General features: G+C 60.5%; 50 protein-coding genes, 1 tRNA gene and 6 pseudogenes (2 of these 57 only partly in view). 31 read left to right on the top strand and 26 right to left on the bottom strand.

Translation table 11 applies throughout. The features are described 5' to 3' along the window. Positions 1-53: the end of a DUF2442 domain-containing protein gene (locus B0G74_RS35105; protein ID WP_243658456.1), read on the top strand. It extends 307 nt beyond the left edge of the window; the window shows 53 of its 360 coding nt (coding positions 308-360); its start codon lies beyond the left edge, outside the window; it ends in the stop codon at positions 51-53. 192 nt (positions 54-245) lie between these two features. On the opposite strand, the gene B0G74_RS35100 is transcribed toward B0G74_RS35105, so the two are convergent. After that, complete coding sequence (locus B0G74_RS35100; RefSeq protein WP_132380834.1) at positions 246-455, bottom strand: hypothetical protein; 210 nt, start codon at positions 453-455, stop codon at positions 246-248. Between the two features lie 544 nt (positions 456-999). Between B0G74_RS35100 and B0G74_RS35095 the strand changes: the two genes are divergently transcribed. Next, positions 1000-1557 carry a Uma2 family endonuclease gene (locus B0G74_RS35095; protein ID WP_132380832.1) on the top strand — a complete coding sequence of 186 codons (558 nt, stop codon included), beginning with the start codon at positions 1000-1002 and terminating at the stop codon, positions 1555-1557. A 72-nt stretch (positions 1558-1629) separates the two neighbouring features. On the opposite strand, the pseudogene B0G74_RS35090 reads toward B0G74_RS35095, so the two are convergent. Beyond that, positions 1630-2315, bottom strand: a pseudogene (locus B0G74_RS35090) (IS6 family transposase). A gap of 35 nt (positions 2316-2350) precedes the next feature. Here B0G74_RS35090 and B0G74_RS35085 point away from each other — a divergent pair. From B0G74_RS35085 to B0G74_RS35030, 12 genes and pseudogenes are all read left to right on the top strand, one after another. After that, a pseudogene (locus B0G74_RS35085) lies at positions 2351-2999 on the top strand (NAD(P)-dependent oxidoreductase); the annotation flags it as partial. A 208-nt stretch (positions 3000-3207) separates the two neighbouring features. Next, a complete protein-coding gene (locus tag B0G74_RS35080) occupies positions 3208-3603 on the top strand; it encodes a hypothetical protein (RefSeq protein ID WP_132380830.1) in 396 nt (131 codons plus the stop codon). 612 nt (positions 3604-4215) lie between these two features. Further along, the gene (locus tag B0G74_RS35075; protein WP_132380828.1) at positions 4216-5319 is read left to right on the top strand and encodes an AI-2E family transporter; all 1104 of its coding nucleotides are present in this window, start codon (positions 4216-4218) and stop codon (positions 5317-5319) included. Positions 5320-5321: 2 nt separating this feature from the next. Then, positions 5322-6890, top strand: coding sequence for a TolC family protein (locus tag B0G74_RS35070; protein ID WP_132380826.1), 1569 nt, complete (start codon positions 5322-5324; stop codon positions 6888-6890). After that, entirely contained in the window at positions 6887-8014 is a 1128-nt protein-coding gene (locus B0G74_RS35065; RefSeq protein ID WP_132380824.1) for an HlyD family secretion protein, read from the top strand. Before B0G74_RS35070 ends, B0G74_RS35065 begins: the two co-directional genes overlap by 4 nt. A 19-nt stretch (positions 8015-8033) precedes the next feature. Continuing rightward, a complete protein-coding gene (locus tag B0G74_RS35060) occupies positions 8034-9047 on the top strand; it encodes a DUF2955 domain-containing protein (protein WP_132380822.1) in 1014 nt (337 codons plus the stop codon). Positions 9048-9177: 130 nt separating this feature from the next. Beyond that, positions 9178-9576 (top strand): potassium channel family protein, encoded by a 399-nt coding sequence (locus tag B0G74_RS35055; protein WP_132380820.1) that lies wholly within the window; start codon positions 9178-9180, stop codon positions 9574-9576. Between the two features lie 103 nt (positions 9577-9679). Then, the gene (locus B0G74_RS35050) at positions 9680-10018 is read left to right on the top strand and encodes a hypothetical protein (protein WP_132380818.1); all 339 of its coding nucleotides are present in this window, start codon (positions 9680-9682) and stop codon (positions 10016-10018) included. A 618-nt stretch (positions 10019-10636) separates the two neighbouring features. Then, positions 10637-11557 (top strand): hypothetical protein, encoded by a 921-nt coding sequence (locus tag B0G74_RS35045; protein WP_132381342.1) that lies wholly within the window; start codon positions 10637-10639, stop codon positions 11555-11557. A gap of 368 nt (positions 11558-11925) precedes the next feature. Next, positions 11926-12624, top strand: a complete 699-nt coding sequence (locus B0G74_RS35040) for an ion channel (RefSeq protein ID WP_132380816.1) — start codon at positions 11926-11928, stop codon at positions 12622-12624. A 256-nt stretch (positions 12625-12880) separates the two neighbouring features. Then, complete coding sequence (locus B0G74_RS35035) at positions 12881-13828, top strand: lactate dehydrogenase (RefSeq protein ID WP_132380814.1); 948 nt, start codon at positions 12881-12883, stop codon at positions 13826-13828. Positions 13829-13881: 53 nt separating this feature from the next. After that, complete coding sequence (locus B0G74_RS35030; RefSeq protein ID WP_132380812.1) at positions 13882-15297, top strand: DASS family sodium-coupled anion symporter; 1416 nt, start codon at positions 13882-13884, stop codon at positions 15295-15297. Here the strand turns inward: B0G74_RS35030 and B0G74_RS35025 are convergent. Next, a pseudogene (locus tag B0G74_RS35025) lies at positions 15260-15475 on the bottom strand (IS3 family transposase); the annotation flags it as partial. The gene B0G74_RS35030 and the pseudogene B0G74_RS35025 sit on opposite strands and share 38 nt — an antisense overlap. 60 nt (positions 15476-15535) lie before the next feature. Between B0G74_RS35025 and B0G74_RS35020 the strand changes: the two are divergent. Next, a protein-coding gene (locus tag B0G74_RS35020; protein WP_132373085.1) for an IS3 family transposase occupies positions 15536-16710 on the top strand; the annotation gives its coding sequence in 2 pieces (ribosomal slippage) (positions 15536-15806 and positions 15806-16710; 1176 coding nt in all). A 33-nt stretch (positions 16711-16743) separates the two neighbouring features. Here B0G74_RS35020 and B0G74_RS35015 read toward each other — a convergent pair. The 5 genes and pseudogenes from B0G74_RS35015 to sulP form a co-directional block, all read right to left on the bottom strand. Next, positions 16744-17705, bottom strand: a pseudogene (locus B0G74_RS35015) (IS3 family transposase); the annotation flags it as partial. A gap of 605 nt (positions 17706-18310) precedes the next feature. Further along, entirely contained in the window at positions 18311-18616 is a 306-nt protein-coding gene (locus tag B0G74_RS35005; RefSeq protein ID WP_132381340.1) for a DUF4148 domain-containing protein, read from the bottom strand. Positions 18617-18766: 150 nt separating this feature from the next. Then, the gene (locus B0G74_RS35000) at positions 18767-19696 is read right to left on the bottom strand and encodes a DUF2950 domain-containing protein (RefSeq protein WP_132381338.1); all 930 of its coding nucleotides are present in this window, start codon (positions 19694-19696) and stop codon (positions 18767-18769) included. 10 nt (positions 19697-19706) lie between these two features. Then, positions 19707-21041: a DUF3300 domain-containing protein gene (locus B0G74_RS34995; protein ID WP_132380808.1), complete on the bottom strand. Its 1335-nt coding sequence runs from the start codon at positions 21039-21041 to the stop codon at positions 19707-19709. Positions 21042-21478: 437 nt separating this feature from the next. Further along, positions 21479-23206 carry a sulfate permease gene (gene sulP, locus B0G74_RS34985; RefSeq protein WP_132380806.1) on the bottom strand — a complete coding sequence of 576 codons (1728 nt, stop codon included), beginning with the start codon at positions 23204-23206 and terminating at the stop codon, positions 21479-21481. Positions 23207-24158: 952 nt separating this feature from the next. Between sulP and B0G74_RS34975 the strand changes: the two genes are divergently transcribed. Further along, positions 24159-25331 (top strand): monovalent cation:proton antiporter-2 (CPA2) family protein, encoded by a 1173-nt coding sequence (locus B0G74_RS34975; RefSeq protein WP_132380804.1) that lies wholly within the window; start codon positions 24159-24161, stop codon positions 25329-25331. A gap of 272 nt (positions 25332-25603) precedes the next feature. Here the strand turns inward: B0G74_RS34975 and B0G74_RS34970 are convergent, their stop codons facing one another. After that, on the bottom strand, positions 25604-27754 hold the full coding sequence (locus tag B0G74_RS34970; protein ID WP_132380802.1) for an ATP-binding protein: 2151 nt from the start codon (positions 27752-27754) through the stop codon (positions 25604-25606). A gap of 149 nt (positions 27755-27903) precedes the next feature. Here B0G74_RS34970 and B0G74_RS34965 point away from each other — a divergent pair. Then, positions 27904-28191: pseudogene (locus B0G74_RS34965) on the top strand (formate dehydrogenase); the annotation flags it as partial. Between the two features lie 588 nt (positions 28192-28779). Here the strand turns inward: B0G74_RS34965 and B0G74_RS34960 are convergent. The 5 genes from B0G74_RS34960 to B0G74_RS34940 all read right to left on the bottom strand — a co-directional run bounded on the left by B0G74_RS34960 (position 28780) and on the right by B0G74_RS34940 (position 31883). Beyond that, positions 28780-29088, bottom strand: a complete 309-nt coding sequence (locus tag B0G74_RS34960) for a hypothetical protein (protein WP_243658455.1) — start codon at positions 29086-29088, stop codon at positions 28780-28782. Next, the gene (locus B0G74_RS34955; protein WP_132380319.1) at positions 29085-29459 is read right to left on the bottom strand and encodes a phage holin family protein; all 375 of its coding nucleotides are present in this window, start codon (positions 29457-29459) and stop codon (positions 29085-29087) included. The genes B0G74_RS34960 and B0G74_RS34955 overlap by 4 nt, the downstream gene beginning before the upstream one ends. A gap of 106 nt (positions 29460-29565) precedes the next feature. Then, the gene (locus tag B0G74_RS34950) at positions 29566-29862 is read right to left on the bottom strand and encodes a CsbD family protein (RefSeq protein WP_132380798.1); all 297 of its coding nucleotides are present in this window, start codon (positions 29860-29862) and stop codon (positions 29566-29568) included. A 423-nt stretch (positions 29863-30285) separates the two neighbouring features. Continuing rightward, positions 30286-30594: a hypothetical protein gene (locus tag B0G74_RS34945; protein ID WP_132380796.1), complete on the bottom strand. Its 309-nt coding sequence runs from the start codon at positions 30592-30594 to the stop codon at positions 30286-30288. Positions 30595-31499: 905 nt separating this feature from the next. Then, entirely contained in the window at positions 31500-31883 is a 384-nt protein-coding gene (locus tag B0G74_RS34940) for a hypothetical protein (RefSeq protein ID WP_132380794.1), read from the bottom strand. A gap of 241 nt (positions 31884-32124) precedes the next feature. Between B0G74_RS34940 and B0G74_RS34935 the strand changes: the two genes are divergently transcribed. The 5 genes from B0G74_RS34935 (at position 32125) to B0G74_RS46290 (ending at position 34363) form a co-directional block, all read left to right on the top strand. Next, on the top strand, positions 32125-32577 hold the full coding sequence (locus B0G74_RS34935) for an Hsp20/alpha crystallin family protein (RefSeq protein WP_132380509.1): 453 nt from the start codon (positions 32125-32127) through the stop codon (positions 32575-32577). A 24-nt stretch (positions 32578-32601) separates the two neighbouring features. Then, positions 32602-33009 carry an Hsp20/alpha crystallin family protein gene (locus tag B0G74_RS34930; RefSeq protein WP_132380792.1) on the top strand — a complete coding sequence of 136 codons (408 nt, stop codon included), beginning with the start codon at positions 32602-32604 and terminating at the stop codon, positions 33007-33009. A gap of 134 nt (positions 33010-33143) precedes the next feature. Further along, the gene (locus tag B0G74_RS34925) at positions 33144-33707 is read left to right on the top strand and encodes an Hsp20/alpha crystallin family protein (protein WP_132381334.1); all 564 of its coding nucleotides are present in this window, start codon (positions 33144-33146) and stop codon (positions 33705-33707) included. A 49-nt stretch (positions 33708-33756) separates the two neighbouring features. Continuing rightward, a tRNA-Lys gene (locus B0G74_RS34920) sits at positions 33757-33829 on the top strand. Between the two features lie 186 nt (positions 33830-34015). Further along, positions 34016-34363 carry a hypothetical protein gene (locus B0G74_RS46290; RefSeq protein ID WP_207915755.1) on the top strand — a complete coding sequence of 116 codons (348 nt, stop codon included), beginning with the start codon at positions 34016-34018 and terminating at the stop codon, positions 34361-34363. 85 nt (positions 34364-34448) lie between these two features. Here B0G74_RS46290 and B0G74_RS34910 read toward each other — a convergent pair whose 3' ends face one another. Next, the gene (locus B0G74_RS34910; protein WP_243658489.1) at positions 34449-35414 is read right to left on the bottom strand and encodes a lyase; all 966 of its coding nucleotides are present in this window, start codon (positions 35412-35414) and stop codon (positions 34449-34451) included. A gap of 508 nt (positions 35415-35922) precedes the next feature. Here B0G74_RS34910 and phaZ point away from each other — a divergent pair. Continuing rightward, positions 35923-37158, top strand: a complete 1236-nt coding sequence (phaZ, locus tag B0G74_RS34905) for a polyhydroxyalkanoate depolymerase (protein ID WP_132380790.1) — start codon at positions 35923-35925, stop codon at positions 37156-37158. A 93-nt stretch (positions 37159-37251) separates the two neighbouring features. Here phaZ and B0G74_RS45985 read toward each other — a convergent pair whose 3' ends face one another. The 3 genes from B0G74_RS45985 to B0G74_RS34890 form a co-directional block, all read right to left on the bottom strand. Further along, positions 37252-37656, bottom strand: a complete 405-nt coding sequence (locus B0G74_RS45985) for a hypothetical protein (protein WP_165923989.1) — start codon at positions 37654-37656, stop codon at positions 37252-37254. Between the two features lie 419 nt (positions 37657-38075). Then, a complete protein-coding gene (locus B0G74_RS34895; RefSeq protein ID WP_132380788.1) occupies positions 38076-39206 on the bottom strand; it encodes a sensor histidine kinase in 1131 nt (376 codons plus the stop codon). Positions 39207-39260: 54 nt separating this feature from the next. Continuing rightward, positions 39261-40025, bottom strand: a complete 765-nt coding sequence (locus B0G74_RS34890; protein ID WP_132380786.1) for a Crp/Fnr family transcriptional regulator — start codon at positions 40023-40025, stop codon at positions 39261-39263. Positions 40026-41164: 1139 nt separating this feature from the next. Here B0G74_RS34890 and B0G74_RS34885 point away from each other — a divergent pair. Beyond that, positions 41165-42496, top strand: a complete 1332-nt coding sequence (locus tag B0G74_RS34885) for a sugar ABC transporter substrate-binding protein (protein WP_132381330.1) — start codon at positions 41165-41167, stop codon at positions 42494-42496. 737 nt (positions 42497-43233) lie between these two features. Here the strand turns inward: B0G74_RS34885 and B0G74_RS46285 are convergent. After that, the gene (locus B0G74_RS46285; RefSeq protein ID WP_207915754.1) at positions 43234-43533 is read right to left on the bottom strand and encodes a hypothetical protein; all 300 of its coding nucleotides are present in this window, start codon (positions 43531-43533) and stop codon (positions 43234-43236) included. A 361-nt stretch (positions 43534-43894) separates the two neighbouring features. Between B0G74_RS46285 and coxB the strand changes: the two genes are divergently transcribed. From coxB to B0G74_RS34850, 5 genes are all read left to right on the top strand, one after another. Next, complete coding sequence (gene coxB / locus B0G74_RS34870) at positions 43895-44935, top strand: cytochrome c oxidase subunit II (RefSeq protein WP_132380784.1); 1041 nt, start codon at positions 43895-43897, stop codon at positions 44933-44935. Positions 44936-44966: 31 nt separating this feature from the next. Next, positions 44967-47000 (top strand): cytochrome c oxidase subunit I, encoded by a 2034-nt coding sequence (gene ctaD, locus B0G74_RS34865; RefSeq protein ID WP_207915753.1) that lies wholly within the window; start codon positions 44967-44969, stop codon positions 46998-47000. Between the two features lies 1 nt (position 47001). Further along, positions 47002-47646: a cytochrome c oxidase subunit 3 gene (locus B0G74_RS34860; RefSeq protein WP_132380782.1), complete on the top strand. Its 645-nt coding sequence runs from the start codon at positions 47002-47004 to the stop codon at positions 47644-47646. After that, the gene (locus tag B0G74_RS34855; protein WP_132380780.1) at positions 47631-48071 is read left to right on the top strand and encodes a hypothetical protein; all 441 of its coding nucleotides are present in this window, start codon (positions 47631-47633) and stop codon (positions 48069-48071) included. Before B0G74_RS34860 ends, B0G74_RS34855 begins: the two co-directional genes overlap by 16 nt. Before the next feature lie 89 nt (positions 48072-48160). Further along, a complete protein-coding gene (locus B0G74_RS34850; RefSeq protein ID WP_132380778.1) occupies positions 48161-49468 on the top strand; it encodes a cytochrome c in 1308 nt (435 codons plus the stop codon). A gap of 27 nt (positions 49469-49495) precedes the next feature. On the opposite strand, the gene B0G74_RS34845 is transcribed toward B0G74_RS34850, so the two are convergent. The 6 genes and pseudogenes from B0G74_RS34845 to B0G74_RS34815 all read right to left on the bottom strand — a co-directional run bounded on the left by B0G74_RS34845 (position 49496) and on the right by B0G74_RS34815 (position 55451). Then, positions 49496-49714 carry a hypothetical protein gene (locus B0G74_RS34845; protein WP_132380776.1) on the bottom strand — a complete coding sequence of 73 codons (219 nt, stop codon included), beginning with the start codon at positions 49712-49714 and terminating at the stop codon, positions 49496-49498. Positions 49715-49768: 54 nt separating this feature from the next. Next, on the bottom strand, positions 49769-51616 hold the full coding sequence (locus tag B0G74_RS34840; RefSeq protein WP_132380774.1) for a thiamine pyrophosphate-requiring protein: 1848 nt from the start codon (positions 51614-51616) through the stop codon (positions 49769-49771). Positions 51617-52421: 805 nt separating this feature from the next. Next, positions 52422-53873, bottom strand: coding sequence for an ATP-binding protein (locus B0G74_RS34830; RefSeq protein WP_132380772.1), 1452 nt, complete (start codon positions 53871-53873; stop codon positions 52422-52424). Between the two features lie 585 nt (positions 53874-54458). Then, positions 54459-54722, bottom strand: a complete 264-nt coding sequence (locus tag B0G74_RS34825) for a hypothetical protein (RefSeq protein WP_132380770.1) — start codon at positions 54720-54722, stop codon at positions 54459-54461. Positions 54723-54736: 14 nt separating this feature from the next. After that, positions 54737-54961, bottom strand: a pseudogene (locus B0G74_RS34820) (MgtC/SapB family protein); the annotation flags it as partial. A gap of 22 nt (positions 54962-54983) precedes the next feature. Beyond that, positions 54984-55451, bottom strand: a complete 468-nt coding sequence (locus B0G74_RS34815; protein WP_132380768.1) for an NUDIX hydrolase — start codon at positions 55449-55451, stop codon at positions 54984-54986. Positions 55452-55685: 234 nt separating this feature from the next. Here B0G74_RS34815 and B0G74_RS34810 point away from each other — a divergent pair, with 234 nt between their 5' ends. Next, positions 55686-56165, top strand: coding sequence for an MBL fold metallo-hydrolase (locus B0G74_RS34810; RefSeq protein WP_243658454.1), 480 nt, complete (start codon positions 55686-55688; stop codon positions 56163-56165). A 57-nt stretch (positions 56166-56222) separates the two neighbouring features. On the opposite strand, the gene B0G74_RS34805 is transcribed toward B0G74_RS34810, so the two are convergent. Continuing rightward, positions 56223-57140, bottom strand: a complete 918-nt coding sequence (locus B0G74_RS34805; RefSeq protein ID WP_132380766.1) for a LysR family transcriptional regulator — start codon at positions 57138-57140, stop codon at positions 56223-56225. A gap of 134 nt (positions 57141-57274) precedes the next feature. Here B0G74_RS34805 and B0G74_RS34800 point away from each other — a divergent pair, with 134 nt between their 5' ends. Beyond that, positions 57275-57671 carry the start of an amidase gene (locus tag B0G74_RS34800; protein ID WP_132380764.1) on the top strand. Its footprint extends 1070 nt past the window's final position, so the window shows 397 of its 1467 coding nt (coding positions 1-397); it begins with the start codon at positions 57275-57277; its stop codon lies off the right edge, out of view.

Here is a 57671-nt window from a genome sequence, read left to right as displayed (position 1 = left end):
AGATGGACGTCACCGCTTTGCTGCAGTCCTTGCCAGACCGTACGCGGCACTAGGCCCTGCCTGGTTCCTCTCGGGCGTTCGACGTTTTTTGTCGACCATGGCGTTACGATTTTTGCGCTTTCGACTTGCCGGTTTGTTTTTTCGGCGGGGCGATGTCGGCGTTCCAGTTCAACTCTACAACACTCAACGCCTGCTGGTTCCAGTGTCGACCTAGGAACGAGTCCTACGACCAGGACGGCGCGTGGCTATTGCGACTCGATTGCGTCGAGACGCGCCTGGGCCGTCTCATCAGGATGCTGACGCTGATACGCCTCGAACACATGTGAGCAAAGTTGCGCCAATGCAGCAAGATGTAGCGCCTGGTCGGCATGCTCTACCTCACCCGCGTTCAGCAAGTCGTCGAGTACAGGAGCGAGACGGCGCAGTTGCCGGAAAGTGGCGTCGTCAAGTTTCATGTTGGGTTTCCTATCTTCGGCCGATACGGCACATGCGGTACGAAGCTGGCTCGCAGCTTTCCTTAAGCCCCTGTCATTGGAGGAAGACGGTGGCCCACCGACTTTTTGAAGTCTATGCCTGGAAGACATGCACCACATCCCGCGCAGGGCAGATAGTGGCGGCGCGTGCATCCAGGCACGTGCGCCAGTTCCGGTACGCCCCACCGCAACCATTTGCGAGCGGGCGCCGAGTGTTCGAGCTGCACCGTGGCGCTCGATGCTTTGTTTGCAATCGTAAAGCATCAAAACGAGACGCGCGAATTACAGTCTACGCTCCCGTCGCTGCGCTGCACAATAAATCTCAGAATCTAAGTGAATATCGGGCCTCGATTGCCCGGGATATACGGCATGAAGCGTACCGAACAACACTGCCAGCGCGGATAATCGTATGCCGAGAGCCTCGGAATACCGTTGTATTTGTGCGTCGCACAATAACAAACTAATTGTCAAATTGTCCGGGGAGGGTTTACGCTTAAGCCACTTCCCCGCGAGATGACTCTGGACTATGGCCACGCCTGCTTTTCTGGACCGTGACGATCTGCTCGCCGCCTGGTGTCGCGTCACTCCGAATACAGAATTTGTCGAGCGTTACCGGTATGAACTGGACGAACTCGGCGAGCCTGTTCTGAATCCTTCCCCGTCTGCCAGGCGCCAGATAGTGCTCACAGATGTCTACTGTCACCTCGCCGAACACATGGGTCATGGCGCAGCAATGTCGGTGGCCATTTCGACCCGGTCATTCGGCATCAGGGTCCCAGACGTCGTGTGGATGCCGTGTGACAAGTGGGAAAGCTTCGACCGCGACGACCCAGTGCCGTTTGTGCCCGACCTCTGCGTTGAAGTGCTTCTCGATACCGACAGGGTGGAGGACATCGACCGCCGGATAGCAAGCTATCTGCAGGGCGGCGCGAGTGAGGTAATCGTTGTGAACCACTTTGGACGGGTTGAATTCTGGGGCGCAAGAGGGCGGCGACCAGCTTCAATTTTCGGGATAACACTCCCGCTTGACCGCATGTATTTCGACGAAAGTGACGTGTCGACTGTTCTGAGCGTTCGTTGTTGAGAGCCTGGCATTCAAAGGGCTTTCTCACGTTAAATTGTTCGCGCCGCGGTAGTGTGGCGAACGGAGGTTTCCTTAAAAGCCGGACGGATTTTGGGTAAGCTCGGTGAAACGATGCCATGCGTGAAAACGCCGATCCAGCCGTTTGCGGTAGAGAGACGCGCGCAGCAAATGTCGCTTGATTGCGAAGTGTTGCCGGATCGGTCCGAAGTTCGAGAGAAACGCCCGGGTGCGCTTTGGGTCGCGAAACCCGCGCAAGCGCCGCTCACGCTCACGCGTAGGTTGATGGCTATTTTCGGCCCGATTGTTCACGCGGGCTGCAGCCTTGACGAACACGTGCCTGACGTTTGCCAGCTCGGGGATTCTGGACTTCGCGGCCGGATAACTGCGCAGCTGGTCAGCGACGATCTTGCGCGGCACCGGGCACGAACGAAGCACACGCTTGGAGAATCGTTCGCCCCGGACGTGTCGTGCTTCTTCTGCAACAGGATATCGAGTTCGACGCCCTGCTCGTCGACGGCTCGCCACAGCACATAAGGTTCACCGCGCAGCGCCACGAACAACTCATCGAGATGCCATGTATTGCCTGGTTTTCGCCGGACAGCCTTGACCCGATGCGAGAACCCGGCGTCGAATTTATCGCACCAGCAGCGCACGGTTTCATAACTCACCACGATGCCGCGCTCGAACAGCAACTCTTCAATGTCACGCAAGCCCAAATGAAACCGGAAATACCAGCGAACGGCACGACTGATGACCACCGCTGGAAAGCGATGTCCGTGATAGAGCGATCTAGAACCGCAAGGTGCACCGCGCCTACAATCGCACCCGCGATTCGAACTTTTCGCTCGACGGTCTGACTGGTTTCGACCTTTTCGGCAAGACGGTTGCGGTGGTCGGAACGGGCAAGTTTGGCCGCGTGTTCGCGAAGATCATGCTCGGCTTCGACTGCAAAGTGATTGGGTTCGATCTGCAACCGTCGGCGGAATTCGAGGCGCTCGGTCTGAGCTATGCAAAGCGGGGCGAGATTGGAGGGAAAGCCGACATCATTTCGCTCCATTGTCCGCTCACTCCCGCGACATACCACCTCATAAATTCGGAAACGCTCAAACGCGCGAGGCCGGGCGCGTTACTGATCAACACGAGCCGCGGCGGGCTGCTCGATACGGAGGCCGCGATCGACGCGTTGAAGACCGGGCAGCTCGGCGGGCTTGGAATCGACGTGTACGAACAGGAGGCCAATCTTTTTTTTTCGCGATCTCTCCGGCGAGATCGTCACCGATGACGTGTTTCAACGCCTCGTGTCATTTCTGAACGTCATTGTTACTGGACATCGGGGCTATCTGACGCATGAGGCATTGACAACCATCTGCGAGACCACGCTCGAAAGCGTCTCGGCGTTCGCAAAGAATCAGCCGTTGCAGAACGAGATGAAGGTCGGATAGAGGCGCGTGCCCACGCGAACTGAAATCTGGCATGCGAGCGCGCGTGGTACATCCGGTATCCAGGTGTGAGAATGCGGAGTAAATTGTGTTTGCAGCGGGTATCGCCGTTGCCGTGGTTGTCGCAGTGATGGGTGCAGTAGCGTTCGCTTCGTTCAACGACGCGGACGCCAAAGTTCGCTAACCAGTCATCCCGACGCTGGAGAGTCTCATGACAGATATCGCACTTGCACGCAAAAATGCTTGCCTCAAAGTGGTTCGCGCGGTATTGACGGACTTAATTGACGACAGCAATCTTATCGACGCGGCTCTACGTGTTGCTGATTACGAAGCAGATGATCTTGAAGGCAAGATCACCGAGACGGATGCTGTACTACTTGCTGTCGCGGCACTAACCAAGGTCAATCGCACGATGCGTGAGTGGTCCGACGTGGACGGTAACTCGATGGACGAGATGAGAGTCGCAGAATTTGTTATCGATGAACAAATGAACGGGTACGACCGCGCAGCCAATCCACATAAAACGACTTCCTCCGCGGTAAGAATCCGGGCGCGAGCGGCCGCAGTGATTCCGCGAATGGGGTCCCCGTTGCGACCCGTTCACTGAGGCGCGAGCATTGCCGATGCGGGCAGTGTTTCCGCGGCGGGAAAGCGGGAGCGGATGCGTCCATTTCCAGACGACAAAACGCCGGATAAACGGCGAGGTTGTCACTAGCGCCGCCGCGACGTGACAAGGCACGTGACGCGAACACGCAACCCCTGAGAAATTCGCACAGTCCTTAGTTCATTGATTGTCGCTTCCCGTGACATTGAACCAAGGTCCAATACCTACCGGCGTGCGCCAGGCCTATTCTTAACCCGAGGTACTTTTGTTCGGAGATTGCCGTGAGAACGTCAACGGGCCTGTTGACGGCCATGGTCCCTTCGGCCGGTGTGCCGTTACCTTCGATCTTGAGCCCGCTTCGTCACATTTCCCTGAGCCGACACGTTTCCCGCCACGACGTACAGATTGACGCGCCTCGCTTCGAAGCCAGCTCGACACCGGCACGACGGGTGCGCCGGCCGTCGGGTGCGTGCTGACGAACTCCGGCCTGATGGCCAATCTTAGCTTCGAAGGCACGAAGGTCAGCAAGCTCGACATCTGACGCCGGCACCGCAACACAAGACTATCGAGGCCTGATTCCAGCACGTGCGCAGCCGTCCTGCCGGGAGAGAAGTTATGCTGCTGACACCGATTACCCAACGGGCGTTGTCCAGAGAATTGCTCGATGTACTGATCCGTGCTGGACTCGTTGCTGTTCTGGCCATTTTCTGTTTCCGGATATTCTTCCCGTTCCTGAACCTCATGGTGTGGGCGTTGATCCTCGCGATCACGCTGTATCCGCTTCACGTCAGACTCCGGCGTAGGCTCGGCAACAAGGATGGCCTGACCGCCACGCTCATCATCCTCATCGCGTTTGGCGTCATCCTCGTGCCGACCTATCTGCTGGGGGTCGCGGTGGCCGAGTCGATCGACCATGCGATGACCATTTTCAAAAGCGGCAGCTTCAGCATTCCGCCACCCGCCGACTCGGTGGCCAGCTGGCCGTTGATTGGCCAGCGCGTGTATGACTTCTGGCAGCAGGCCTCTATCGACCTCACGGGTCTTGTAATGAAGTTTGCGCCACAACTCAAGGATACCGGTCTCGCCCTGCTAGGCACGGTTACCGGCCTCGGTGCAGGGCTGCTGCTATTCTTCGTCGCCCTGATTATTGCGGGCATCCTGATGACGTACGGCGAGAAAGGCCACGCCAGCGCGGTGCAGATTGCCTCACGCATCTCCGGCCCTGAGAATGGCCCGCAGATCACCGATCTTTGCACGGCCACCATTCGCGCGGTTGCCCAGGGCGTGGTCGGGATCGCCTTCATCCAGATGCTGTTGATCGGTATCGGCTTCGTGGTCATGGGGGTTCCCGGTGCGGGGCTGCTTGCGCTCGCGGTGCTGCTTATCGGCATCATGCAGTTGCCGGCCACGCTGATCACGGTGCCCGTGATCGTATTCGTCATTGCCACTCAGGGTGTGAGCGCAATGACGATCATTTTCTCGGTGTATGTGTTCGTTGCGGGACTTGCGGATAACGTGCTCAAGCCATTGCTGCTCGGCCGTGGCGTCGCTGTTCCCATGCCTGTGGTGCTGATCGGCGCACTCGGGGGTATGGTCACAGGTGGTGTCATTGGTCTGTTCATCGGTCCCGTGATGCTTGCAGTCGGCTACGAACTGTTCTGGCGTTGGGTAAAAGATCAGGCAAAGCCCGAGCGGTTAAAAGAAGAACAACGGAGGTGAGAATGCCGGGCCAATCCGTGTCCGTCGCGGCCCAAAACGCGCGCGCACACTGGCTGCTGATCGCGGCCGTCTGTCTGAGCGGATGCATGCGTGTTGGCCCGGACTTTCAACCGCAGCATGAGTCCTGGAGCGAGCACTGGAGCAGCACGTCAATCGAGCAGGTCACACAGCAAGCAACACAGCCTGACATCCGGCAATGGTGGCAGGTATTCGCGGACCAAAACCTCGAGAGTCTGATCGCACAGGCCGATGCCAACAACGGCGATGTGAAGATTGCCGGCCTGCGTGTGCTTGAGGCGCGCGCCCAACTGGGCATCGCGATCGCGGGCCGCTATCCGCAGGTGCAACAGGCCAATGCCGACGTCCTGTACTCGGTGCGCAAACGCTCGGATGGATTCAACCCGCGCTCAGGCGGCTTCTGGCAGTACGGGGCGGGCTTCAGTGTCGGCTGGGAGCTGGATTTCTGGGGGCGCTTCAGCCGCGCAATCGAATCTGCCAATGCCGCGTTTTTCGCGGCGCAAGCCAACCGGGATGACGCGTTGGTCCTGCTGCACGCACAGGTCGCCGATACCTATTTCACGCTACGCACGGCCGAGGCGCGCCTGCGCATTGCGCGCGAGAACGCCCAGTTGCAAAAGCGCAGCTATGAGATCGCGCTAAAGCTCTTCAAAAGCGGTGAGACCGATGAACTCGACCTCCAGCAGGCAAAGACGCAGTATCTCGGCACGCTGAGCAGCATTCCCGATTTCGAGAGCCAGATCGTGCTCGCGCATCATGCGTTATCCGTGCTGATCGGACGGCCACCCGGACCATTGCCGGAACTGAATGTGCAAGCGGGCAAAGAGGAAGTGGTGCCGCTCGTGGATCGGGCCGTGCTGCAGGATGTCCCGGCAGATCTTTTGCTGCGCCGCCCGGATGTACGCGCGGCCGAATTGCAGATGGCCGTGCAGTCCGCGCTCATCGGCGTGGCGGAGGCCGATTTTTACCCGTCCGTGTCGTTGCTGGGCTCCCTTGTCTGGAGCGCCAGTTCGCTCACCGGCGCACCGAGCACGCTGGCCCTGGTCGGCGGCCCGAGCGTCACGTGGAACCTGTTCGACCACGGCAAGATAACCAACAACGTGCGCGTGCAGGACGCCCGGCTGCAGGAGCTGACTGTCGCCTACCAGAACACCGTGCGCGAAGCGGCCCGCGAGGCCGACGACGCCGCCACAACAATCATCGCTGCGTTGCAGCGCGACACGATCCTGAACGACGCGCAAGGGGCCGCGCAGCGCTCGCTCAAGCTCGCCAATACGATCTACCGGGAAGGGTACTCGGACTTCCAGCGGGTCCTCGACGCGCAGCGTGCCCTGTTCGCGCAACAGGACGCGTACATCGTCAACCGCGGCAACGCGGTGGGCAGTCTGATTGCGCTCTACAAGGCTCTCGGAGGAGGCTGGTACTCGGAACAGCCGCTCGTCGATCCCGCGACGCGCCAGCAGATGCAGCAGCGCACCGACTGGGGCGGCCTGCTGAACGATTCGAATCCTCCATCCGCCACCGCCAGCTCGCCTGAAGGTTCGTCCCGATGAGCGACAAGCCCGAGCCCGCCGCCGTCACGCCGCCGAAGCCGCCGGCGCCTGCCGCCGACCCGTCGGGCAAAGCGGTGAAGTGGGTCGTCTGCGTGATCGTCGTCAGCCTGATCTGGTATCTGTTCGCCGATCGCTTCACCCCTTATACGCAACAGGCACGCGTTCAGGCTTACGTCGTATCCGTCGCCGCGGAAGTATCGGGGCGTGTGACCCGCGTCCTCGTGCATAACAACCAGGAAGTCAAACCGGGCGACGTGCTCTTCGAGGTCGATAGCGGGCAATACCGGATCGCTGTCGATCGCGCGCGGGCCGATCTCGATACGACGCGCCGACAGGTCGGCGCGAGCACGGCCGGGGTCGATTCGGCGCTCGCATCGCTGCGCGCGGCCGTCGCGAATGAAGTCAAGGCGCGTCAGGACAGCGAGCGTCTCGAAAGGCTGTATCGCGAAGATGAGGGGACCATCTCCCTGCGGCGCCTCGAAGTGGCGCGAGCGACGCACGAGCAGGCCCAGAGCCAGGTTGCCGCGGCGCGTGCCGAAGTGGAACGCGCTCGCGAGCAGCAGGGCGGCAATGGGGAGGAGAACGCGCAACTGCGCGCCGCGGCCGCAGCGCTCGAAAAGGCTGTACTCGATCTTGCCAATACGCAAATCAGGGCGCGCTCAGGTGGCGTCATCACGGATCTGCGCACGGAGGTCGGCCAGTTCGCAGCAGCGGGCAATCCGGTCATGACGCTGATCGCAATCCGCGACGTGTGGGTCAGTGCGGATATGACCGAAAACAACCTGGGGCATCTACGGCCCGGCACGCCTGTGGCGATTGCGCTGGACGCGCTCCCGGGTGAAGTTTTCGAGGGACGGCTTCGCAGTATCGGATATGGCGTGAGCGCGGGGCAGAGCGCACCGCCCGGCGGTCTGCCCACCGTACAGAACAGCCGCGACTGGCTGCGCCCCGCACAACGCTTTCCGGTAATCGTCGAGTTCGAAGCGGGTGAGAGGGCGCGCCTTCACAACGTTCGTGTCGGCGGGCAGGCAGAGGTGATGGCCTTTCCGGATCCGGATAGTCCGCTCAATCCGCCGGGTCGCCTGTTTCTGTGCGTGATGAGCTGGGTCTCATACCTTTACTGAATGGCTAACTACTGCATCTATGGAACACAGGCTTCAGCTTCTCGGTCCACGTACGCTACGCGTTGCCACAGGGACGGCACTTTGCCTGACGATCAGCTTCGCGCTGGACCTGTCGGTCCCCGTCATCGCGCCAGTGTTCGCCGTCTTTCTTCTCGCGACGCAAAACCGCCCGCTGTCGTTCAAGGCCGGCGTAGCGTTCGCGCTGATCGTGGCTTTGACCACGGGCAGCGGCCTGCTCCTTGTCCCGTTGCTTCGCCACTATGCATTCGCTGGCGTGATGCTGGTCGGCCTCATGCTCTTCCTCGCGTTTCGCTATGGGCTACGCGGCGGGAATAATCTGGTCTCGACCTTTCTGGTGGCCGGCCTGACGATGATCTCCGCTGCCGGGACCGCTGACTTTCAGTTGGCCGTGACGGTTGTTGGCGCGCTGGTGAAGGGCCTTGTGCTAGCCGTGCTGGTGGCAGGATTGACTCACATGCTGTTTCCCGAGCGCGTGAGCACGGGACCACATCCTGCCGCTCAGGCCATGCCCGACGGGCAGGCTGCGCGCATCGCGCTGCGCGCCGCACTCGTGGTCATGCCAGCATATCTGCTCGCCATCACAGATCCCGCGAGCTACATGCCGATCATCATGAAGTCCGTCAGCCTCGGTCGACAAAGCTGCACCACGACGGCTCGTAGCGCAGCGCGCGACCTGATTGGCTCCACGTTGCTCGGTGGCTTGCTGGCGATCGTGTTCTGGTTTGCCCTCAGGCTCTTTGTGGACCTGTGGATGTTCTTCCTTTGGATGCTGCTGTTTGGCCTGTTGGTGGGTCGCAAGCTCTATCGCATCAGCACAACGCGTTACTCACCGGGTTTCTGGCTGAACAGCCTGGTCACCATGATCATTCTGCTGGGCCAATCGGTGCAGGACAGCGCGGCGGGAAAGGATGTCTACACGGCGTTCGCGGTCCGTATGGGACTCTTTGTGGCCGTCACGGTCTACGCCTGTCTGATGCTGCTGATTTTCGAGCGAAGCCACCGCGCGCGATGACGCTGTGCGCAGCCGAGCCTCAGCCCAACGCAATCATTGGAGTCCCTCTGCTGATGTGATGCCGAAAGCGCGGTGGGACTCACGTTCACACACGTGTAACGGGGTGAGCACAATGTAGGAGGTACCTGCAATGGGAAATGCGACAAGCGACGCGGTCGTCCGCCTGGGGACACGTGAGATTTTGCGGGAATCAGGCCGGACCCTTTGGTACCTGCGTGCAATCCTGGCTGGCCTTCTGGTGCTGTTTGTGCTGCTGACGGTCGCAATGTATTACATGGGGAACCCCGTGGAGACGGTGAAGCGAACGCCTTCGACGATGGAGGAAACCTTGTACTTCTGCGCGATCACGGCGCTGACCATCGGGTACGGCGACGTCGTCCCTACCTCAACGTTTGGCCGGATCGATGCGATATTGCTGGGCCTGATCGGCATGGTGTTCACGGGGCTGATCGTTGCTGCAGCCGTGCGGGGCGTGCAGGAAGCTGCGCGCCGGGCGGCGGGCGTTGTCGCACATCCCAGCAAGCACTAACCACTGTGCTGTCTGAGCCGCTGGTCGACCCGCCCAAAAGGGTTTAGACCGCTATCTCTGGAGGCACGCGCGCTTCGCTTATGCGGATCAGCTTGCGGATGTATTGGACGACGTACGTTCGGGGCTAACCGGCCACTTTCTTTACCATAAAAAGAGCGGCCTCATTTTTGCGCATACGGAGGACGGCTTTCATCAGATACTACTCGCTCATTTGGCTGCTCTGCACAAAACGGATTTTTGCCGCGAATACGTGATATGGAACGTGCATCAGTTTCCGTATGCAGATCCGATGGGGCACCTTGCCGATGACTGTGTACGCGAGGGGTACGGTCTGTTTCTGTCGTCCGTTTCAAACGAAAAGTGCATCACGGTCGGACAGGCCTTCACGTGGGAACCGCTCGAACTAGCCGCCTTTGGCAAATTTGAACGAGATGTTATTTGAACTTGCCCTGCGCTTCAATTCGGCGCTTGCAAACGTCCGCAAATTGCGGCGATTCGACCGATCTCAGATAGGAAGCCGAAGGACCGTTGTGCATCGCACAGGAAGTTCGGCATCCGGCGGAGGCCCGCGATGTTCGGGCTGACCGTGTCCTCCGGTGTGTGGGCAGTGTGTGGCCATAGAGCGTCACCTCAGAGCTCACACGCACACTCAAAGACCTGGTCCACTGCCATATGCTCGTTGCGTCATCAACCGACTTGGGACGGTCACGCTGGATGCTCATCCTCATCAACGGCTGCGGTCGAGCTGCGCCGAAATATGTCGTCGCGTTCAGCGATACAATTGTGGGGGCCTGGGTGTAACCCACTCCGAGTGCTGCGAACGATGGAACGGTCGGTACGCGCCGGATCGATTGTTCGAAAGTGTTGGGCAGCCACGGAATGCCGGCCTCATGGAAGGTGAACAAAAGGCCTAACTGACAGGGGTGGGTCATGTGCGCTCGGTACTCTATGTCGCAGCTTCCAGGCGCGCGGACAAATGGCAAGGTCGCTTGACAATGCCCGCGATCCAGATGCATTGGTGCTGCCGCGCATCGTGGCGTGCGCCGCTCTGGCTTTCGCCATGCTGCCTTGCCCGGCGGATGCGCAGGCTGCGCCGGGCCAATTGACGAGCAAGGCCGTGATCGGCGGCAATGTGAAGCAGCATGCCGACGCCGTGCTCGCGATCATGACCTATACGACAGTCCCCGACGTTACTACCAGTAATCTGTCAGTCAATAACGGCGCCACCGGTAATCCCGGTTTTGGTCAGACACAGTTTGGCGGTGGCTTCACGATCAGCAAATCCTTTCCGTTGTACGTGGAGGGCACACTTGCCTACAGCCGCTACGATCCGATATTCATCGCGACGGATGGCACCGAGCAGCGTGCGGTACCGACCAAATGGAACACCTTCAGTGGTACGGTCGGCATCGGCTGGGATTTCCGGATCACCGATGAACTGGTGTTCCGTCCGATCCTGAACGGTACGGTTGGACGTGTCTCCAGCGATCTGAAGGTGGGGCAGTCGATCTTCAATCACGTTACCGACAGCAACCTACAGTTCCTCGAGAATGGCTCTCTGGACGCGTACGGCTACGGTGGCTCGCTGATGCTTGATTACGAGCACTACCGCGAAAACTACGAAATCGATGCCGAATTGCGCGCGACTGACATTTACCTGCGCAGCTTCGGCGGTTCGTCGGAGGCCGTCCAGGGTTCAGCCATGGCGCAACAGGTGAGCCTGTGGACACGCTGGCGTGCGCCTACAGGCTGGCACGCGCTGGACCGGCCGATCCGCTATGTGCTCGAAGCGGCTTATTCGCACTATTTTGGCGACAGCGCCGGCGTGCTGGGTTTCAACGACCTCACGTCGTTGGGAGTCGGGCTTGAACTCGATAGCAGCAAGTATCCCATCATCATCACACGCACGCGCGCGATGGTGCGATACGTGTTCGGACACAACGTGCACGGCGCGTCCTTCGGGTTTGCAATGAGTTTCTAGCTCTCCGGACCGCCGATCCTCAGATTCTGGTTCTGTGGCGGAGCTTTGCTAGCGCTTCGCGTTTCGCGGCAAAGCAGGCAATGTCGCGAAACGCTGTTGTGTGCCGCCCAACGCCGAACACGCGTCGGCCAACGCGAATGACCGCGTACGCGACGGCAACCGACTCATCTTGCCGCGAGGTAAACAACAATCGTCGCTCTACGCCAGCCTGGGAACATTCAGCCGTTGGCTGACGCCCACTATGGCAGAATCCTCTCAACGCATTCGCGACTAGAATTTCCGGTTGCCCATTCTTCTAAAGCCAGATCAAATTCCAACCGTACAACGTCAGGTCGCGAGCGATAGTTTCGTTCTCTGGGAAAACTGGTATGACAAACCCACACGATAAAGCCGAATCCGACGAGGATTTAGCTCGCTTGATAATAGGCCATGGGCCCTGCACCTATCTATTGCTACTCTTACTTGGCTTGATCATCCTGTCTCCCTATCTTGAGGAGGGCATAGTCGCTCGCACGCTGCTCGGCATTCTGTTTTCGACCGTACTGCTAGTGGGCGCTTTCGCCACCAGGCAGACTCGGCGGGGGTTCATCTTCAAACTATGTTTGGCGCTGCTTGGCGTTGTCCTTCAATGGGCGGCGTTGTGGACTGAGAGCATCGCGATTCTGGACCTTGCCGGGATATCTTATGCCGCGTCTCTTGCAGTCGCCATTAGCGGAGTGCTCCGCTATATTCTCAAGCGCGGGCAAATTACGGCCGACAAGCTGCACGGTGCGCTTGCCGGCTACATCATGCTGGCCATCGTCTGGGCCTTCATCTACACGGTGATTGAGAGATCCAGCGCTGGCTCATTCGGTCCTGGCCGCCTCGATTTCACACAGCCCGGCACTTTTTTCAGACTATTATATTTTAGCCTCACGACGCTTACGACCACTGGTTACGGGGATGTCATCCCATTGACCAACCACGCCCGCTCATTTGTGATGATCGAAGAGTTTGCAGGCGTGTTTTACGTTGGTGTCCTGATCGCGCGGCTTGCCGGTCTCTATCCGTCGACTCAGACCAAGTGACTCTCGATCTGCCTTAGCCAGCCGTACACCCCGGAGCGACCAGAATGCAATCGTGATGATGGCGCTGCGCGCGGTCCTTTCGAGTACCCACAGCTGGCTGGGCATCGCGTACCGGGGTGAAGCCGGCTCGGGCGCATCCGTCGCCCATTCTTATAGGACCATCGTCCGATTCACCCGCGCGCCGCGCATATTACTCTACGCGAGAGACAGGTGGCCAGTTTTTCCCTTCGGCGCCAGGCGCATCTGAGGATCACCCATGCGACAACCCAAAATTGTCATCGTCGGTGCGGGCCTGGTCGGTGGGTCGGCGGCGCTCTTTGTTGCTTCGACCATCCCTAGCGCCGAGATCGTCATCATCGATATGGCCCGGGTGCGCGCAGAAGGCCAGGTTCTGGATCTGGCGCACGCCGCGACATTCTGGGGACATAACCGCTTTCACGCCGGGGAATACGATGATGCGCGTAATGCCGACATCATCGTGATCACGGCTGGTGTCGGCGTCAAGCCGGGGCAGACGCGCCTCGACATCGCCAAAACGAACGCTGAAATCGCCTGCGAAATTCTCGATCGTACGGCTCCCCTTGCGCCTGATGCGATTTATGTCGTTGCGACCAACCCCTGCGATGTGTTGGCGGGGGTCGTCTTTGACCGCCTGGGTTGCGACCGTCAACGTGTGATCAGCACGGGCACCTCTCTCGACACTGGCCGACTACGCGCCCTGCTCTCCGAGCGGCTCGGAGTCGTTGCGTCTGCGATTCACGCGTATGTGCTAGGCGAGCACGGCGAGTCGGCCCTGATCGCGTGGTCCGGTGCCACTGTGTGCGGCATGACGCTCGACATGTTTCTCTCCCGAAGCGGAAAGGAGCTGGGCCCTGCCAGTCGCGATCTGATACTGCGTTCCGTGCATGAGGCTGCCAAACTCATCAAGGAAGGCAAGGGCTCAACCCACTACGGCATCGCCAGCGCGATCGCCCGGATCTGCGAGGCCATTGTCCACAACACGGACCTCATTCTGACGGTGGGCGTCGTGCACGCCGAAGTTGAAGGCGTAGCCGACGTTTGCCTGTCGCTGCCGATGGTCATCAACGGCAACGGCGCCCAATTGCTGGCCTATCCCGCGCTTGACGAGACCGAGCGCGAGGCCCTGCTGCGCAGTGCGCACATCATGAAGGAAGCAACCGACCGCGTGCTTACTGACCAGTAAGGCCTCGAGACGACGCGGATAGACGCGCAAGATCCCTCGCGACGAGGTTACTCATGGCTCAACAACCTGAAAAGGCATCTGCCGAAACCAAAGCCCGCTCAACGAAGCCAACGGCCGGGTTTCTCGGACAGGTCTGGAAATTTCTTGTCCCGGTGGGCATTGGCGTGGTCCTCTGGTTCCTGCCGACGCCGGACGGTCTACAGGTCAAGGCGTGGCACATGTTCGCGGTCTTCGTTGCGACCATCGCCGGGATCATGACGTCTCCCTTGCCAATGGCCGCGGTCGCCATCATCGGTGCAACGATCGGGGTGCTCGTCGGCGTGGTTTCGTTCACCGACGTCACCAAATCCACGGGTACAGACCTGGTCTGGCTCGTGATGCTTGCCTTTTTCATCTCCCGCGGCGTCATCAAGACCGGCCTCGGGAGGCGCATCGCGCTCGTCTTCATGCGTCTGCTGGGCAAACGAACCGTGGGGCTGGGGTACGGGCTCATCCTGACCGAACTCGTAATTTCTCCCGCCATGCCCAGCATCACGGCTCGCGCCGGTGGCGTGATGCTGCCGATCACGAAAGCCATTTCGGAAGTCCTCGGCAGTGACGCGGACGACCCGCAATCCCGTGGCAAGGTGGGCACGTACCTGATCCTCTGCGCATTCCACGCCAACATCGTGGCCGCCGGCATGTTCATCACGTCCATGGCGGGCAACCCCCTCGCGGTCAAGTTCGCCGCGGACCAGGGGATCTCGATCAGCTGGCTTGACTGGGCGGTAGCCGCCTCCGTCCCGGGCCTGCTATGTCTTGCAATCATTCCGGTTGCCATGCTCTGGATCGCGCCACCGCAGCTTCGCGCGACACCCGACGCCACGGACCTGGCTCAACGGGAGCTCAACACCATGGGGCCCATCTCAGCGCATGAGATCATCATGGCGCTGATCTTCATCGGGCTGCTGGTGCTCTGGATCTTTGGCGACCAGCTGGGTATCGGCGCAACGCTTGCGGCAGCGCTGGGCGTCTCACTGCTTTTCATTACCGGCGTACTCACCTGGCAGGACGCCCTGAATGAAAAATCCGCGTGGGACACCATGATCTGGATCGGGCTGCTGATCATGCTGGCATCCAAGCTCAATGAATATGGCATGGTCACCTGGTTCGGCAAGGAGTTCGGTGCCCATCTGGCAGGTTTCCACCGGCTGGCCGTCTATATGCTGGTTGCCGCCATCTATGTCTACATCCACTACTTCTTCGCGAGTGCCACCGCGCACATCAGCGCACTGTTTCCCCTATCCATGGCGCTGATGGTCGCCGCTGGTGTGCCGCCATTCGTCGCGGCGATTGCACTCGGCGTCTTGAGCAACATTAACGGCTGCCTGACCCAGTACGGTATCGGCTCGGGTCCGGTGAGGTCGGTCGAGACGCGTGGACGCCAACGGGTTAAGCAGCGACCTGATTCAGATAGTATCGCTGCGTGAATGCTACAGGTGACAGGTAATTGAGACGAGCCTGCGTGCGCTGCCGGTTATAAAACATCTCGATGTATTCGCTGATGGATCGCTTGGCTTCATCGCGCGTGGCGAAGCGTCGATGATAGACCAGCTCGCTTTTTAGCGTGCCCCAAAACGATTCGATCGGCGCGTTGTCAAAGCAGTTTGAGGTCCGCCGGAAAAAGTGGACGCCAACATTCCGTAAAATTGAGGAATGGAGGCATACATGAGTCGAATCCCCAAAGCCGTCTACACGAAGGAATTCCGTGAAGAGGCGGTGAAGCTTGCAATGACCGAGGGCGTTGGCGTATCGGAGGCTGCGCGTCGGCTGTCGATATCAATGAAGACGGTGGCAAACTGGGTGCGTGCTGCGAAGGCAGGCAAGCTGGAACGTGTAGGTCAGCATCAAAAGCCGCTGACGGAGATCGAAGCGGAACTCGGGCGAGTCAAGCGGGAGCTGGCGGAAGTTAAAATGGAGCGCGATTTATTAAAAAAATTCGCGACGTACTTTGCGAGGGAGTCGCGGTGAAGTACGGCGTGATTGAACAGATGCGACAGGACTATCCGGTGCCGCCGATGTGCCGGCTGCTGGGCGTTTCCGTGAGCGGCTATTACGCGTGGCGCAAGCGCTCGCCGTCGTTGCGGGCACAGCAGGAGCCGAGACTGGAGGCCGAAGTGCTGGCGGCGCATCAGCGCACGCGTGAGAGCTTCGGGCCCGAACGCTTGCAGAAGCACCTCGACGAGCACGGCGTGCGGCTCGGTGTTCACCGCATAAAAAGGCTACGCAAAAAGCTGGGACTACGCTGCAGGCAGAAACGCAAGTTCAAGGCGACGACCAATTCGAAGCACGACCTACCGGTGGCGCCGAACCTGCTGAACCAGGATTTCACTGCAACCTCGCCGAATCAGGCCTGGTGCGGCGACATCACGTATATCGCGACTGACGAGGGCTGGCTGTACCTCGCCGGCCTGAAGGATCTGTTTAGTGGGGAGCTCGTCGGCTACGCCATGAGCGAGCGCATGACGAAGCATCTGGTAATGCAGGCGCTGTTCCGTGCGGTTGCATCGCAGCGCCCGGCGCCCGGCCTGATCCATCACACGGACCGTGGGTCCCAATACTGCGCTCACGCCTATCAGGATCTCGTCGGCCAGTTCCGCATGCAGGCGTCGATGAGTCGACGAGGAAACTGCTTTGACAACGCGCCGATCGAATCGTTTTGGGGCACGCTAAAAAGCGAGCTGGTCTATCATCGACGCTTCGCCACGCGCGATGAAGCCAAGCGATCCATCAGCGAATACATCGAGATGTTTTATAACCGGCAGCGCACGCAGGCTCGTCTCAATTACCTGTCACCTGTAGCATTCACGCAGCGATACTATCTGAATCAGGTCGCTGCTTAACCCGTTGGCGTCCACGCGTCTCGACCGACCTCAGTTTCCTCGTCGACTCATCGACGCCTGCATGCGGAACTGGCCGACGAGATCCTGATAGGCGTGAGCGCAGTATTGGGACCCACGGTCCGTGTGATGGATCAGGCCGGGCGCCGGGCGCTGCGATGCAACCGCACGGAACAGCGCCTGCATTACCAGATGCTTCGTCATGCGCTCGCTCATGGCGTAGCCGACGAGCTCCCCACTAAACAGATCCTTCAGGCCGGCGAGGTACAGCCAGCCCTCGTCAGTCGCGATATACGTGATGTCGCCGCACCAGGCCTGATTCGGCGAGGTTGCAGTGAAATCCTGGTTCAGCAGGTTCGGCGCCACCGGTAGGTCGTGCTTCGAATTGGTCGTCGCCTTGAACTTGCGTTTCTGCCTGCAGCGTAGTCCCAGCTTTTTGCGTAGCCTTTTTATGCGGTGAACACCGAGCCGCACGCCGTGCTCGTCGAGGTGCTTCTGCAAGCGTTCGGGCCCGAAGCTCTCACGCGTGCGCTGATGCGCCGCCAGCACTTCGGCCTCCAGTCTCGGCTCCTGCTGTGCCCGCAACGACGGCGAGCGCTTGCGCCACGCGTAATAGCCGCTCACGGAAACGCCCAGCAGCCGGCACATCGGCGGCACCGGATAGTCCTGTCGCATCTGTTCAATCACGCCGTACTTCACCGCGACTCCCTCGCAAAGTACGTCGCGAATTTTTTTAATAAATCGCGCTCCATTTTAACTTCCGCCAGCTCCCGCTTGACTCGCCCGAGTTCCGCTTCGATCTCCGTCAGCGGCTTTTGATGCTGACCTACACGTTCCAGCTTGCCTGCCTTCGCAGCACGCACCCAGTTTGCCACCGTCTTCATTGATATCGACAGCCGACGCGCAGCCTCCGATACGCCAACGCCCTCGGTCATTGCAAGCTTCACCGCCTCTTCACGGAATTCCTTCGTGTAGACGGCTTTGGGGATTCGACTCATGTATGCCTCCATTCCTCAATTTTACGGAATGTTGGCGTCCACTTTTTCCGGCGGACCTCACGGTCATGTTCGGCGCTGGCTATGTTTCACAGGGCCAGTGGTGGAAGGCAGGTTTTCTGATGAGCCTCGTCTACATGGCAGTTTGGCTCGTGGTGGGACCGCTCTGGTGGAAGGCGCTGGGCCATATTTGAAACGATCTACTCCACTGCCTCAAACACGGTCACGTTGTTGCCGCAGAGCGGACGACATACATCCTGGGTTCGCTTGCGTTGTGGATGCCGATACCGATGGAGTCATGCGACGTGCCAGCACGCCTCACGCAAGCCTTGCACAACGCCATCTCGTCACGGATTTTGCCCACGCGCTTTAGTTCAACGAACGTACCCGCTTCAATTTCGGATTACGCGCCATGGCCGCCGGCAACTTTAGCCTGCGAGTGAGTGTTTATTTCGAAGCGCGACGCAAGGACCACGATCGAACAAGCAACAAGCGGCTGCAACGGGTCGACCAGAGACGTCCTCAGACCTCCAGTCGGCGTCTCGCACGTCGGTGATCGGCCGCAGGCCAACCGCAAATAGTGCGGCGAGTCGACTCGGCTGTCCGCCTCAATTGTGCTGCGCCTGAGGGCATTCCGCCTGATACCAGCGATCGACCTGATGCTGCGCCGCATGTAGATTTTTCGGATACTGCGGATCGAACCTTCTTGGGTCGTACCCAGCCTTTCTCAGCGCGGCCAGTTCACTCTGGTTTTGCTCCTGTGTGACGGGCGCGTGGTTCTTGATAGCTGCGAGATCGCGGCATTGCTTTGCGCTCAGATGTGTCGCGCCTTCCGCCATGCCTCCCGCGGCCATGCCAGCGAGCGAGATAGTCAACGCGGATATCATCGGCCCGATCTTCGGCGAGTTCTTCATGTCACGTCCTCCTTCAGTGTCACTGCGCGCCAGCATGAGAAACCAACCACTGTCAGATTTAGTGTAGTTCACTGCACAGAACGAGACCGTGCAGGAGTTTCGGATCGCGGCGCCGCCCCGATTCCATGACGTACTTTGCAGACGGCCGCCTCATTCGCTATCGCGAGCGGGAACCTTGCTCCAGCCCGGCCCCGGGTCGAACCATTTCGTGGCTTGCGCTTTCGCTTTGCTGTCTGGCCCGAGATCGCGTTCATAGACCTGACCGGCATGGCTCACCATGAACGTCTTGATGCCCGTGTCGCCGTACTTCACAGGCCAGGCGATGACAGCGAAGCCCCCAAACAGTTTGGCCTTCACGACATAGTCATAGGCGCCACCGGGCGCGTTTGGCCCCTGGGACTCCAGCAACTTGAAGTGATACCCGTAGTAGCCGGCGCTCTGTGCATTGCGCGAACTCGCATCGACAAAGGCCGCGCCAAGCGGACTTGGCGTGTCTTCGGGCCCGGTTGGCCAGTACAGGCCGTCGTGTTTGCCTGGTGTGCTCACCATCTTTGAGGCGTAGGCGAGCACGCCGACGCCGTCGTGATTGGTCTGCGCGTATTCGCGCTGCGCGTCGAAGATTGCCAGCATCGCCTGGATCACGGCCAACTCGTCGCGGCCGATGCGCCGCAAGCGTATCTCTTCTGCGCCGGCCCGCGTATCGAAATGCCACCCCGCATCGTTCTTCACGAGCGGTACCGGGAACGTCCAGCCCTGGTCGCCCACGACGATACGTGCGCGTCCCGGTTCCCCGGACTCGATGGTGTGGGACTTTGCCCACTCGGCAATGAAGGTGTCCCTGACCGGCGCGCCGAACCGGGGAATCAATTCACGAAAGTTGCTGCCGAAGATCGAGCGAAGGACGTCCTCCCGATCCTTGATGACCGCGTCGCCAAAGGCATTCATCGCGGCCTCCGGTGAACTGAAGCTCTTTTGTGCGTGCGCCGGAGGCATCGTCACGAACAACAGCGCGATGACTAGAGAGAGGTTCGCGAGCGTCAGCGTCAACAACTTTTGCACACCACATGGATGACTGTTCATGGTTCGCTCCTCAGCGCCGGCCACCGCGTCCACCGCCGCCGCGCATGCCACCTCCGCCAGCGGGCCGGTTAAAGCCAGACCCCTGCATGCTTCGGTTTCCCCTGTCGAAGTCGCGTTGCGAAACGCTGCCACTGCCCCCGACCCCCGAGAACGCGCCGTCGCGCCCGCCGCCATAGCTCCCCCGACTATCATTACCTACGCGGTTCATATTGCCGGGGGAACTGCGATCGGCTACCCCGCCCCGATCTCCCACCGACGCACGATTGCCAGCTCCCGGCCGGCCGGAGTTGGCCATGCGGTTACCTGCATCGGCGCCGCGCCCGCGATACTGCGACCGGCTGTCGGCCCCGGGCGCACCGGCGAACTTGTCGCGCGTTGCGTTATCCCGGTAGGCGACACCCTGGCGATGACCTGCATCGTGTTGCCAGCGGCCACCGGCCCGTTCTCCGTTCTTGAGCTTCGAACTGTCGAAGTTGCGGTCGACGTTCCTTGCCCTGTCGGAGTTGATGTTGATGTCGTCTCCTCCCCAACACGAGTTGCAGTCCGCGAAGATCGCACCGGCAGCAACAAGGCCGATGCCGAAGGCGAGGCCCGCGCCGGGATAGTAGCCGGGATAGTAGGCCGGGTACGGTGGCCAGTAGTAAGGTGGATAGGCCGGGTAACCCCACCCTCCGTACACGACTGTCGGGTCGTAGGCGGGCACATAGATCACCTGCGCATTGGCGGGTTCGATCTTCACGATGGTCTGCCCGCCGCCAGCCGGTGCCTGTTCGACGATCACGTTTTGCTGTTCGTTCGATTTGAGGTTGCCCGACTCCTGCGCCCGTGCCCGCAACCGCTGCACGGCATCGAAGACGTCTTTTTGCTGCGCAAGAAAGGCGTCGCCGAGCTTCTGGGTCCAGTCGATCTTGTCGTTCATCGGCTTAAGTATCTGCGGGAACGCCACCAGCGATTTCACACTCGTATCCCACGGCTCGTTCTGTACCGCCTTCACGGCGGCGTCGCCCTTCACATTCGGATTCGCTTTCACCCAACGCGCGGCGTGCACGATCTCCAGCGGATAGGTCGACGCCATCAATACCTGAGCCAGCAAGGAGTCCGGGTAGAGCGCAATCGGCGCGACGAGGGCATCGATCTCCTCTGGTTTGAATGGCGCGGGTCCCAAAGACTCACGGGCCGACGGCGGGGGGGCCGATGGCGCGGCGCCTGATGGTGCGGTGCCCAGTGACTCGGGGCCCGCCGGCGCAGGCCCCGCCGGCTCGTGAACGGCACACGCCGAAATTGCCGCCAGCAGGACCAGCCATAAGAATAAGGCTCTCCCGCCTCGGGCTTTCCAGTTGTCCATAGCCACTCCTTCCGGCGGTTCGTTGACGCGGACCAGGAGACTTCCCTGACGGTCACAGAGCCTTCCGTTGCTTGCGTGGTTCGCTGCCCGGATGGGTTCGGCCGGGTCTGGCAAACGATTCGTTTGGAGTTCCCGCTGGCGCGGACCACGTTCCGGACGGGCGAACCCTCCCCATTCGATAAGAAAGCCGAACGTCGGGCTGGTCAATAAGACCTTGGTCCGACAGGCCAGGGATCATGGGACAGCCCGAGGAAGCCGGTTTTCGGATCGAGTATCCCTTCTCTGATCATCCATCTGGCCATCACTTCAGTCAGCGGTTTCACCACGGCATAGGCCGCAACTGCAATGAGTGGCACCGTCCACAGCGACGATCTCAGGTAGCTCGTTAAGCTATACCAGCGATGCAGTCCATGTTCGCTGTCTCCCTACGATCGCGCTCAGTGCTGGCCGACGTAGTCGTCGACTGCACTGCCCACGGTAGGATGAAATCGCTCATCGCCGATGATGTCCAACATTTCGAAACGTCTGAGCTTGTCGCGCACCGGGTCTTTCAATTCGGCGAAGTGCAATGCGATATCGCGCTCGCCCAGTATTCGAATCAGTTCCCGTAACATGTCCGCTGAGGTCACGTCGATACTGGTTACGGGTTCAGCGGCCACTACGATCCTGCGCACGGGCGTCGATGACTCATCGACGGCTTTCAGCAGGCATTCCTGGAAAAGCTCGGCATTTGCAAAGAACAACGGCGCATCCCAGCGAAACAGCAGCAGCCCCGGAATCCGCGTGGCATGTGGATAGCGCTTGATGTCATGGTAGCCGCGCAGATCTTCCACACGCCCGAGAATGGCGTAATGGGGACGCCAACCGTCCCAGAGAAACTCGATGACCGCGATCACGATTGCAATGCAGATACCGGGAATCGCACCGAAAACGGCGACGCCTGTGAAGCAGACAATGGAGAGCCAGAACTCCCATTGCTGGATTCGATAGATGCGCCTGAGATCTGTAAATTCGAACAGGCCGAGGGCGGCGGCAATGACGACGGCGGCCAGTGCGCTATTGGGCAGATACCGCATCAGATTCGGTGCAGCGATCAGGAGCACCGCTACCGCCACCGCGCCGACCACGCCCGTCACCTGCGTTCTGGCGCCCGCTGCTTCGGCCACGGGTGTGCGCGAAGAACTGCTGCTGATCGGAAAACCCTGAAAAAAACCGGCGGCCAGATTGGCCGCCCCCAAGCCGACCATCTCCTGGTTTGGGTCCACGCGCATATGAAAACGCGCAGCGAAGGTTCGTGACAACACGCTGGTATCCGCAAACGAGATCAGCGCGACCGCGCAGCCGCCAAGCAGAATCTTGACGAGATCGGCGTCACCGACCCATGGTAATGCGAACGATGGCAGGCCTTGCGGGATCTTGCCGAGTACCTTGACGCCGACGCTGTCCAACCCGAATACGATGACGCTTAGCGTCGCGAGAACGACGGCGATCAGGATGCCCGGCACTTTTTCGAAGCGCTTGAGCAACAAAATCAGCACAAGGCTTCCCGCGCCGACGGCGAAGCTGTACCAGTTGGCTTTGCCCGCACCGATGGCCGTTCCAAGCGCCAGCAGATCGCGCAGCGGTCCCCGATCATCAAACGAGATGGCAAAAAGTTTCGGCAACTGGCTGATCAGGACGGTCAGCGCAATGCCGTTCATGTAGCCGTACCGGATGGGCTTGGAGAGCAGTTCCGTGATGAAGCCGAGCCGCAGAAGTCCCATCACGATGCAGAACAGCCCGGAGACGATCGCCATCATGCTGGCCGTCGCTATCGCGCGCGAGGGGTCGCTGCCCGCGGTAGCGATGACGACGGCAAGAATTGGCGCGGCGAGGGCGGAGTCCGGCCCGAGCACCAGAATCCGGCTGGGACCAAAGACGGCATACGCCAGCAACGGAACGATCGTCGCGTAGAGGCCATAGACGCCAGGAACGCCTGACGCCTCGGCATATGCGATACCGACGGGTACCAGCATCGTGGTGAGCACCAGTCCGGCAGCCAGATCGTTGGGTAGCCAGCTACCCCGATACGTCTTGAGCATTGCCAGGCCTGGCAGCCAACGCAACCATCGCGTCGCCCCGACGGCAGCCTGTCCACCTTCATGAGTAGGACGATCGGATTGCATTTGTCGGATGGTTGTAATCGAAAGAGTCGCGATCCGGAGTGTGCGGCACTGCCGTTCCAGATGAAGGATAGCCCAACCAGGCGGGCGCGACGTATGGGACCAAGGTCCAATACCTTCCTTGACAGGCAGTGGGTAGACTGGTTTTGATCCACTTCCCGAGGCGTTGAGCGGGTGTGTGAGATGCCCTGTGCTGAGTTCACCGGACCGGCGCCATTGCCGTGTTCCCCAGTACTTTCGGGTAGAACTGACTCAGTACGGTGGTCTACTGTCCGATCGCCAGCAGGGCGGAAAGGAAAGCGAATCACGTCATGGTTGCGATGGTTGCGCAGATGGCAAGCTGCCCCGGACTTGCCCAGCCTCAAACCTTGCTGGATGTCACCAGCGCGCCAGGTAGCGCCACGGCGTGGGAACCGCGAAGGTCACGGCCACCATCGTCGCGATGGAACCAGACACCGGTACCGTGACGCTTTAAGACGGCAAAGGCAGGGCGGCGCAAGTGGAGGTGGGAGAAGAGGCGCGTAATTTCGACCAGTTACGGTTGGAGATATCGCCTCTGACGGGATGTGCATACTATGAAGTACCTCCCGGCACCGTCATTGCCGCACCTGCCGGTTTTGACCGGTCTTTCGCGGCCGCGTGGGACGCGATGCGAGACAAGGGTCTGTCGGTTCGATTCGAAGAACGCGCGCGATCCCGCACTGTTCGATCGCATTTCGCGCAGCCATGACAGGCGGGTGGGGCCCTAAGCGGCTGTGTGTTGCCGGCTTCCACCGTGGTGAAGGCAAAGGCGCTGATTATCGGGCACGTCATCTGTCGAAGTCACCTCATGGCCGAGCGCTCGCAACGGTAATCTTGATCAAGGGCAGACTGTCTTTTCTCGTGAGCCCAGAGCTCGTGATCGGCTACTACGCATGGCTTGCAGATATGTCGTAGGTCATTTCAGGGAGGCAGGATGACGAAGTTGCTGATAGACGTGGTGATCTTTCTTGCTTCGGCACTGATTGCCGTGCCGCTATCAGTACGCCTTGGCTTCGGCGCTGTTCTCGGCTATCTGGTGGCAGGCATTTTCATTGGGCCATGGGTAATGAAGCTGGTGACCGACGTCGACGCGATCCTCCATTTTTCCGAGTTGGGCATCGTGCTGATGATGTTCGTCATCGGATTGGAAATGCGGATCGACGAACTGTGGGCTATGCGTCGCACCATCTTCGGCTACGGTGCTATGCAGATGACGGTCTGCGCCGCGGTCTTATCGGTGATTTTCCTTATGCTAGGGTTGTCTTGGCGCATTGCGTTGACGGGCGGGCTCGCGCTTTCACTGTCGTCAACAGCAATGGTTATGTCCGAGCTTCAGGAGCGCAAGTTGATGGACATGCCGACCGGCCGTGCCGGGTTCGGCATCCTCCTGTTCCAGGACATGGCAGCTATCCCCCTGATTGCGTTGCTGCCGTTGCTCGGACCGTCGGTGATCACACCCGCCGCGGAACCGGGGTGGCCCGTAGCCTTGAAAGCCCTTGCCATGCTTGTTGCGGTTGGACTTGTTGGCCGCTATCTGTTGCACGTTGTGCTGCGTGTGATCACAAGCATCGGAGTACGGGAGATTTTCACCGCTTTCGCATTGCTCTGGATCGTCGGTATCTCGTTGCTCATGCAGAGCGTCCATCTGTCAATGTCGTTGGGCGCCTTTGTCGCCGGGCTGCTTCTCGCAGATTCGGACTATCGCCACGAGGTCGAAACCGACATGGCTCCCTTCAAAGGCTTGTTGCTCGGTTTATTTTTTATCGCAGTGGGCATGTCAATCGATTTTGGCGTATTAATGCGGGAGCCTCTTCGTGTCGCGGTACTTGTCGTGGCGCTAGTCGGCATCAAGACGATCGCGCTGTGGTTGCTGGCAGACAAGTTCGACGTACCCGCTTCGCAACGTGGCTATTTCGCCATTTTGCTGTCACAAGGGGGCGAATTCGCCTTTGTGGTGATGGCGGCTTCAATGGCGGCACATGTCATCGATGAGCGCCAATCGTCCCTTGTTACGCTCGTCGTCGCGCTTTCGATGGTCTCAACGCCGTTACTGCTGCTTGTGCACCGCAGACTGACCCGATCGTTTGCCAGCCGTGAAGTGGGGTAGGACGGGCCTAAACCTTTGATCAACCCAGCGCAACGTCCACGCGCCGCACGCAGTACATCGAGCTGTTTGGCAATTGCGCGATCTATCACGATGGCTGGATTGCCGCGTGGGCAAGGACTTCAGCGAAGCCGACGATCTCGCGGCCCGCGATCCGGAAAAGCTCAAGCAGATGCAAAGGCTCTTCGACAGCGGGGGTCCGGCCCCTGGCGAATTTGCGATCTGTACGCGTGTAATTTGCACCGTCCGATTTGTACCGATTCGCACATAGCTCGTCAGTCTTCGAACTTGGCGCGCACGTGCTCCGCGAGCACTTCCGGAGGAAAGGGCTTGCGAATGACCTCCATATCGGACAACGCATCGCCAGGCGCGTAGCCCGTCACCAGGATAACGGGAATATCAGCGTAGCGGGCCTTGATGGCATCGGCCACCTCTCGGCCATTCATGCCGCCGGGCAACGCGACGTCGCTGATCAGAAGGTCGAAACGAGCGCCTGCATTAAGGAGCCGCAGCGCGGCTGGGCCGCTGTCCGCTTCAAGCACGCGATAGCCCTGTTCGCGCAGCTGCTCGGCGGTCACCTCCCTCACGATCTCCTCGTCCTCGACCAGCATGATAGTTTTGCCGGTGTCTCGGCCGCTTACTTCATTGTCGTCCCGTTCAGCGGGGGCCGGCATGCATAGACGCACTGTGGTGCCCTTGCCTGGCACGGTGTCCACCTGCACGATGCCGCCCGACTGTCTCACGTAACCGTAGATCTGACTCAGACCGAGACCGACACCTTGCCCCGCCGGCTTAGTCGTAAAGAACGGTTCGAAGGCCTTGCTAAGTACCTCCGGCGACATGCCCACGCCGGTATCGGACACCGCGATGCAGCAGTAACGCCCGGGCTGCGCATCCTCGAACAAGGAGAGTTCGGCTTCAGCCAGCACCATTTCGGTAGTACTGATGGTGAGCCAGCCGCCATTTGGCATGGCGTCGCGCGCGTTAACACACAGATTCAGCAACGCGCTTTCCATCTGGCTCGGATCGCACATCGCCAGCCATTTGCCGTCCGACAAATTCAATTCGACATTGATGCTTGCACCCACGGCGCGGCGGATCATGTCCTCCATATCGCGTGCAATGGTGTCGAGGCTCACGAGCCGCGGCTCGAGGGTTTGCTGGCGCCCGAACGCCAGCAGCCTGTGCGTCAACGCGGCCGCTCGCACGGCGCCTCGCTCGGCGCGCTCCACGAGACCCATAACCTCGGTCGGCCGTCCTTGCTGCAGGCGTACGCGGATCATGCTGAGACAACCAATAATCGCCTGCAGCATGTTGTTGAAGTCGTGAGCAATGCCACCCGTGAGCTGCCCGATCGCTTTCAGTTTTTCGCTATGACGCAGGCGTTCCTCCGCGCGTGAGCGCTCGCGGCTTTCGCGATGCAACGTGTCGAGCGCCGCCTGCAACTCCGCTGTTCGCTCTAGTACGCGCGCTTCGAGTTCTTCGCCGCTGCGTTCCAGTGCCTTGCGAACGCGTGCCTGATCTTCTACGTCGGTAGACGTGCCAAGCCAGCCGACAATCCGGCCCTCGGCGCGCACCGGTGTGGCGCGGCTCTGGAACCAGCGGTAAGTCTGGTCGACGGCCCGGCGAATCCGATGCTCCACGGAAAACTCGCCCGTGGTCTCGCATGCCGCCCACGCTGCCATGGTCGCCGGACGGTCGTCCGGATGAATGGCTGCCAGCCACCCGAGCCCCAAGCTGTCTTTTTCGGGAATGCCGCTGTATTCGACCCATTGGGGACTGCCCCAAGTGCGCTCTCCCGAACTGCTTGAAGTGAATACCAGTTGCGGTATTTGCGTAGCCAGCGTGCGGTAGCGTTCTTCGCTTTCGCGCAGCGAGATCGCGTGCCGTCGCGTTTCCGCGGCGATGCGCAACCGTTCGACGGCGGCGGCGAGCAGGTTGGCATAGGAGCGCAGAAACTCGGTGTCGGGGCGGGAAAAATCTCGAGGCTCAAGGCTGTCCACCTGGAGGATGCCGTAGGGGCACCGGCCTTTTCCGCCGAGAATGACAACATTGACCAGCGCCTTCACGCCCGCATCGACGATGAACTGTGGATAGCGAAAGCGCTTTTCCGTGGCGATGTCGCGGGAGACGGCCGGTTCGCCCGTTTGCAGCGCATAGCCTTCCGACGAGCCGGACTCCGCTTTGGCCGTTGCATGTCCGACCACTCCGGGTGGCCAGCCGACGCCGGCCCGCACGAGCAGAGTCGTGCCGTCGTCCTGCAACTCCATGACCTTCGCCATGTCGGTCCTCAACGCCTCGCCGACCAGACGACAGGCTTCGGTCAATATTTCGTCAAGATCGTCTGAGCGAAGCGCCAGTTCGCCGAACTTCGCCAGCACGGCCTGTTGGTGAACGAGAACAGCTTCGCGGTCAACTGTACTCACTTCAGATCTCCGTCAACAGAAACTGAATCCTTGCGCGTAACCAGCGAAAATCGTTCCTGCGATGGGGTCGATTGAGCGCAGAAGAGAACCCATTGAGGAATGCGGCTTGCTAGAGAAAGCAGAATTCGTCGGCGGCCAAAGAACATTCCATGGACAAGGAAAGAATGAACGGCGCGTGTCCCTACTCTTGCGGCGGCTGGGGATCGAAGGCGGTGGCAAGAATTTTTTCGCAGGAGAAAGTCGCGTTGAAGGACAGCACCGTGCTGCTGCGCGCAGAACGAACGGCCGGCTTCATGTGCGTCTGTTGTTCATGGGCGAAACCGGGCGACCCGCACCTCTTCGAGTTCTGCGAGAGCGGCGTGAAAGCGACTGCGTGGGATACCACGGCGAAACGGGTGACACTCGATTTGTTCGACATCCATCCTGTGAGTGAGCTTTAAAAGTCGCACGACCATGAACTGGAGGAAGCTGGGCGCCTTACTGAACCGGCGGGACGACGGGCACGATCTCTACAAGGGTTCGAGCACAACGAAATCGCCGACGCGCATGCCTCAGAATGACCCGCACGCCAAGGGCGTGTCAGACACGGCCGCATCAGGCGCGCATAACGCGTACGAAGCGCTCGTCGTCGGAACCTTCGGAACTGCGGTACCGGTCTGAGCCAGATATCCGGAAGACGCGACGGCAATGGGTTCGGAGTCCTCCGGGGACGGCTGGCAAGTCGCCCTGACAGCCGTCGCGGCGATGCGTTCGCGGCCAGTTTCGAGCAACGCAAGCGCCTGAACCTAGATTAAACGCGATAAACGCTGCACGCCTCCCTAATCCAAACAAGCGGCGCGTAAAAGACATACCCGAGCAGTTCCAGCTGCGATGCTCATGCTCGCCGAGCACGCACCATGCGCAACTTCGCAGCGCGAGGATTTCTCGACGCGCCAAGCGGTAGCAGCGGTCGCGATAGCAGTCGCGGAGGTTCGAAGGTTTGACCCATCTGAATCGACCTCGCCGTGCTTTCCCTGGCAGGCGACTCACACGGACTTGAGAACCGCTTTCCGCACGGTTCCTCCTAGCCACGCGGCGATCCCCGAGCGGCCGGCAATTCCGACTGTCCGGCGAGGTCCGAGGACGATGGTGCCGACGCACAACGCCAGTAGCAGCGTGACGCGCGGTGCGTCGGCCAGCGAGGCGATCAGGCCGACCGCAGGAGGCCGCGTCTGTCCGAGTACGGCCGGGACCGATGGTGGAGTGCTATTCGCCGCTAGCAGTGCTGTGCGTGATTCCGCCATGCGCAGCAGGATTGCGGTCTCGGCTTCACTATTGGTCGGTACCCGGTTCATTTTAGCGCCTCCTTCAACGTGTCGAGATCGCTCCGGAGCTCCCCCTGCAGAAGATGAAGCGAACGTCCGGGTTTCTGGGCGCGGACGAAGAGCAGAGAGACAACGGAAACAACCAGCCACATCACGGCAACGCCCCAGACCACCGGAAGGAAGTAAGGCGTACGCCACGCCGTCGCGATGATCGCAATGCACACAAACGAAAGTGTGAACAGACCGGCGACGGCCAGGGCAACAAGTGCGCTCAACTCGCGGACCAGACATTTCCTGGTCTCCTCAAGTTCGACGCCGAGGAGCTCACCATAATCCGTGGCTCGCTCGACGCAGAATCTGCCGACGTTTCGCCACTTCGTGATTTTCGAACGCATGGACATTGCGGGACTCCTCGGGACTGGCTTGTTGCGGAAACGCCGGGGCGGCCCGCCAGGTGTTTGCCGTCTACACCTTTCAGGCCGCGTCGAGGGCAAGACGCGAGTAGCCTTACTCCCGGTCTATCGAGTCGCTTCGGCCGTTATCGGGCCTTGAGCGATTCGCTGCGCGCAACGCTCCAACGATGAAGCCCACGCCAGCGGCAATTGCCAGCGCCGCGAACGGCCGCTCCACCGTGGACTCGCGTACGACATCCACAAAATCGGCATAGAGTTGCTGAGCTTTGCCGCTCAACTCTTTCGCTGTTCCGCTAACCTGTGCGCCGGCACTGCCCAGCAGATCCCCGGCGGCTTGCTGAACGTCGCCAGCAACCTCCCGTAGCGTTCCTTCTGCTTTCGTCGTTTCCATTGTCTGCTCCTCAAGTGATTGCGGCCGGACCGCACGGGGAAATTGCGTCATGAGAGACCACGAACCGCCCTTTCTGCTTGGCGCAGAACCGATATCGCGATGGGCGTGCCAAAAGGTGAGCAAGGGCTGGGCCCAACTCGACCTCTCGTTGACACGCGAACAACACCGGCGGACGCTCGCCGTATTCAGGGGCAATGTCATTTCGTTTGGTGTGACGCAAGGTGCTGGTCCAGTCGTACAGCGGAATTAGCTTCGAAGCAACGCCATGAAACGCGTATAGCCGGATCAGCGGATTGACGCGCGGCGGAACCGGGAAGTCGAGCGGACCGAGAGGCGCCACTGTCTCCTTCGTGATTTCCGGGAATGCCTTCGCGCCGGCAAAGTGCCTCTTGCAGTGCCCCCTGGTTGTCGGATTGCCGCCCGTCACCAACTGACCGCGGGCGTTGCCTCCAGTGGCCCCGACTCACTTTTTGTCCGCAGCACCTCGCCCGTTCCCTGCAGTTCGCTACGTCCGACGACATCGTCAGGACCCACACTCCGGCCGCAGGCCGGACACCCGGGCTTCATTTTCGCAAATAGCACATCTCCTCCGTCGTACGTCCCGGCGCGGGTCAACTTGCGCAGCCAGGTCCTATGCTGACCGGCCGGAAAAACGCCCGTTTCTATCGTTTCGATCAGGGCTCCGCGATGTCCGCACGGGCATTCGACATAGGTGAAGATCCGGGTTTTCATGATGGCCTCCTGCCTGTTCACATCACGCGCCGCATGAATCGGGCCGCGGAACAACTCGCGCCCGCTTGATCGGGAGCGCCCTCCGCCCGTTGGGCCATAGTTATCGCTGCGCAAACCGACTGAGGCACGCGCGGAGCGTTGGGCATCTGTCTCCCGGGTTCCATCAGAGTGTGCAAAACACACACGAGGGGAACGACACGTGGGGGATACCCGGGATGGCCGTAGGGTTCGACATTGGACCCGGTGGCCAAGTCGCCGGACCCGATCCGCAACGCGGCCTCGCGGCTCCCACAGATCCCATCCGTTCGGCCAGCCCCTGAACCTCGCGCTGTTCTGCCGGCAAGAGGCACAACTCATGCGATAACCCGTTCGGCAGTGTCTGCCATGCGAGGCAATTCGCCCCGCGTACGCGAGAGCTCCTGCTCTGAGAGCCGGGCGCCTACTCATGGGTGTAACGCGATCCCCTGATTCCGTCGCAGCCCGGTTTTGACTCGCGGTTGCAAACGGTTCTGCCGGGCCAAGCGGCCTTCGGAGCCGCGCGCTGCAGCAGCTGGCGCAATCGCTAAAATTTTGACGTGTGCGGTCGGCAGGGCATCCTCGGATCAGAGTAGGCAGGATCGTGCTCGCACCGGGTGGAATGCGAACTACAACTTACTCTGCATTGACAGCATTTCAGCATTGGCGGGCTGAGCACGACGCCTCGCGCCCTGTCGGGGGACGTCGTCCGCGCGGCCTTCGTGCGTCGCGGTCCAGAAGGTCCCGCGACTGCCGTCAGTAGACCGGAAACACGAAGTCCGCCGTCGGCGTAAACGGGTGTCGGAATGCGGACAGATGACGCGTCCCTTGACCGTCGACCCGTGGCGGGAGGCTGGCCCGGCGGCACAGCACAATCAATCGCCCGACGATCACTGGATTGGCGGCACCACGCCCAGTTTCTCGGCTAGCATGCGTTCATACACGCCGAAGTGCAGGTCGACTTCCTCCTGACTTACTGTCGTCACGATGATGTTCACCTGCTCTGGCAGCAGGCCGAGCACCAGCGCGAGCGCCGCTTCGAGTTGCGGCGCACAAACGCTGTCTTCCGCCAGGGTCGTGCCAACGGCGATCTCGTATGCGTGGTCCTGCTGGAAGACGATCTCGACCAGCCGCGCGCGGGCGCTCATGTTGTTGTCGATCGCGAGGCGCACGACCTCCGCCACGCTACGCATCAATTCCGTCGGAAAGCCTCTGGTCGAGCGCAGCCGGACGCGATGTCTGCCAAGCGTGAGCCAGTCCGAATCGAATTCCATGGTGTCCTCCGGTTCCGTTGCAATGCACCGCGATAATATTATTTGGCAGGCAATTTTCAAGACAGGAATTCACCACCGCCGCTTGAAATTTTCGCCGTAGGTTCTATCTTTGATTTCGCTCAGGCAGACGCGCCGGTCACATCCGGTGCGCTGCGTGTTTCGATTTGTTTGCCAGCGGCCTGGCAGGCGGACTGGAGCGCGTAGGCCCGTTCGCCTCCTCGCTGCATCGAAGGAGGATACGATGAGTGATCTCTTTTCCGGAACCGACCTGTTCAGTGAGTTTGACCGTCTGCAACGGCAGATGGACAGCCTGTTCGGCGGCTTTCCGTCCAGCATCCGCTCGGGCCGCTTCGGGGCCTTTCCGCAGGTGAACATCGGTACGACCGACGACTCGATCGAAATCGTCGCGTTCGCGCCGGGCCTCACGCTGGCCGACCTCGACGTGTCGATCGACAAGGGCCTGCTGACGATCAGCGGTGAGCGCAAGCCTGCCCGGGCCGGGACCGATGACGACACCCGCGACGACACCCGCACCTATGCGCAGGAGCGTTTCACCGGCATTTTCCGACGCGTGATCGAGCTGCCGCAGAACGCTGACCCCGACAGGGTGCAGGCCCGCTACACCAACGGCTGCCTGTCGATCACCGTCGGCAAGCGCGAAGCGTCCAAGCCGCGGGCCATCACCGTGCAGTAATGCCAGTTATTCGAGGAGCAGGCCATGAACGACAGGACACAGGTTGCTGAACGCGACCAGAAAACAGTAGCACGACGCGAGGGCGACCAGTCAGCACGTCGGAGGACGTTCACACCAGCGGTGGATGTGTTTGAGGACAGCCAGGGCATCACGCTGTGGGCGGACCTTCCAGGCGTCACCAAGGACAAACTCGACGTGAAGGTGCACGACGGCAATCTTTATATCGAAGCGGAAGCGGTCGTGCCCACACCCGCCGGTCTGCGGCTGCAGCACGCCGAGATCCGTGAACCGCATTTCGCGCGCGCGTTCTCGCTGAGCCCGGATTTCGACACATCGAAGATCGATGCGAACCTGCAGGACGGCGTGCTGAAGCTGACGATTCCGCGTCGCGACGAAGCACGGCCGCGCCGGATCGAGGTGCAGACGAACTGAGCCCGCAAAGACCGGCAACGATGACAGGAGAAAACCCGGTGGCGGCTGCGAGGTCGCCACCGCCCGGTTCGTGGAGGCGCCGGATGCAGATCGTCATGGTCTCGCTCTCCTGTCAGATCATTGAGGAGCAGCAGATGAACACCGACCCCAAAAAATGGAATCCTTTCAAATTTCTCCGCGGCTCAGCGCGCAAGCCCGATGCGGACGGTCCGCAAAGTCCGCCGGCCAGCGAACCATGGCGTGCCGGATGGCCAGATATCCAGCGGCTTTTCTCCCGCGACCCGTGGCGTGCGATGGAGGATTTCTTTCACGATCCGTTTGCAGCCCGCGGGGCGCTAGAACGATGGTTTGGCGACTTCAGCTCATCGCGTTTCCAGCCGCGCATCGACGTCGTCGACGAAGGGAAGGTCCTGCGCGTGACTGTCGAGTTGCCGGGCATGGAAAGGGAGGATCTGACCGTCAGCGTCGAGGATGGAGCGATGGTGTTGCGCGGCGAGAAAAAGCAGGATGTGCACGGTGAGGAAGACGGCTGCTATCGACTTGAACGCGCATATGGGGCCTTCACGCGCACGATCCCGATGCCGGAGAACGCCGACCCCGACCACGCGCTCGCAAAGTTTGACAAGGGCGTGCTTACGTTGACCGTGCCGAAACAGGAACCGCCGCGATCGGCGAGCCGCACGATCGAAATAGGCTAGCGTTGCGCGGCGATGCGGCGCTTGCGAGGTGAATGAATGGGAGTAGCTCGGGTCGTTAGCTCAGCTGGTAGAGCAGCGGACTTTTAATCCGTTGGTCACTGGTTCGAATCCAGTACGGCCTACCCTGATAGGCATAGAGCAACCCGTCGTGTTGGGACGTTCGTGGGGCACGCTCGTCGCATTTGGCATGGCGGTCGGCGCCGCCGCTGACGTGCGCGGGCTCGTGCTGGTCTCCGTTACTACTATCCGACTGCGCGCGCGACGTCGCGCTCGCTGCGGCGGCGGCACTTCCGGTGCTGGGGGAAGTCTTGCGTTACACCATTTCGCCGCTGGCCGGTCGCCTCTTGCTGAAGCGCAGCGTGGAAGCGATGTTCGCTCCGGCACCCATGCCAGCCGGCTTCTTCGATGTCATTCCTCGTGAGATGCTGCTCCGACCCGTACAGGAGCGGGCCGTGGCCGAGGATTCCGCATTCATGATCCGGGCCGCGGCAAATTTATGTGCTCACTATTCTGATCTGAAGATGCCGGTCAGTATTTTTGCCGGCGGGGATGACAAGGTTGTCGGCCCAGAAGCGAATTCGATCCGGCTACACGGCGCAGTGCCGCACAGCACATTCGTCGTTACGCCCGAGGCGGGCATCAAACAGCCCCGTTGATTCACCGCCAGGCACGACTTTTCGTCCAGAGTTGTCGCTCATAGGCTCTCCTGTACAGTGGATGACATTCGTGGACAGTGCGTCGTCAGTTCCCGCTGGCATCTGCTGCGCGGGAGCGGTAGCGCAACAGATGATCAGTGCCGGACTCGGACAGCCAGACTTCTCCTGGGCGGCCCATCATTTGACGTACGTTCGCGTGCGGACGCGGCAGCGCAAACACGTCGAACCGCGTAGTGCGTGGGTCGAAGCGCACTAGCGCGTTGGCGCTCCATTCACTGAGCCAGACGATGTCCTGGTCGTCTACGAATATCGCGTATGCATGGGGATCGTCGCCAGGCAGGCGCCATTCGCGCCATCGACGCGTCGCTGGATCGAATACGCCGACTTTTCCTGCGTTCCACTCGCTGACCCAGACACGCCCTTTGGAATCGGACCATACACGCCGCGCACCCTGATCCGGCGTCGGCGGATCGATGACCTGCGTTGCGCCGCTTCCGGGATCGATGCGGCCGAGATAACTTCCCGCTAGTGACGCGAAATACAGGCTGCCGTCCGGAGTCACACAGATGCCGTAGGGGCCGTGCCCGCGCGGCGCATCGAAGACGCGCATGCTGGCGCGCTTCGGATCGAGCTCGCCATAGACGCCGCTTTGGCCGGTAAACCACAGATGCCCTTGCTTGTCGAACACCGCAGTATTCAGATTGGCGGCCGGCCGGTCCTTGGGCAATGGAAAACGCGTGACGGCAAACGTCTTCGGATCGACGCGCACGATCGCGTTCTGGCCGCCGTCGGTGATCCATGCCGCGCGATCGGGACCGATGATCACCCCGTGGGGTGCCGACCCATCGCCAAGCGGAATCCTGCCGATCCTGCCGCTACGCGGGTCCAGCCGACCGACCGCGCCCTGCGCCTGCGCGGTGTACCACACAGCGCCGTCGGGCGTCGGTGCGACGTCATGTGGCGCACTACCGGGCGGGACGGCGAAAGTCTCGAACGACGGCGGTCGTACCTGCGCCTGCACCGAACAGACGGTGAGCGCGGCGCTTGCCATGGCCGACACAAGACAGGGGGTCAGCCGGGATTCGAGAATCCTGCTTACCACTGCCAAGAAGCGATCCCCCGCTATCTCCAGCATGTTCGCCTCCATGTCACATGGATGAGTTTCAAAAGGCGCCGACGGCATTTTTATTGTTGCACTTATCTGTAGCTGTCGCTGCGCCGACTCTTTCACAGACACTTGCCCGCTCATTCTCGAGGATTGCCGCTTCGGAGCCGGTTTGCCGAGCGCGATACATGTCGCGTCGAGCGATGGGTGCTGCCCCTGCGCGGGCAGCGCGTCGCGGGCGCACGCGTTACGCCGCAATTTCTTTCCCGGAGCAGCACACATATGCTGGTCTTTAGCGCAAGGTAGAGGACGCGACGGCGTGTTTCTCGCGGCAGGTCTACATTTCTCGCGGCGTATTGATTGCCGTTGGACGCATTTCACTCCCGTTTTTCCGACCACGCTCCTGCCTTGATGGAAGACGGAACGAGTCGCGGGCACGCGGGCAGGAGACAGCATGTGGTATTCGTGGCTTGAAGAGCAGCGTGCCCTGATGCAGTCGCTCAGCGACTGGGCAATGCCCGGATGCGATGCCTGGCTGTCGCCGTCGATGCCCTGCGTGCCCGTCGCCGCTGCTGGCTATGACTGGCTGTGCCGGCTGGTTCGACCGACCCTCGAAGCACCGCCGTTCGGCATCGAGGCGGTGACGATGGGCACCCGGTCGGTACCGGTTGTCGAACAGGTGGTAGACAGCACGCCGTTTTGCGCGCTGCGACAATTCGCGCGCGCACACTCGCCCGTTGCACCCAGGCGCGGTCAAAAACGCGCGAAGCCACCGGACATCTTTCTCTGCGCGCCACTCGCGGGACACCACGCGGTCATGCTGCGCGAAACGGTCGAAACGCTGCTGCAGGACGGCGATGTGTACGTCACCGACTGGGCCAACGCACGGGACGTACCGCTCGCTGCGGGCCCTTTCGGACTCGACGACTATGTGCTCGCGGTCGAACGCTTTCTGCTAAAAGTGGGCTGCGCGCATACGCACGTCATCGCCCTCTGCCAGGCCACCGCGCCGACCCTCGCGGCTGCGTCGTTGCTGGCGAGGGAAGGAGAAGCGCCGCCGCTCAGCCTGACGCTGATGGGCGGCCCGATCGATGCGCGGCTCAATCCGACCGCCGTCGACCGGCTGGCGCAAAGCCACAGCCTCGACTGGTTCCGCGACACGGTGATCGACACCGTTCCGCCCGGCTATGCCGGTTCCGGCCGCCGGGTCTGTCCGGGCTTCATCCAGCATGCGGCGATTGTCGCCGCGCAACCACACCGCCAGTTGGCACTCGAATTGCGCTACTGGTCAAGCCGCCTCTCAGTCGATGCGAAGGCCATTGCGGCCAGCCTGCGTGCACTGAACGAATATGCGGCGGTTCTCGACATGGCCGAAGATTATATGCTCGACACGATTCGCGTGATCTTTCAGGAGCAGCAGCTTGCCCGTGGGACATGGCGCGTCGGCGGCCGCTGTATTCAGCCGCAGGATCTCGCAGGTACGGCGCTTTGTACAGTCGAGGGCGACCGCGACGACATTGCCGGCGCGGGCCAGACGCATGCCGCTCACACGCTGTGCAGTGCGGTCCCGGTATCGAAGCGCTGCCGCGTGACGATACCGGATTGTGACCACTATGACCTGTTCACCGGCCCGAGGTGGCGCGAGGTGATTCACCCCGCCGTGGTCCGGTTCTGGAGGTCGATGCGCTGACTGAGGTGTCCTTATGGGCAAGGGCGAATCTCGGCCCTCCGGGCGTAGCCATTGATTGCGCGCTTGGCTCTACCGTGGCCTTTTGCTGCACATCTAGAGGTTGTCGCACGGGAGGTGCCCATGCCGCTGGTTGTCTGACCTGCAAGCGCTGACGAACTGGCACGCGCCGAAGAACTGGTTGCCCGCAGCATCAACAACCTGACCGTCCGCCACGGTTTCGGGCCGATCGCCACGTCGCGGCCTTCGGATTTCCAGGCGTTCTGCCTTCGAGACGATCCACGCGGAGTGTGGCTGGCCGAGGATGATGGCGAAATTGTCGGCTTCGCCCTGAGCTGGATTTGCGGCCGGCTCTGGTTCACACGTCAGCGTTCCCAACGTTCGGCGTGTGTGTTTGTTCGCCGCAGCGCTGTCTGCGGCTTTTTTTGTCCTGCGGCTGGCGTTGACGGTAAGACTTCGCCCCGACAGCATTATTATGAGAACCTGCGCGGAGAAGTTCATGCCGGAATCGTTAAACGGGCCAAAGTGGGCTCTTGCGGTCGTCGTCCAGATGGAATCGTTAAAAACCCTTCGCGTGGACGGTCGACTGCTGTATTCACAGTGCGATTGTGATGAAGCGCGACGCAGGCTGGTGGGCGTTTCTGCAGCCCTGTCGCGCTCTCTTGAACGTCGCATTGTTGCCCTCGAGAAGACTCTTCGGGAACGTACTAAGTGATCTTGCGGCACCTATCTGGTCCAGCCCAAGGCTGAGCAGGCACCGGCCTCGATACCCACGGAAGGCTCGGCAAAGTTACTTTGAACGGCCCAGTTCGACCCCAAGGCGTCATTGGGATTCGACACGTGAATGACGGCTTTGCACGATGCCGCTGTCCGGGACAGCCGACGCTGAAATCGTCACTCTGCGTCCTTGCGCCGGGGCGTCAGGAGGACACGTCAGCACGCGGAAGTGATACAGAAAACAAGGTCTCCGTCTCATCGGACCGCGCTTCAATCGCACCGTGATGGGCTTTGGCGATTTCGCTTGCGATATACAAACCCAGTCCCAGGCTACCCGTCTGCTCGTATGCGCCCTTAAGGTCCGTCCCCCGCGTCAGGGGATCGAAGATGCGTACCAGCATAGTGCCGTCGATAGCCGGCCCGCAATTGCTGACCTCGATATGGACATGTGTTACATCACCCGTCACCGTCACGCGTACGGGGGCGTCCTGCGCCCCGTACTTGATGGCATTCGTTACAAGATTTCCAAGCAATTGCTGCAGACGCCGGCCGTCCCAGAGCCCCTGCGAATCGCCTTTCACTTGCAACTCAATCTGCCTGTCGGGGTGAACTGCGCGCAACTGGTCCAGTTCGTCGGCAAGCACATCTGCCAGATTGACGCTTGCGGGCGTCACATTGATGCCCAGGCCCAGCTTGGTACGGTTGAAATCAGTCAGGTCATCAAGCAACGCCTGCATCCGGGCGCCGCTTCGTATCAGACGGGAGGCGGCTCCGGATACTCGCTCCCCAGCATTGAGCGCGGCCAGGTACGACGCAGTGACCTGAATTGCCTGGAGGGGATTGCGCATGTCGTGACCCAGCATGCCAAGCAGGAGGTTGCGGTTCTGCTCCGCCTGCGTACTGAAGAACGTGACCGACTCCGCGAGTGCCTGATCGATCGCTTCATTGAAGCGGATGACGTCGTCGAGATCCGGCACTTCCGGCGCGCAATCATCCATCCACAAGCGAAGCACACTGGCTCGCAGTGCGCGGTATTCGGCCGCGAGCTGATTGATACTGAAGCCGGCCCGGGCCCTCAGAAGGGCATGCGTTTGCGCGGCTGTTTCGGTCGCATCGATCAGGGCAGGACCTCGCCCCATTGATTTTTCCCGTTGGGCTTCCCTGGTTTGCGAAGTCCGTAAGTCCTTTGCCACGGCCTGCAGGATCTGCTCCGCGTGATCGCGCAACCCCGACGATTCCATGTTCGCCGCCGCAGGCAGGAGCGTGGCGGCGAACGCTTCCCACTGCGCAAGAATTGGCTCCATGCTTTGCGAGATAAAGTCGGCAAGTCGCATGTAGGCGTCTCCAAAGCGTAAACGGCATGTCGAGGTCCAACCAGCATACCGATGTTACGCGCAAATCAGGGACGAACTGACCGAACCTGGCCGGACCTTCATGTCGCCCTGTACATCAGGCAACAGTCGGGCGAACTCCCGTTTCACCACGCCATAACACTCGCACGCACGCTTTTCGAGGCCCGGCCGATCCAGCACCTCAACATGATTACCGGTGCATCGTACCAGCCCGGCATCTTGCAGCCTCATTGCCGCTTCGATCACGGCCGCGCCTGGAACCCCAAGCATGTTCGCAATCCGTGCAGCCGTCATCTTCTGTTCGTTCAGCGGTAGGCGGTCGAGGCTGAGCAGCAGCCATCTGCACATCTGCTGGTCCATCGAGTGATACTGGTTGCAAACGACCGTCTGGGCCATCTGCGTGATCAATGCCTGGGTATAGCGAAGCAACAACCGCTGCACCAGGCCAGCCCGGTCAAATTCCTCCTTCAGAATCCGGGCGTCCAGCCGATACGCCTGACCGGCGCTTTGCACAATCGCAATGTTCGGCATCGTCTCTCCGCCCATGAAAAGCGCGATCCCAACGAGCCCTTCGTTACCCACGATCGCAATTTCTGCAGGCGTTCCGTCATGCATCAGGTGCAGCATCGATACAACTGAGGTCGTCGGAAAATAGACATTCTTCACGCTCTCGCCAGACTCATAGATAACCTGTGCCATTGGCACATCGACCAGGATCAGGTGCACTACCAGGCGCGCCCATTCTGCGTCGGGCAGCACCCTGAGCAGATGATTTTCATTGGCACGATGTTCGTTCGTCATGTTTTCCGCTTCCTGGCACCTAGGCTCGCTATGGCGGATGTGCCTGGTACACGTCAACGTGTCACGACTCAGACGGTATGTCTGTACGGTAGCGTTCCAGGCTCTCCGCCCGGTGATTCAATTTGAGATTGCCTTTTCAACGAGTGAAATATGCAGCCGTTCGTCCCGCGTCGATCGCTTTGAACGGCGAATGGTGCCGGGTGAACCGCCGTACGGCGGTCAAAAATAAGGCCATGCACTTTTTCGACGAACGTCCCTTGCCGGTCAGGAAACGGACATTTGCGATGCCTGGTCAAGTGACTGAATAGGCCGATTGTTGCCGGATGAGCGGGCGAACTGGGCTGCAGAATGCTCAGCCGTTCGCTAAAGGGGGGAGACTAGGCGATTTTCATGAAAGGCGCGCAGCGAGTAGCTCTTCCGAGTCTCTAAGCGTTTTACACTTAGCCGGCACTGTTTTCCTTACGTTTTCCTGTCGAGAATATACAATCAGGGTACGTGGGGTTTCGCGGTCAGAAGCCGCATCCATTGGAAAATTACATACGCCACGTCCCGTTGACGACCTCAGGCAGAAGTTGGATGTGTCCATGTTCAAGGCACGAGCGTTTCGTTGGTTGCTCCGCCTGACGGGCAGAACATGAGCAGCGGTAAGAGCCGAACGCGACGCAGCACCGTGCGGCGATCGGCTCGACGGCCCGTCATGCGCATTCCGGCGCTCTGGCGCAGCAACACCCGTCGACAAGACTACGGGTCGCGTGAAGCGTGCTCATTGCTTTGGCACTCGGTAGTCGGCGCTCATTCGGAAGGCGCTTGAGGTAAGCCGGCCCACGGAGACCCTTACACGCTTACTTGCGGAGCCGGCCACCCGGGCACAGGTTTGCTCATAACGAGTGTTCGACGCCGGGCAAGCTGATCACTTCTCCGCCTTCGAGAAACGAAGACCGCTCGAGATACCACGCTTCGTATGTGTACAGCGCTTGGTCCGAGGGTAAGAGGCAAACATCATGAACTCAATCTGGTCCGAGCGCCGAATCGACATTGCCTGCACGCCGGTCGTCGCAGTCCTTACAGCATCGTCCGCCTCCGCTGCGATCTCCGAGGAATCAAACGCTGCCACGGACGAAAGCGATCGGAGACTCATCATGAAGATGAAAAACTCAGCGCGTCGCGAGCCGATTTGCAAGGTTGCGCTTGCTGGCCTTTCGATTTGCGCGGCACAAGTTACCAGCGCGGCAGATGTCACCATCGCTACTTTTAACAGCCCGGCCATGCTGGAACTCAAGAAGCTTTCCGCGAGCTTCGAGAACGCGAACCGGGATATCAAGCTGAATTGGGTGATCCTTGAGGAAAACGTGCTTCGTCAGCGCGCGACGACCGATATCACCACTAACAGCGGCCAGTTCGACGTGGTTGCAATTGGCACGTACGAAACGCCGCTGTGGGGCAAGCGCGGCTGGCTGATGCCGATGACCAATCTGCCTGTCGACTACGATCTCGACGACGTGGTAAAGACCGCGCGCGACGGCCTTTCCTACGATGGGCAACTCTATGCATTGCCGTTCTATGTCGAGAGTTCGATGACGTTTTATCGGAAGGATTTGTTTCAGGCTGCTGGGCTCAATATGCCGGATCAGCCGACCTACGAGCAGATCAAGCAATTTGCCGTCACGCTCACCGATAAGGCCAAGGGTCAGTATGGCATCTGTTTGCGCGGGAAGGCAGGTTGGGGTGAAAACATGGCATACGTGTCGACAGTGGTGAACACTTACGGTGGACGCTGGTTTGATGAGAACTGGAAAGCGCAGGTTGATACGCCGGAGTGGCACAAGGCGATCAGCTTCTATGCAGACCTCTTGAAGAACGAGGGGCCGCCCGGAGCGAGCTCGAACGGCTTCAACGAGAACCTGACGCTGATGTCGTCCGGGAAGTGCGCAATGTGGATCGATTCGACGGCTGCCGCGGGCACGCTCTACAACAAGTCGCAGTCGAAAGTGGCGGACAAGATTGGCTTCGCTGCAGCACCGGTTGCGGTAACGCCGAAGGGATCGCATTGGCTGTGGTCGTGGTCGCTCGCGATCCCCAAGACTTCGAAGTCGCAGGATGCCGCGAAAAAATTTGTTACTTGGGCAACGTCGAAACAGTACACCGAGATGGTTGGAAAGGACGAAGGTTGGGGATCTGTTCCTCCGGGCAGGAAGTCGACTTTTGCACGTCCCGAGTACAGGCAGGCCGCTCCTTTCGGAGAATTTGTGTTGAGAGCGATCGAATCGGCCGACCCGAACGACTCATCGCTCAGGAAGGTGCCGTACAGCGGAATTCAATTCGTAGGCATCCCCGAGTTCCCGTCCTTCGGGACTGTGGTGGGGCAAGCGATTGCGGGCGTCGTTGCTGGGCAAACCAGTGTGGACGCAGCGCTGAAGGCGGGCAACGCCGCCGCCGATCGCGCTGTGAAGCAGGCGGGTTATCAGAAGTGAGCCCAGGAGCTCTCGACGCCATGCATGGAAGCTTGCTCAGCAAGCTCGTTTCGTCTGGATGTCGAGGACCGGTGATCGGTCGTGACCATCCAGACTACGACAATGCGCGGCGGGTGTGGAATGGCCTTGTCGACAGCAGGCCCGCCGCCATATTGCAGGCGGAGAGTGTCGATGATGTTCGAAGGGCCATCGACTCGGCAGCCCAGAGCAATGCCCTCCTGGCGGTGCGTGGAGGCGGGCATAGCATACCGGGCCTATCCACCTGTGCGACCTCCCTCTGCGTGATTTTTCGGTGCATCGAATATCCCCAATGACCGTGAGTAGCGAGAAAGACGGAAAGAGCGTCCGTCGGTCTATTTGCGAGCGGCGATAAGTAAAGTAAAAGAAATCGAGTGGCGTATGGAATGACCGTTCCACTCAGAATGCCGGCCCTTGCAACTCCGACTGCTCGACCGGCAGTTCCGGGGTCGGCTGCCGCCTTGCGCAGCCATTGGGCGGGGCGGCAACGGCAAAACCACTGTGTTAGACCGGGATCGGGCCATATACGGACGTGTCATCGAAAGTTATGTCCGGAGTTCGCGCTTTATCTGTCGTTCGCTTATCACGATGCCGCGCGGCGGCCTGCGTAATGGGCCGCGTGTTTTATGAGCGGCACTTACACGCGATGAGTGGAGGAGCCAGGATTGATCGGGTCCTGACAAGTCGCAGGTTACACGACGAACGTTCGTCGACATGACTTAGCCAGCGCTTCGTCCGGCCGGAGTTTGGGCCGACGTGCCCTTTTGGTTTGTCGGCGATTGGAACTGCCTGCCAGCAAAGCTGCCGTCGCGATCGCAGATCCATACAAACGCCCATTGCTGGGCAACCTCGATCGCCTCTTCCTCCGTATCGAACCAGGAAAGATTGCGCTCGATGTGCATTTCGCCGTCAACGTCCTCGTCTGCGGAAACGCGGACCAGCCGCGCATGTGCGAAGAACTTCCCAAGGGAGAATTCCGGGGTTGCATCAATGATCCATCCAAGATATCCGCATTTCATGATCACCTCCACACAAGGCTATTGGGATTCAGAAAGCCAACCATGGAATCATCCGGTCGTGTTTGCTCATGCTCCTCCTGGGGGCAAGTCCGCAAGGCCCTGTTTCGGCATCGGGCAGACGCCGTCACGAACGAGCGCCAAGGCGATTAACCCTTCGGCGACCAAACGATAATGGTCGGAGCAAATAACATGCCTTTTTTACAACACGCCGTGGCTCATCAAGCCTTGACCGTACCAGCCAGGGTCGACGACCGGCGTCGCGGTGTGGTCCGATATTTGCTGAGGCGTCCTTGTCACAGCGCGGATCTGCGCGCGGTATTTCGACTTTGGGGCCGTCGCCGGAGGCCATGAGGAGGCATGGATGCGATTGACGACAGCACTTGTCCAGCGCGCTTTCGTCGGCACCCATTTCATTGCGCTAGCTGCGGCAGCCACTACCGCTCAAGCCAGTTCTGTTGCGCCGCTCAACTATTTCCTCCACGCCGCGGGACCCGCCGCCGCTCCGACCATGCGCTTAGGCTGGGCACTGGCGGGTATTTCGATCACGGTATCAGTCGTCATTGCAGGTTTGCTGATCGCCGCGATCGTTCGCAAGCGTCCCGCCGCGGCAAGCGATTCGCTCAATGCCGAAGTCGGCGGCATGCGCTGGATTTACATCGGCACGGGCGTGTCGTCGGCGGCCTTGCTGGCGATGCTGGTCTATATCCTCATCACACTGGAGTCGGTTGCAACGCCGGCGACTCATCCTCAACTGACGATCACCGTGACCGCTTACGACTGGTGGTGGAAAGTCGACTACGCCGACGATCCCAGTCCGGCGCGCAACTTCAGCACGGCCAACGAGATCCACATTCCCGTCGGCGAGCCCGTGAAGATAGCGTTGAAAAGCGCGGACGTCGTGCACGCTTTCTGGGTGCCGCAACTTGCAGGCAAAACCCAGACGATCCCCGGCCAAACCAACGAGCAATGGATCCAGGCCGATCGCGCCGGTATCTATCGCGGGCAATGCTCGCAGTTCTGCGGCGCTCAACATGCGCACATGGCTTTCGAAGTGGTCGCGCAGAGCCCGGCGGATTTCAACGTCTGGCGCGACGCGCAAGGACAAGCGGCGGCGTCCGCGAATGACAGCAGCGTTGCCGCGGGCCGCCATCTGTTCGCCGAGCGCTGCGCGGGCTGCCACACGATTCGCGGCACGGACGCGGACGGCCTGCAGGCGCCCGATCTCACGCATCTGAACTCGCGTCGCATGATCGCGGCGGGCGAGGTGACCAATACACCGGATCACGTGCTCGACTGGATTGAGCACGCGCAGGCGATCAAGCCCGAGGCATTGATGCCGAGCATCGCACTGAGTGCCAACGATGCCGCCGCGCTATCGGCCTATCTGGCCACGCTGCATTGAATTCTGGCCGGCAATCAAGGAGCGTCTTTCAATGTCCGATCACGCGAGGCCCGCTTCAACGCCAGGGGCACGGCAGGCCGCGGCAGACAGTTCGGCGCTGCCGCTCGAGCGCACGCCGCAATACGGCCGCGTCGCGCCCGAGAGTGCCGAAGAAAAGCGTTTGCGCGAGATCTGGTCAGCGCCGCCGGGTTGGCGCGGTTGGCTCTCGACGGTCGATCACAAAACCATCGGTCTGCGCTATCTGGTGACCGCGTTCATCTTCCTGCTGATGGGCGGCATCGAAGCGCTCATCATGCGCATCCAGCTCGCGCGGCCCAACGCGACGGTCCTCACGCCCGAGCAGTACAACCAGCTTTTCACGATGCACGGCGTGACGATGATCTTTCTCTACGCGTTGCCGGTGCTATCCGGCTTCTCGAACTATTTGTGGCCACTGGTGCTCGGTTCCCGCGACATGGCGTTCCCGCGTCTGAATGCGCTTTCGTACTGGGTGTTTCTGTTTGCCGGCATCTTCCTGTATGCAAGCTTCCCGACGGGGCAGGCGCCGGATGCCGGCTGGTTCAACTACGCGCCGCTCTCGGGGCTTGAGTACAGCACCGGACCGAATATTGATGTCTACGCGCTCGGCATGGTGCTGCTCGGCATTTCGACGACTGTCGGCTCGATGAACTTCGTGGTCACGTTGCTACGGATGCGCGCGCCTGGCATGTCGCTAGACCGAATGCCCGTGCTGGTGTGGGGCACGCTCACGGCGTCAGGCGGCAATCTGCTGGCGGTGCCGTCGGTAAGCCTGGCGTTCTTTCTGTTGTGGCTCGACCGGCGCATCGGCACACACTTCTTCGACGTGTTGAACGGCGGACGTGCGCTACTGTGGCAACACCTGTTCTGGATCTTCGCGCATCCCTGGGTCTATGCAGTTGTGCTGCCGGCCATGGGCATCGTCTCCGATGCGTTGCCGGTGTTTTGCCGGCGTCCGCTGGTCGGCTATGGGCCGGTCGCGCTCTCGACGGTGGCGACGATGGTGATTGGTTTCGTCGTGTGGATTCACCATATGTTCGCGACCGGGATTCCCGCGCTCGCGCTGTCGTTTTTCGGCGCGGCCAGTATGGTGATCGCGATTCCCAGCGCGGTCGCCACCTTCGCATGGATCGCGACGATCTGGACCGGCCGGCCGGTGTTTCGCGTGCCATTCCTGTTTTTCGCGGGATTCGTGTTTCTGTTCGTGGTGGGCGGCGTATCCGGCGTGATGACCGCAGCCGTGCCATTCGACTGGCAGCTCACCGACACCTACTTCGTGGTCGCGCATCTGCATTACGTGCTACTCGGAATCAACGTGTTTCCAGTGATCGGCGGCATCTATTTCTGGTTCCCGAAATTCACAGGCAGGATGATGAGCGAACGGCTCGGCAAGTTCGGTTTCTGGGTGCTGTTCGCGGGCTTCAATATTGCCTTCTTTCCGATGCATATCGCGGGTCTGCTCGGCATGCCGCGGCGTATCTATACGTATCCCGCCGACATGGGGTGGAACACGGTGAATCTCGTCACGTCGCTGGGGTCGTTTCTGTTCGCGGCGGGCGTGTTGATTTTCATGATCGATCTGCTGGTCAGCCTGAAGCGCGGCAAGCCGGCCGGCGACAATCCGTGGGACGCGCCCACGCTCGAATGGTCGGTGAGTTCTCCGCCACCGCCATACAACTTCGCGGTGGTGCCGACGCTGGCGAGCCGTCATCCGTTATGGGAAGGCCGCATCGAGGAGCCAGGCGTCACGCTTCACACGCACTCGCAACTGCGTGAAGGTTATCTGCTCGCGCAAGGCCGCGAGGCGCTCGGCACCACCGCACTCGAAGCAAATCCCGACGTGATCCTGAAGATGCCGGGCGATTCCTACTCGCCGTTCTGGCTTGCCGTGTTCGCGACGCTGGTATTCGCGGGACTCGCGATGAGCGCATGGACATTTGCCGGTGCGATGCTGATGGGGTGTGCGGTGTCGATCATCGTGTGGCTGTGGCCCGAACGTGCGTTGATCCAGCGCGAACCGGCCACCGTTCATGATTCGGGAGATTGACATGAGCGACGCCGCCGATTTGAGTCGGACAGCCGCGCAACCGACCGAACCTCTGCCGATCGGCAGCGCGGGCGAGCGTTCGGGCGGCTGGTGGGGTTGCCTCACGCTGATCGCGACCGAAGGCGCGCTGTTCGGCTATCTGATCTTCTCGTATCTCTATCTGGCCTCGCAGAGTACGCAGCGCTGGCCGCCTGAAGGCCTGCCGAAGCTCGGTCTCGGCATGACGAACACGATCATTCTGTTGTCGAGCAGCGTGTTCGTCTGGTTGTGCGAGCGTTGTGTGAGGCGCGGGCGCTTGAGATGGGCCGTCGCCTCGATGGCGGTGGGCGTCTTGCTCGGCATCGTGTTCATGAGCATTCAACTGCTCGAATGGCACGATCATCCGTACGGCCTGACGACGCATCTGTATGGTTCGCTATATTTCACGATCACAGGATTCCATATGGCGCACGTCGTGGTTGGCATCGTCGTGCTGCTATGTTTGCTGCTGTGGACCGCGCTGGGCTACTTCGACGAGAAACGCTGCGCCGCGCTGACCATCGGCGGCTTGTACTGGCATTTCGTGGACGTCGTGTGGTTGTTTATCTTCAGCACGCTGTATCTGACGCCTTACCTGTTTCGGAATCTGTCATGGCCGGGGACATGAAGCCGCCGCTGAGCGTCGGACCGTCTTGCGCGCCGACCGGGGCCATGCGGCGCATGCTGGTCGGCCTGCTGGTCCCGCCGTGCGCATGGCTGGCACAGATGGTGATCGCAGAGACGCTGGCCGCGCAGAGTTGTTATCCATTCGATCAGCCGCTGTCGTCGTCGGCGCTGCCGTGGATGCGTCCGGCGCTCGTCGCCGTCAGCGCGCTATGTCTCGCGGCCGGCGTGTTCGGCGCACTGACGGCCTGGCGAAACGTTCGTCGCCTTGAAGCGGAGGAGGGCGGCTCAGGCGCCGCCGGCCAGAAGCGAAGCGGACTCGACGCCTTCCTGACACGCGTCGCGGCGATGTCGAGCGCGCTGTTTCTGTTCGCACTGGTTGCAACCGATATCGCACTGGCGTTCGTGTCGCCGTGCAAGTGGTGGTGACGATGCGCGCGCCTAACTCATCCATTTCACCACGCCGCGAAGGCTCGCTTGGGCGATGGCTTCGAAGCGGTCGCGGAATTGCCGCCGCGATGCTCGCATTGACCCTCGGCACGCTTGCATCCAGCTACACAGCCGATTCCGCGCCCGGCAACGCGACGCCCGGCGACGCCGCGCAGATCGCGCGCGGTGCCTATCTCGCGAAAGCCGCCGATTGCGCGGGCTGTCATACGGCCGCGCCACGCATCATGCGGCCCGGCGCGACACCGATTCCGGCGACGCCTTTCGCCGGCGGTCTGGGCATGGCCTCGCCGTTCGGTACCATCTACTCGTCGAACATCACGCCAGACCCGCAGGCAGGTATCGGTCTCTATAGCTATGACGACTTCGCGCGTGCCTTGCGCGATGGCGTCGCGCGAGGCGGCAAGCGGCTCTATCCGGCGATGCCGTACCCATCGTTCGCAAAGATCGACGATGACGACATGCACGCGCTCTACGCGTACTTCATGCATGGCGTGCTGCCGGTCGCCGCCCCCGCTCAACCAACTCGGTTGCCGTTCCCATTCAATCAGCGTTGGGTGCTCATGTTCTGGGACTGGGCGTTCGTGCCGGGTGATCGCTTCAAACCGGACGCAGGGCGCGACGCGCAATGGAATCGCGGTGCGTATCTCGTGCAATCGTTGGGTCATTGCGGTGCGTGCCACACGCCGCGCGGGCCGGCGTATGAGGAACGCGGCTACACCGAGGCGAGTCCGCTTTATCTGACCGGCGGCACTAACGACCACTGGTTCGCACCGAACCTCACAGCCGACGCCGGTTCGGGCTTGGGACGAAGTTCCGCGGGAGACATCGCCGCTTTCCTGAAACATGGCCACGGTGGCGGCCTGGTCGCGTTCGGTAGCATGGTTCAAGTGGTGGAAGACAGCACGCAATATCTCGACGATGCCGACCTCGCGGCCATGGCTAACTATCTGAAGAGCCTGCCGCCACGCGCTCAGAGCGGCCACTTCGATCCACGTTCGCGCGGCGCGATGCAGAGCGCGCAGGCGCTGAAAACAGGCGAAGTCGAGCGGCCCGGCGCCGGCATCTACGCAGCGTATTGCGCGCGCTGTCATCAGTCGGACGGCACGGGTGTCACGCAAAAATATCCGCGCCTTGCGGGCAATCCGGCTGTACTCACCCCGCAAACGACCTCGCTCGTGCGTCTGCTCGTGGAGGGCGGGAGCAGTCCGAGCACGGACGGTGGCCCCGAGACGCGCAAGATGCCGGCCTTTGCGGACAAACTAACGGACAGCGAACTCGCACACGTTCTGACATTTATCCGCAACACGTGGGGCAATGCGGCCGAGCCGGTCACGGCCCATGACGTGTCAGCGGTGCGGCATGCCCTGCACAAATAGTAGCTGTGGAAGGCATGCGTGCGTAAGTCACTTCTTCACCGAATCAGGAGGAATCGGGTTTTTGTCCTGAGACGAGTCGAGCGTGTTCTCTGATGTCGGATGCCGGCGCTTTTCCTTTGCGTCCTGCGCGCTCTGAGCGGTGTCTTTCAATGACACGTCGCTCCTGGCTGCTTCGTCTGAAAGGGGCTTGCGATGCCCTTGGTGTCCGGCGGCATCGTCCGGGGTTCGTTGAGTGGTGTGCTTCATGGCTTACCTCACATAAAAGACGGCGGTGTCGGCCGAGCCGTCATGACGCGTGCTCTATTTGTCGTGATGGCCCGGCAGTACTGCACCGAGCACCTGCTTAGCCGTTTCGACGATCACGTTGCCCTGGTCCGGGTCGCCCTTCATCAGCGTCGACGCGAACGCCTTAGCTTGAGCGAGCGTGATATGCGGCGGCAAAGGCGCGATATTCCGATCGGCTTTCACTTCGATGACCACCGGGCAATCCGCGGCGAGGGCTTCGTCCCACGCCGCGCCCATCTGCTCGGCGTCGTCGACGTAGATGCCTTTCAGGCCGATCAATTCCGCAAACTTGTGATAGGGCACCGAGGGAATATCCTGCGATGCTTCGAACTTCGGATCGCCTTCCATCGCGCGCTGCTCCCACGTGACCTGGTTGAGATCGCCGTTATTCAGCACCATGCAGATCCAGCGCGGATCGGCCCAGTTCTTCCAATACTTCGAGACCGTGATCAGTTCCGCCATGTTGTTCATCTGCATCGCGCCGTCTCCAACCAATGCGATCACGGGTCGCTCAGGGTAGGCGAACTTGGCGGCGATCGCGTACGGCACGGCCGCGCCCATCGACGCGAGTCCGCCGGACAGCGAGCACATCATGCCGCGCTGTACCTTCAGGTCGCGTGCGTACCAGTTCGCGCAAGATCCGGAATCGCTCGTGACGATGGAGTTAGCAGGGATGCGTTTGGACAACTCCCACACAGTGCGCTGCGGATTGACCGCGTCTTTGCCGGGTTCGTGTGCGCGCTTCTCGAGCGTCTTCCACCAGTCCGCGGTCCAGCCTTCGATCTTCTTGCGCCACGCACGGTCCGGCTTTTCTTCGAGCAGCGGCAGCAACGCGCGCAAGGTTTCGACACTATCGCCGACCAGATTCACTTCCATCGGATAGCGCAGGCTCAGCATGTCCGCCTTGATGTCGATCTGCACGCCGCGGGCCGCGCCTTCTTTCGGCAGGAATTCCGCGTAGGGAAAGCCAGAGCCAATCATCAGCAACGTGTCGCATTCGGTCATCAGGTCGTAGCTCGGCTTCGTGCCGAGCAGGCCGATCGAACCGGTGACCCAAGGCAGATCGTCGGGCAGGGCAGCTTTGCCGAGCAGCGCCTTCGCGACACCAGCACCGAGTTTTTCGGCGACGGCGATGACTTCATCCGTGGCATGCAAGGCGCCGGCGCCGACGAGGATCGCGATCTTCTTGCCGGCGTTGAGGACGTCGGCGGCTTGCTGGAGATCGTCGGGATAGGGCATGAGACGCGGCGCGCGGTAGCCCACGCCCGAATGCAGCGTGCCGTGCTTGCGGCCGGGTGCTTCGTAGGGCAGATCCTGCAGATCGTTGGGCAGCACGATAGCGGTGACCTTGCGCTCGGAGAGCGCAATGCGCACGGCGCGGTCGACCAGATGGCGGACTTGAGCGGGAACGCTGGCCTGTTCGACGAAGGCGCCGGCGACATCCTTGAACATCGAGACGAGGTCGAGTTCCTGCTGATAGTGGCCGCCGAGCGCCGCGCGGGCTTGCTGGCCGGCAATGGCGAGGACCGGCATGTGATCCATCCGAGCATCGTAGAGGCCGGTAATCAGATGCGAGGCGCCAGGGCCAGAGGTGGCGATGCACACACCGAGTTCACCGGTAAATTTGGCGTGAGCCGTAGCCATGAAGGCGGCCATTTCTTCGTGCCGGACCTGGATGAATTCGATCGGGGCGGGTGCTTCTTTGCCTTCGTCCTTGCTTTTGCGATGTTTCCGGGATTCGGATTGAGCGCGGTTCAGGGCCCCGAAGACGCCGTTGATCCCGTCGCCGGGGTAACCGTAGATGCGGCGGACGCCCCAGGCGTGGAGCCGTTCGATGATGAAGTCGCCAACGGTATCGGACATCACGCTCTCCTTGAAAACGATTGAAGCGACGACGGTTGAGGGGATGTGTGGCTGGGCCATTTCGCCGTTCGTCGTATGCCTGCTTCGCCTGTCGCAAGTCCCGTTCCGCGGTATTGCAGGCTGTAACCGTCAAGGATGAGTGTCCAGTTAGCAGGCGCGGCACGACAGGATTGCTGTCAGACGGTAACCGTCAAGTGGAGGCCGAAGTCGGCGAATATGGCGGAGCACGCATAAAGCATCTGTCTCCGATCCGTCGTCGCCCGAGGCGCCGATTCCGTTCAAAGGCTATCGATTTCTCCCGGACACCATCAGTTACGCGACGTTGGCTGAATTACCGCGTTCCGCTGAGTCTGCATGGTCGAGGAGACGTTGGTTGCACGCAGTATTGAAGGGCGGGGCATCGCCTGGCGACCGCCGCGTGAACACAACCGTTGAGCAACAGGCATTCCTGGGTAAGGGCCTGCACAACCGCGCGAAGATGTTTTGCACTTCGCCGCGCGCAGCCACTTCGACGATACGGTCGGCGGTTCGGCACGCTATCGCCCGAATGCCCCTTCGTTTATTTTCAATGGTGATTTTCGGGTACTGTCGCGTTAAAGAATAGGCAACAAGGGCCGCGAGATGATCAGATGGCAGAGCTGACGCTCCTGATCGGCCACTACATGATGACGGCCCGTTTCCTCGAAACCCTCGACGTGCCGCTTGATGACGCGGCGACATCGTGGGACAACATATAGGTTTCGTGTTCGCGTGGCTCCGGCGATGACCGTTTACCCGAGACAAGCCGCCTTTAGACACGGCAACGTTATCGATACGCGGAAAGGGTAAATTGAAATGTCATTCCCGGGCCAATATTGCGGGACGCCCACACCCGCCCTCCGTGAGCTTCGATGATCGAACGACAGATGGATAGTCCCATCCCCATACCATCTGGCTTCGTCGTGTAAAACGCGGCGAAAAGCCGGTCCAGCCCCTCGGGCTCCGTGCCGATGCCGACGTCCTGTACCGCCACGAGCACCTGGTCGGATTCGCGCCGTTCGGTTCGGATGGTCAGCACGCGCGCGCGATCGATGCCTGCCACCATGGCTTGGATACCGTTGATTGCAAGATTGATGATCACTTGCTGCAGCTGGATCCGGTCGCCGCGCACCAGGGGCAATTCCGGCGCGAGTTGCACCTGCACGGTCACTCGATGGTTGAGCGCCTCCTGCTTTACGAGAGCGACCGTCTCATCGATGACCGCATTGATGTCAAGTGCGACCACCTCCGGATCTGCCCTCCTGGCGAGATCGCGAATGCTTCGCATGATTTCGCTCGCCCGATTGGCTTCTTCGGCAATGTGATTCACGCAGGCGCGCGCTTCGCCTATTTCCGGAACTTCGCGGGTCAGCCAGCGCAAGCCAGCTGAGGCGCTGGTAGCAATGGCGGCAAGGGGCTGATTCACTTCATGCGCAATCGAGGCACTCATCTGTCCGAGGGCTGTTACACGAGCGACGCGGGCGAGTTCCGCCCGTGCCGTGTCTAACGCCTTTTGCGTTTCCCTGGTTGCCGTGACGTCCATCAGTGCACCAACGAGTTCCTCCTCGCCCGATTCGTATTTCACGCGATGGGTCCTGACGGTCAGGTACTTGATCGCTCCATTCGGCATCAGAAGACGGTGTTCGTAGTCGTAGGATGGCTTGCCAAGTGCCGCACGATTAATTTCATGCAGTACAAGTTCTCGGTCATCCGGATGAACACATTGGAGCATGAGATCGATCGTCGGCTTGATCGTTTCGTCTACTCCAAATATCCGATATGTCTCCTTCGACCAGACAATGTTGCCGCTAGCTATCCTCCAGCCAAAGCTCCCTGTATGACTCAGCCGTTGGGCATCAGCCAAATAGGCTTCACTCCGCCGCAATGCGCTTTCGGTACCTCTTCGCGCGACGTTCAGCCACACCACAAACAGTGCTGTCACCGCAAGCAGCACGACGCGCGGCAAGTCCGTGGGCGCAACCGCGAAACCGATCGGCGGGACAAAATAATAAGTGAAACCCGCAACGGACAGTGCGGTCGCGAACAAACCCGGGCCGAGGCCACCGAACCAGGCACTAAACATGATCGCGCATAGAGACAGCGATACGAACGGACTACTGTGCATGTCAGGTTCTAGTAGCAGCGCGGCGACGAGGGCCGCAACAACCGACAGAACTGCAACTGCATAGTTAACGAGAGCGGACCGTCTGGACCACTGTAGAGGACTAGACCGGGACATATCTTCTTCCTCCACAAATCAGCAATGCCTCGCGCAATCTGGATGCCTAAGGCATTCGGATCGACATCTTCAGGGCCGCGACCGCCTCTTTCGGGGAAATCGGCAATGCGGACGCCGGCGACCGCGCCTTGATCTCCTCGCCCCTTGTGCGTAAAACCGCAGTCGGGCGACGCCGCGGCGACCCTCCGGCTCAGCGGGGCGAGGCGCACGGCGGCCCGGTCCTTGCTTAGCTGATCGTCGCGCGGGATACCGACAATCATAGGACTGACCCACCGAGCTGTCGCAACCGATGGCAAGTCAGTGCAGCTGCGCGCACCGACGAGCTGACTGGTGCCAGGCGAAATCTCTTTCTGGGTCAATGGCCGCGGGTTGCCTGAAACCGTTATGGTAGCTGCGCGTCGGCTGGTTAGGTGCGGACAGCGGACACCCGAAGGGGGTCGACTAGAGCCGGTCAGCGAGGCTCAGTGCGGCCACGAGGGGCGCTACCGAACGGCCGGTCATGGAGCCATGGCAGCCATAGAGAGTCGGAGAATTGGATCGATGACTGCCAGGCTTTCTGTGCGGCATGCGCATCAGGGCACAGGGTTACGAATTGAACAAGTCATCGACAATACGTCGTCCCGCACTATAGCCGCCCATCAGCGCATCGGCCTCACTGAGAAATGGCCTGCCTCGGGATTCGCCAAAACGCAGCGGCGAGAAGACAGCGACAGATGCACCGGCCTTGCTGATCCTCACGACCGCCACAAATCCGACGCTGGTTGTCCCCTTGGCTCCGGCCTTCCAGCTGAAGTCAGTCTCAACGGCCACTTCAATGTCAAATCCGTGATAGTGATAAGTGCGGCTCATGGGCTTACCCTGTCTATCCGGGCGGCAATCCGGAAGGGATCGAGCACGACGTTCTTCCCACCCAACACATCGCCAAATCCGAACGCTGATACCAGCATGGCCAACGACGAGCCGACGCACGCGAGCATGTGAGTGCGCAAACCTGCCGCCCAGTTCAATCTTTCGCGCTCAAAGCCGATGACGCTCCCAAGTAGAGCCGCCAGGACGAGGCGCGACAAAAACCCGATATTTCCTGTCACTTTGCCTTTCGATAGGTCCGTTTTAGGCCTGCCGGGAAGCCGTGTCGGCGACATCGGCATATAGTTGGGCCGTCCGGTTAACGCTCCCATCGGGTTCTTCGATGACAGCCGGCAGCGCCTCGGCGCGATTTTCGTGCGCGCAGAACAGATTGACGATTTGCCGGGTCGGTATGCTCGCGACGAGCGTTGAAATTTTGCCCGGAGTGAACCACCGGCAACGTGAGATTTCGTTACGAGCTTCGGGGGACGCGTCGCGAGGAATCTCGGCGCGGAAAACGCGATGGCGTTTGCTGAGACCGCCAAACTGGAACAGGTACGTAAGCTCAATTCCAACGAGCGAAGTTTCTTCCTCCTGCTCGCGCTGGGCGGCGTCCAGCGGCGACTCGGACCGCTTTATCGTGCCTCCAGGTAACGACCACCGTGACCTCACGCGTGCGACCAGAAGTACTTGGCCTTCCCGGCTGCATATGATAGTCGCCCTATCTTTCATGTTCTCCCCTACAGGACACGCGGCTGCTGTGTTTGCAGAGCAGATTAAGGACCACGCGTGGGCGGCCATTTAGTGGAGCGCTCAAACGAAATCTATCGGCTGTTTATATCAAGCGCACGCTTTGTCGTTGGTATCGGTCGGGTGACCGCGATGGACATCGCCCGGCTGACAGAGTGGCAGTCGTAAACTTGATCCCGTACTCCTTGCACATTGGCGTAAGCTGAACATTAGTTAGTGAACAACGGGGAAAACAAAAATGAGAGCGAAAAAACCTTTAACTTTGATGGAACACGCATCGAAGTCGAAAACTTTGGCCATGGCCATACCGATGGTGATGTATGGATCTACTTCAAAAAGGCCGATGTGCTGGCCCTCGGAGACACCTTTTGGAATGGCATTTATCCGTACATCGATAACGAAGATGGCGGCGACATCGATGGCGCGATCGAATGGGCCAACAAGGCTGTGGCATTCACGACAGATCACACTATCGTTATTCCAGGCCACGGTGCGGTGGGTACACGCGCGCAACTGATCGAGTTTCGCGACATGTTGGTCACGGTACGCGACAACGTCGCAGCCTTGAAAAAGCAAGGCAAGTCATTGGACGAAATTGTTGCCGCCATGCCCACGGCCGCGTTTGACGCCAAATGGGGGAATTTTGTGTTCAACGGCGACCAGTTCACAAAGATGGTGTACGCCGGTCTGCAATAAGCCCTAATGGTAAGCCACTGTCTTGAGCGGGGCTTCGACGCCGCCGCTTCACTCCGCTCATAGGGGATGCCTCATCACAGCGGCGGGCATGAGACTGGCAACGGTCTGACGCAACCAGACGTTGCCGGGATCGCGATGAAAACGCGCATGCCAATGCTGCCTTACGGTGTAGCGCGGCAACTCGTACGGTACCACTAAATTGCGAATCGGCTCGCGGGACAACATGGCGAGTGCGTAATAGCGTGGCACGGTCGCGAGAAGTTCTGTCTCACTCACGATCTGCGCAACGGCCAGAAAGCTCGGCACCCGCAACGCGATGTCGCGTGTGACGCCGGCAGAAGCGAGCGCCTTGTCGACCATCGCGGTATGCCCTGTCCCTGGATTGGAGACTTCCACGTGCCGTTCGGCGCCGTAGGCGGTCTTGCCAAGCCGCTTTCCAATGCGCGGGTGCGAAAGGCTCGCAATACACTGAAAGTCCTGCTCGAACAGGGATTGCTGATAGAAGCCGGCATCGAGTTGCGGCATGTAACCTACCGCCAGGTCGACTGTGCCGTCTTCCAGCCGTCGTGGACTGTCGGAATTGATCTTCTCGGCCTCGACATGAATGCCCGGTGCGTGAGACTGCAGGTGGCTGAGCAGCCGCGGAAGCAGGGATATTTCGCCAAGGTCGGTCATGCACACACGAAATGTCCGGTGTGATTTGACGGGGTCGAAGACGGGCGCGCCTGTTCGAGCGACTTCCAGGTCCTCGCGCACCTGGTGCAGCACGGGGTGTAGCGCGACGGCACGCGGCGTCGGCCGCATGCCGCGTGAGGTGCGGATAAAGAGCTGATCGTCGTAATAGGCACGCAGACGATTAAGCGCAGTACTGGCCGCGCCCTGGGTAATGCCGAGCTTATCGGCGGCATTCGTCACACTCAGCGTCTTGTATATCTCGTCGAAAACCCAGATCCATTCCACATCAAGGGAAGCCATAGTTTCGTTTCCAGGTGATATCAAGAATTTCGATACACTTTATCCCGCCGCTCGGTTGTCTGGATAGTGGTCCAGTGCAAGAATATTCGCACTCACCCCTTCTTTCCGCGTAACGACATCAAGCTGGATTAGACATGTCAACCAAGCACAACGGCGATTTCCTGCAAGCCAAAGGATCAACCACCACACTGCCAGGCGAGATCTGGCGGTGGCGCGCGGTCGATATCGCCGCACAAGTTCGCGCAGGTTCCGTCTCTTGCGCGGAGGTGCTCCAAGCCTTCCATCAGCGCATTGATTCGATCAACCCACGACTGAATGCCATTGTGCATGCGGACCGCAAGCAGGCGATCGAGACCGCGAATCGGGCAGACGATTTGCTGCGAACCGCACCCCACGAGGCCGGAATTCTGCACGGCGTGCCGTTGACGATAAAGCTCAACGTCGATGTGGCCGGTGAAGCAACGACAAATGGCGTTCCGGCTTACGCCGCACGCGTTGCGCCCGCGGACAGTTCGGTAGTCGCCAACCTAC

It is taken from the genome of Paraburkholderia sp. BL9I2N2, from assembly GCF_004339745.1.
Taxonomy (GTDB): Bacteria; Pseudomonadota; Gammaproteobacteria; order Burkholderiales; family Burkholderiaceae; genus Paraburkholderia.
This window is presented reverse-complemented; position numbering and strand designations above follow the sequence as displayed.

Bases quoted from the DNA above. Each gene is read 5' to 3' on its own strand.
- B0G74_RS35100 (WP_132380834.1), bottom strand. From the start codon at position 455: ATGAAACTTGACGACGCCACTTTCCGGCAACTGCGCCGTCTCGCTCCT.
- B0G74_RS35095 (WP_132380832.1), top strand. From the start codon at position 1,000: ATGGCCACGCCTGCTTTTCTGGACCGTGACGATCTGCTCGCCGCCTGG.
- B0G74_RS35080 (WP_132380830.1), top strand. From the start codon at position 3,208: ATGACAGATATCGCACTTGCACGCAAAAATGCTTGCCTCAAAGTGGTT.
- B0G74_RS35075 (WP_132380828.1), top strand. From the start codon at position 4,216: ATGCTGCTGACACCGATTACCCAACGGGCGTTGTCCAGAGAATTGCTC.
- B0G74_RS35070 (WP_132380826.1), top strand. From the start codon at position 5,322: ATGCCGGGCCAATCCGTGTCCGTCGCGGCCCAAAACGCGCGCGCACAC.
- B0G74_RS35065 (WP_132380824.1), top strand. From the start codon at position 6,887: ATGAGCGACAAGCCCGAGCCCGCCGCCGTCACGCCGCCGAAGCCGCCG.
- B0G74_RS35060 (WP_132380822.1), top strand. From the start codon at position 8,034: ATGGAACACAGGCTTCAGCTTCTCGGTCCACGTACGCTACGCGTTGCC.
- B0G74_RS35055 (WP_132380820.1), top strand. From the start codon at position 9,178: ATGGGAAATGCGACAAGCGACGCGGTCGTCCGCCTGGGGACACGTGAG.
- B0G74_RS35045 (WP_132381342.1), top strand. From the start codon at position 10,637: ATGCTGCCTTGCCCGGCGGATGCGCAGGCTGCGCCGGGCCAATTGACG.
- B0G74_RS35040 (WP_132380816.1), top strand. From the start codon at position 11,926: ATGACAAACCCACACGATAAAGCCGAATCCGACGAGGATTTAGCTCGC.
- B0G74_RS35035 (WP_132380814.1), top strand. From the start codon at position 12,881: ATGCGACAACCCAAAATTGTCATCGTCGGTGCGGGCCTGGTCGGTGGG.
- B0G74_RS35030 (WP_132380812.1), top strand. From the start codon at position 13,882: ATGGCTCAACAACCTGAAAAGGCATCTGCCGAAACCAAAGCCCGCTCA.
- B0G74_RS35005 (WP_132381340.1), bottom strand. From the start codon at position 18,616: ATGAAGAACTCGCCGAAGATCGGGCCGATGATATCCGCGTTGACTATC.
- B0G74_RS35000 (WP_132381338.1), bottom strand. From the start codon at position 19,696: ATGAACAGTCATCCATGTGGTGTGCAAAAGTTGTTGACGCTGACGCTC.
- B0G74_RS34995 (WP_132380808.1), bottom strand. From the start codon at position 21,041: ATGGACAACTGGAAAGCCCGAGGCGGGAGAGCCTTATTCTTATGGCTG.
- sulP (WP_132380806.1), bottom strand. From the start codon at position 23,206: ATGCAATCCGATCGTCCTACTCATGAAGGTGGACAGGCTGCCGTCGGG.
- B0G74_RS34975 (WP_132380804.1), top strand. From the start codon at position 24,159: ATGACGAAGTTGCTGATAGACGTGGTGATCTTTCTTGCTTCGGCACTG.
- B0G74_RS34960 (WP_243658455.1), bottom strand. From the start codon at position 29,088: ATGAACCGGGTACCGACCAATAGTGAAGCCGAGACCGCAATCCTGCTG.
- B0G74_RS34955 (WP_132380319.1), bottom strand. From the start codon at position 29,459: ATGTCCATGCGTTCGAAAATCACGAAGTGGCGAAACGTCGGCAGATTC.
- B0G74_RS34950 (WP_132380798.1), bottom strand. From the start codon at position 29,862: ATGGAAACGACGAAAGCAGAAGGAACGCTACGGGAGGTTGCTGGCGAC.
- B0G74_RS34945 (WP_132380796.1), bottom strand. From the start codon at position 30,594: ATGAAAACCCGGATCTTCACCTATGTCGAATGCCCGTGCGGACATCGC.
- B0G74_RS34940 (WP_132380794.1), bottom strand. From the start codon at position 31,883: ATGGAATTCGATTCGGACTGGCTCACGCTTGGCAGACATCGCGTCCGG.
- B0G74_RS34935 (WP_132380509.1), top strand. From the start codon at position 32,125: ATGAGTGATCTCTTTTCCGGAACCGACCTGTTCAGTGAGTTTGACCGT.
- B0G74_RS34930 (WP_132380792.1), top strand. From the start codon at position 32,602: ATGAACGACAGGACACAGGTTGCTGAACGCGACCAGAAAACAGTAGCA.
- B0G74_RS34925 (WP_132381334.1), top strand. From the start codon at position 33,144: ATGAACACCGACCCCAAAAAATGGAATCCTTTCAAATTTCTCCGCGGC.
- B0G74_RS34910 (WP_243658489.1), bottom strand. From the start codon at position 35,414: ATGGCAAGCGCCGCGCTCACCGTCTGTTCGGTGCAGGCGCAGGTACGA.
- phaZ (WP_132380790.1), top strand. From the start codon at position 35,923: ATGTGGTATTCGTGGCTTGAAGAGCAGCGTGCCCTGATGCAGTCGCTC.
- B0G74_RS45985 (WP_165923989.1), bottom strand. From the start codon at position 37,656: ATGAACTTCTCCGCGCAGGTTCTCATAATAATGCTGTCGGGGCGAAGT.
- B0G74_RS34895 (WP_132380788.1), bottom strand. From the start codon at position 39,206: ATGCGACTTGCCGACTTTATCTCGCAAAGCATGGAGCCAATTCTTGCG.
- B0G74_RS34890 (WP_132380786.1), bottom strand. From the start codon at position 40,025: ATGACGAACGAACATCGTGCCAATGAAAATCATCTGCTCAGGGTGCTG.
- B0G74_RS34885 (WP_132381330.1), top strand. From the start codon at position 41,165: ATGAAGATGAAAAACTCAGCGCGTCGCGAGCCGATTTGCAAGGTTGCG.
- B0G74_RS46285 (WP_207915754.1), bottom strand. From the start codon at position 43,533: ATGAAATGCGGATATCTTGGATGGATCATTGATGCAACCCCGGAATTC.
- coxB (WP_132380784.1), top strand. From the start codon at position 43,895: ATGCGATTGACGACAGCACTTGTCCAGCGCGCTTTCGTCGGCACCCAT.
- ctaD (WP_207915753.1), top strand. From the start codon at position 44,967: ATGTCCGATCACGCGAGGCCCGCTTCAACGCCAGGGGCACGGCAGGCC.
- B0G74_RS34860 (WP_132380782.1), top strand. From the start codon at position 47,002: ATGAGCGACGCCGCCGATTTGAGTCGGACAGCCGCGCAACCGACCGAA.
- B0G74_RS34855 (WP_132380780.1), top strand. From the start codon at position 47,631: ATGGCCGGGGACATGAAGCCGCCGCTGAGCGTCGGACCGTCTTGCGCG.
- B0G74_RS34850 (WP_132380778.1), top strand. From the start codon at position 48,161: ATGCTCGCATTGACCCTCGGCACGCTTGCATCCAGCTACACAGCCGAT.
- B0G74_RS34845 (WP_132380776.1), bottom strand. From the start codon at position 49,714: ATGAAGCACACCACTCAACGAACCCCGGACGATGCCGCCGGACACCAA.
- B0G74_RS34840 (WP_132380774.1), bottom strand. From the start codon at position 51,616: ATGTCCGATACCGTTGGCGACTTCATCATCGAACGGCTCCACGCCTGG.
- B0G74_RS34830 (WP_132380772.1), bottom strand. From the start codon at position 53,873: ATGTCCCGGTCTAGTCCTCTACAGTGGTCCAGACGGTCCGCTCTCGTT.
- B0G74_RS34825 (WP_132380770.1), bottom strand. From the start codon at position 54,722: ATGAGCCGCACTTATCACTATCACGGATTTGACATTGAAGTGGCCGTT.
- B0G74_RS34815 (WP_132380768.1), bottom strand. From the start codon at position 55,451: ATGAAAGATAGGGCGACTATCATATGCAGCCGGGAAGGCCAAGTACTT.
- B0G74_RS34805 (WP_132380766.1), bottom strand. From the start codon at position 57,140: ATGGCTTCCCTTGATGTGGAATGGATCTGGGTTTTCGACGAGATATAC.